Source organism: Caulobacter sp. 10L414 (genome assembly GCF_056395525.1).
Window position 1 is genome coordinate 57672 of sequence record NZ_JBFTJR010000003.1, and the last position, 55948, is coordinate 113619.

Annotated in this window: 53 protein-coding genes (2 of these 53 only partly in view); 19 read left to right on the forward strand and 34 right to left on the reverse strand. The window is 69.0% G+C overall.

The genetic code is table 11. The features are described 5' to 3' along the window. The 3 genes in view from AC1DCG_RS01760 to dusB are tightly spaced (at most 4 nt apart) and all read right to left on the reverse strand, a layout consistent with a single transcriptional unit that may run on beyond the window. Positions 1 to 609 carry the 5' end (the start) of a sigma 54-interacting transcriptional regulator gene (locus AC1DCG_RS01760; protein WP_058348895.1) on the reverse strand. 813 nt of this gene lie to the left of the window's left edge, so 609 of the gene's 1422 nt are visible here — the first part of the coding sequence; its start codon is at positions 607 to 609; the stop codon falls past the left edge of the window. 4 nt (positions 610 to 613) lie between these two features. After that, positions 614 to 1729, reverse strand: a complete 1116-nt coding sequence (locus AC1DCG_RS01765; RefSeq protein WP_477028087.1) for a two-component system sensor histidine kinase NtrB — start codon at positions 1727 to 1729, stop codon at positions 614 to 616. Next, positions 1726 to 2733: a tRNA dihydrouridine synthase DusB gene (gene dusB, locus AC1DCG_RS01770; RefSeq protein WP_165255652.1), complete on the reverse strand. Its 1008-nt coding sequence runs from the start codon at positions 2731 to 2733 to the stop codon at positions 1726 to 1728. Before dusB ends, AC1DCG_RS01765 begins: the two co-directional genes overlap by 4 nt. Before the next feature lie 100 nt (positions 2734 to 2833). Between dusB and AC1DCG_RS01775 the strand changes: the two genes are divergently transcribed. Then, entirely contained in the window at positions 2834 to 3982 is a 1149-nt protein-coding gene (locus tag AC1DCG_RS01775; RefSeq protein WP_477028086.1) for a bifunctional 2-C-methyl-D-erythritol 4-phosphate cytidylyltransferase/2-C-methyl-D-erythritol 2,4-cyclodiphosphate synthase, read from the forward strand. Here AC1DCG_RS01775 and AC1DCG_RS01780 read toward each other — a convergent pair. Beyond that, positions 3979 to 4338, reverse strand: a complete 360-nt coding sequence (locus AC1DCG_RS01780) for a hypothetical protein (RefSeq protein WP_477028085.1) — start codon at positions 4336 to 4338, stop codon at positions 3979 to 3981. The two genes, AC1DCG_RS01775 and AC1DCG_RS01780, sit on opposite strands and share 4 nt — an antisense overlap. A 68-nt stretch (positions 4339 to 4406) precedes the next feature. On the opposite strand from AC1DCG_RS01780, the gene AC1DCG_RS01785 reads away from it, so the two are divergent. Next, on the forward strand, positions 4407 to 4901 hold the full coding sequence (locus AC1DCG_RS01785; protein ID WP_477028084.1) for a CinA family protein: 495 nt from the start codon (positions 4407 to 4409) through the stop codon (positions 4899 to 4901). Then, positions 4898 to 6016: an FUSC family protein gene (locus AC1DCG_RS01790; RefSeq protein ID WP_477028083.1), complete on the forward strand. Its 1119-nt coding sequence runs from the start codon at positions 4898 to 4900 to the stop codon at positions 6014 to 6016. Before AC1DCG_RS01785 ends, AC1DCG_RS01790 begins: the two co-directional genes overlap by 4 nt. Here the strand turns inward: AC1DCG_RS01790 and AC1DCG_RS01795 are convergent. Together AC1DCG_RS01795 and lipA are read right to left on the reverse strand one after the other, a co-directional pair. Beyond that, a complete protein-coding gene (locus AC1DCG_RS01795; protein ID WP_477028082.1) occupies positions 6013 to 6465 on the reverse strand; it encodes a type II toxin-antitoxin system RatA family toxin in 453 nt (150 codons plus the stop codon). The genes AC1DCG_RS01790 and AC1DCG_RS01795 overlap by 4 nt on opposite strands. 4 nt (positions 6466 to 6469) lie before the next feature. Beyond that, positions 6470 to 7447 carry a lipoyl synthase gene (gene lipA, locus AC1DCG_RS01800; RefSeq protein ID WP_101717885.1) on the reverse strand — a complete coding sequence of 326 codons (978 nt, stop codon included), beginning with the start codon at positions 7445 to 7447 and terminating at the stop codon, positions 6470 to 6472. Positions 7448 to 7530: 83 nt separating this feature from the next. On the opposite strand from lipA, the gene AC1DCG_RS01805 reads away from it, so the two are divergent. From AC1DCG_RS01805 to AC1DCG_RS01815, 3 genes are all read left to right on the forward strand, one after another. Continuing rightward, the gene (locus AC1DCG_RS01805; protein WP_477028081.1) at positions 7531 to 8574 is read left to right on the forward strand and encodes an alpha/beta fold hydrolase; all 1044 of its coding nucleotides are present in this window, start codon (positions 7531 to 7533) and stop codon (positions 8572 to 8574) included. 143 nt (positions 8575 to 8717) lie between these two features. Next, on the forward strand, positions 8718 to 10262 hold the full coding sequence (locus AC1DCG_RS01810) for an AMP-binding protein (RefSeq protein WP_165255639.1): 1545 nt from the start codon (positions 8718 to 8720) through the stop codon (positions 10260 to 10262). Positions 10263 to 10357: 95 nt separating this feature from the next. Continuing rightward, positions 10358 to 10753 carry a DoxX family protein gene (locus AC1DCG_RS01815; RefSeq protein WP_477028080.1) on the forward strand — a complete coding sequence of 132 codons (396 nt, stop codon included), beginning with the start codon at positions 10358 to 10360 and terminating at the stop codon, positions 10751 to 10753. 29 nt (positions 10754 to 10782) lie between these two features. On the opposite strand, the gene AC1DCG_RS01820 is transcribed toward AC1DCG_RS01815, so the two are convergent. The 7 genes from AC1DCG_RS01820 to AC1DCG_RS01850 form a co-directional block, all read right to left on the reverse strand. Next, positions 10783 to 12195, reverse strand: coding sequence for an OprO/OprP family phosphate-selective porin (locus AC1DCG_RS01820; RefSeq protein WP_477028079.1), 1413 nt, complete (start codon positions 12193 to 12195; stop codon positions 10783 to 10785). Positions 12196 to 12311: 116 nt separating this feature from the next. Beyond that, a complete protein-coding gene (gene lpdA, locus AC1DCG_RS01825) occupies positions 12312 to 13712 on the reverse strand; it encodes a dihydrolipoyl dehydrogenase (RefSeq protein ID WP_477028078.1) in 1401 nt (466 codons plus the stop codon). A gap of 80 nt (positions 13713 to 13792) precedes the next feature. Next, positions 13793 to 14269 (reverse strand): glutathione peroxidase, encoded by a 477-nt coding sequence (locus AC1DCG_RS01830; protein ID WP_165255632.1) that lies wholly within the window; start codon positions 14267 to 14269, stop codon positions 13793 to 13795. Positions 14270 to 14392: 123 nt separating this feature from the next. After that, on the reverse strand, positions 14393 to 15694 hold the full coding sequence (locus AC1DCG_RS01835; RefSeq protein WP_477028077.1) for a pyruvate dehydrogenase complex dihydrolipoamide acetyltransferase: 1302 nt from the start codon (positions 15692 to 15694) through the stop codon (positions 14393 to 14395). Positions 15695 to 15832: 138 nt separating this feature from the next. Further along, positions 15833 to 17188: a pyruvate dehydrogenase complex E1 component subunit beta gene (locus AC1DCG_RS01840; RefSeq protein ID WP_477041353.1), complete on the reverse strand. Its 1356-nt coding sequence runs from the start codon at positions 17186 to 17188 to the stop codon at positions 15833 to 15835. Then, positions 17185 to 18216, reverse strand: coding sequence for a pyruvate dehydrogenase (acetyl-transferring) E1 component subunit alpha (gene pdhA / locus AC1DCG_RS01845; RefSeq protein ID WP_165255628.1), 1032 nt, complete (start codon positions 18214 to 18216; stop codon positions 17185 to 17187). The genes AC1DCG_RS01840 and pdhA overlap by 4 nt, the downstream gene beginning before the upstream one ends. A 175-nt stretch (positions 18217 to 18391) precedes the next feature. Further along, on the reverse strand, positions 18392 to 18688 hold the full coding sequence (locus tag AC1DCG_RS01850; protein ID WP_058348879.1) for an FtsB family cell division protein: 297 nt from the start codon (positions 18686 to 18688) through the stop codon (positions 18392 to 18394). Positions 18689 to 19192: 504 nt separating this feature from the next. On the opposite strand from AC1DCG_RS01850, the gene AC1DCG_RS01855 reads away from it, so the two are divergent. Beyond that, complete coding sequence (locus AC1DCG_RS01855; RefSeq protein ID WP_477028076.1) at positions 19193 to 19660, forward strand: hypothetical protein; 468 nt, start codon at positions 19193 to 19195, stop codon at positions 19658 to 19660. A gap of 32 nt (positions 19661 to 19692) precedes the next feature. Next, on the forward strand, positions 19693 to 20583 hold the full coding sequence (locus AC1DCG_RS01860; protein WP_477028075.1) for an alpha/beta hydrolase: 891 nt from the start codon (positions 19693 to 19695) through the stop codon (positions 20581 to 20583). A 67-nt stretch (positions 20584 to 20650) separates the two neighbouring features. Here the strand turns inward: AC1DCG_RS01860 and eno are convergent, their stop codons facing one another. The 5 genes from eno to secG all read right to left on the reverse strand — a co-directional run bounded on the left by eno (position 20651) and on the right by secG (position 25710). After that, positions 20651 to 21931, reverse strand: coding sequence for a phosphopyruvate hydratase (gene eno, locus AC1DCG_RS01865; RefSeq protein WP_477041354.1), 1281 nt, complete (start codon positions 21929 to 21931; stop codon positions 20651 to 20653). Positions 21932 to 22025: 94 nt separating this feature from the next. After that, positions 22026 to 23012, reverse strand: coding sequence for a retroviral-like aspartic protease family protein (locus AC1DCG_RS01870; protein ID WP_477028074.1), 987 nt, complete (start codon positions 23010 to 23012; stop codon positions 22026 to 22028). A 228-nt stretch (positions 23013 to 23240) separates the two neighbouring features. Further along, a complete protein-coding gene (gene rpmF / locus AC1DCG_RS01875; protein ID WP_007671126.1) occupies positions 23241 to 23423 on the reverse strand; it encodes a 50S ribosomal protein L32 in 183 nt (60 codons plus the stop codon). Positions 23424 to 23539: 116 nt separating this feature from the next. Beyond that, positions 23540 to 25192, reverse strand: a complete 1653-nt coding sequence (locus AC1DCG_RS01880; RefSeq protein ID WP_165255619.1) for a CTP synthase — start codon at positions 25190 to 25192, stop codon at positions 23540 to 23542. A gap of 77 nt (positions 25193 to 25269) precedes the next feature. Beyond that, positions 25270 to 25710 (reverse strand): preprotein translocase subunit SecG, encoded by a 441-nt coding sequence (gene secG / locus AC1DCG_RS01885; RefSeq protein WP_477028072.1) that lies wholly within the window; start codon positions 25708 to 25710, stop codon positions 25270 to 25272. A 159-nt stretch (positions 25711 to 25869) separates the two neighbouring features. Between secG and AC1DCG_RS01890 the strand changes: the two genes are divergently transcribed. Further along, positions 25870 to 26385, forward strand: a complete 516-nt coding sequence (locus tag AC1DCG_RS01890) for a GNAT family N-acetyltransferase (RefSeq protein ID WP_477036632.1) — start codon at positions 25870 to 25872, stop codon at positions 26383 to 26385. A gap of 91 nt (positions 26386 to 26476) precedes the next feature. On the opposite strand, the gene tpiA is transcribed toward AC1DCG_RS01890, so the two are convergent. Next, a complete protein-coding gene (gene tpiA, locus AC1DCG_RS01895; protein ID WP_477028070.1) occupies positions 26477 to 27238 on the reverse strand; it encodes a triose-phosphate isomerase in 762 nt (253 codons plus the stop codon). Between the two features lie 167 nt (positions 27239 to 27405). On the opposite strand from tpiA, the gene AC1DCG_RS01900 reads away from it, so the two are divergent. Both AC1DCG_RS01900 and trpE read left to right on the forward strand, forming a co-directional pair. Next, positions 27406 to 29379 carry a peptidylprolyl isomerase gene (locus AC1DCG_RS01900; RefSeq protein WP_477028069.1) on the forward strand — a complete coding sequence of 658 codons (1974 nt, stop codon included), beginning with the start codon at positions 27406 to 27408 and terminating at the stop codon, positions 29377 to 29379. Next, complete coding sequence (gene trpE / locus AC1DCG_RS01905) at positions 29376 to 30911, forward strand: anthranilate synthase component I (protein ID WP_477036633.1); 1536 nt, start codon at positions 29376 to 29378, stop codon at positions 30909 to 30911. Before AC1DCG_RS01900 ends, trpE begins: the two co-directional genes overlap by 4 nt. Before the next feature lie 57 nt (positions 30912 to 30968). Here trpE and AC1DCG_RS01910 read toward each other — a convergent pair whose 3' ends face one another. Together AC1DCG_RS01910 and AC1DCG_RS01915 are read right to left on the reverse strand one after the other, a co-directional pair. Beyond that, a complete protein-coding gene (locus tag AC1DCG_RS01910) occupies positions 30969 to 33077 on the reverse strand; it encodes a multicopper oxidase family protein (RefSeq protein ID WP_477028067.1) in 2109 nt (702 codons plus the stop codon). 105 nt (positions 33078 to 33182) lie between these two features. Then, on the reverse strand, positions 33183 to 33389 hold the full coding sequence (locus tag AC1DCG_RS01915) for a hypothetical protein (protein WP_165255608.1): 207 nt from the start codon (positions 33387 to 33389) through the stop codon (positions 33183 to 33185). A gap of 149 nt (positions 33390 to 33538) precedes the next feature. Between AC1DCG_RS01915 and AC1DCG_RS01920 the strand changes: the two genes are divergently transcribed. The 5 genes from AC1DCG_RS01920 to AC1DCG_RS01940 all read left to right on the forward strand — a co-directional run bounded on the left by AC1DCG_RS01920 (position 33539) and on the right by AC1DCG_RS01940 (position 38209). Then, positions 33539 to 34135 (forward strand): anthranilate synthase component II, encoded by a 597-nt coding sequence (locus AC1DCG_RS01920; RefSeq protein WP_101715437.1) that lies wholly within the window; start codon positions 33539 to 33541, stop codon positions 34133 to 34135. Between the two features lie 15 nt (positions 34136 to 34150). Beyond that, positions 34151 to 35179, forward strand: a complete 1029-nt coding sequence (gene trpD, locus AC1DCG_RS01925) for an anthranilate phosphoribosyltransferase (protein WP_477036634.1) — start codon at positions 34151 to 34153, stop codon at positions 35177 to 35179. Beyond that, a complete protein-coding gene (gene trpC / locus AC1DCG_RS01930) occupies positions 35176 to 35964 on the forward strand; it encodes an indole-3-glycerol phosphate synthase TrpC (protein ID WP_477036635.1) in 789 nt (262 codons plus the stop codon). The genes trpD and trpC overlap by 4 nt, the downstream gene beginning before the upstream one ends. A gap of 390 nt (positions 35965 to 36354) precedes the next feature. Next, complete coding sequence (lexA, locus tag AC1DCG_RS01935) at positions 36355 to 37062, forward strand: transcriptional repressor LexA (RefSeq protein ID WP_165255603.1); 708 nt, start codon at positions 36355 to 36357, stop codon at positions 37060 to 37062. Positions 37063 to 37276: 214 nt separating this feature from the next. Then, positions 37277 to 38209 (forward strand): family 43 glycosylhydrolase, encoded by a 933-nt coding sequence (locus tag AC1DCG_RS01940; protein WP_477036636.1) that lies wholly within the window; start codon positions 37277 to 37279, stop codon positions 38207 to 38209. Positions 38210 to 38389: 180 nt separating this feature from the next. Here the strand turns inward: AC1DCG_RS01940 and AC1DCG_RS01945 are convergent, their stop codons facing one another. Both AC1DCG_RS01945 and AC1DCG_RS01950 read right to left on the reverse strand, forming a co-directional pair. Further along, complete coding sequence (locus tag AC1DCG_RS01945) at positions 38390 to 39136, reverse strand: isocitrate lyase/PEP mutase family protein (protein ID WP_477028063.1); 747 nt, start codon at positions 39134 to 39136, stop codon at positions 38390 to 38392. Between the two features lie 55 nt (positions 39137 to 39191). After that, on the reverse strand, positions 39192 to 41252 hold the full coding sequence (locus AC1DCG_RS01950; protein ID WP_477036637.1) for a ComEC/Rec2 family competence protein: 2061 nt from the start codon (positions 41250 to 41252) through the stop codon (positions 39192 to 39194). Between the two features lie 178 nt (positions 41253 to 41430). Between AC1DCG_RS01950 and gltX the strand changes: the two genes are divergently transcribed. Next, positions 41431 to 42852 (forward strand): glutamate--tRNA ligase, encoded by a 1422-nt coding sequence (gene gltX, locus AC1DCG_RS01955; RefSeq protein WP_477028061.1) that lies wholly within the window; start codon positions 41431 to 41433, stop codon positions 42850 to 42852. Positions 42853 to 42919: 67 nt separating this feature from the next. Then, entirely contained in the window at positions 42920 to 44200 is a 1281-nt protein-coding gene (gltA, locus tag AC1DCG_RS01960) for a citrate synthase (protein WP_477036638.1), read from the forward strand. Positions 44201 to 44413: 213 nt separating this feature from the next. On the opposite strand, the gene AC1DCG_RS01965 is transcribed toward gltA, so the two are convergent. The 8 genes from AC1DCG_RS01965 to AC1DCG_RS02000 form a co-directional block, all read right to left on the reverse strand. Next, on the reverse strand, positions 44414 to 45883 hold the full coding sequence (locus AC1DCG_RS01965; protein WP_477041355.1) for an alginate export family protein: 1470 nt from the start codon (positions 45881 to 45883) through the stop codon (positions 44414 to 44416). Positions 45884 to 45946: 63 nt separating this feature from the next. Next, positions 45947 to 46576, reverse strand: coding sequence for a maleylacetoacetate isomerase (gene maiA, locus AC1DCG_RS01970; protein ID WP_477028058.1), 630 nt, complete (start codon positions 46574 to 46576; stop codon positions 45947 to 45949). An 8-nt stretch (positions 46577 to 46584) separates the two neighbouring features. Continuing rightward, a complete protein-coding gene (locus AC1DCG_RS01975) occupies positions 46585 to 47919 on the reverse strand; it encodes an MFS transporter (RefSeq protein ID WP_165255590.1) in 1335 nt (444 codons plus the stop codon). Between the two features lie 69 nt (positions 47920 to 47988). Further along, on the reverse strand, positions 47989 to 48684 hold the full coding sequence (locus AC1DCG_RS01980; protein WP_477036640.1) for a fumarylacetoacetate hydrolase family protein: 696 nt from the start codon (positions 48682 to 48684) through the stop codon (positions 47989 to 47991). Next, positions 48681 to 49733, reverse strand: coding sequence for a gentisate 1,2-dioxygenase (gene gtdA, locus AC1DCG_RS01985; protein ID WP_477028056.1), 1053 nt, complete (start codon positions 49731 to 49733; stop codon positions 48681 to 48683). Before gtdA ends, AC1DCG_RS01980 begins: the two co-directional genes overlap by 4 nt. Beyond that, complete coding sequence (locus tag AC1DCG_RS01990) at positions 49733 to 50077, reverse strand: non-heme iron oxygenase ferredoxin subunit (RefSeq protein ID WP_477028055.1); 345 nt, start codon at positions 50075 to 50077, stop codon at positions 49733 to 49735. Before AC1DCG_RS01990 ends, gtdA begins: the two co-directional genes overlap by 1 nt. Then, the gene (locus AC1DCG_RS01995) at positions 50074 to 50568 is read right to left on the reverse strand and encodes an aromatic-ring-hydroxylating dioxygenase subunit beta (RefSeq protein ID WP_477028054.1); all 495 of its coding nucleotides are present in this window, start codon (positions 50566 to 50568) and stop codon (positions 50074 to 50076) included. Before AC1DCG_RS01995 ends, AC1DCG_RS01990 begins: the two co-directional genes overlap by 4 nt. Then, positions 50565 to 51806 carry an SRPBCC family protein gene (locus AC1DCG_RS02000; protein WP_477041356.1) on the reverse strand — a complete coding sequence of 414 codons (1242 nt, stop codon included), beginning with the start codon at positions 51804 to 51806 and terminating at the stop codon, positions 50565 to 50567. The genes AC1DCG_RS01995 and AC1DCG_RS02000 overlap by 4 nt, the downstream gene beginning before the upstream one ends. Before the next feature lie 123 nt (positions 51807 to 51929). Here AC1DCG_RS02000 and AC1DCG_RS02005 point away from each other — a divergent pair, with 123 nt between their 5' ends. Then, entirely contained in the window at positions 51930 to 53120 is a 1191-nt protein-coding gene (locus AC1DCG_RS02005; protein ID WP_477028052.1) for an NAD(P)/FAD-dependent oxidoreductase, read from the forward strand. A gap of 340 nt (positions 53121 to 53460) precedes the next feature. Here AC1DCG_RS02005 and AC1DCG_RS02010 read toward each other — a convergent pair whose 3' ends face one another. The 3 genes from AC1DCG_RS02010 to AC1DCG_RS02020 all read right to left on the reverse strand — a co-directional run. Then, positions 53461 to 54237 (reverse strand): IclR family transcriptional regulator, encoded by a 777-nt coding sequence (locus tag AC1DCG_RS02010; RefSeq protein WP_477041357.1) that lies wholly within the window; start codon positions 54235 to 54237, stop codon positions 53461 to 53463. Between the two features lie 113 nt (positions 54238 to 54350). After that, positions 54351 to 55154 (reverse strand): hypothetical protein, encoded by an 804-nt coding sequence (locus tag AC1DCG_RS02015; protein WP_477028050.1) that lies wholly within the window; start codon positions 55152 to 55154, stop codon positions 54351 to 54353. Positions 55155 to 55176: 22 nt separating this feature from the next. Then, positions 55177 to 55948 carry the end of a TonB-dependent receptor gene (locus tag AC1DCG_RS02020; protein ID WP_477028049.1) on the reverse strand. It continues 1829 nt past the right edge of the window, so 772 of the gene's 2601 nt are visible here — the last part of the coding sequence; the start codon falls outside the window, past its right edge — the gene reads right to left on this strand; the stop codon is at positions 55177 to 55179.

Consider the following 55948-nt stretch of genomic DNA (forward strand, 5'->3'; position numbering starts at 1 on the left):
GGCGGCCAGGTTGATGACCACGAACTTGCCGTCGCGGCGACGGCCCAGGTCGTGCAGCGCGCGGGCGACCAGTTCCTTGCCGGTGCCGCTTTCGCCCAGGATCAGCACCGTCAGGTCGGCCCCCACCAGGCGGGCGATGGTGCGATAGACCTCCTGCATCGGCGCGGAGCGGCCGATCAGCGGCAGGCGCTCGTCACGCATCGCGCGGGCCTGCGCCTTGGAAGCCTCGGCGTCGGCCGGACGCGACAGGGCGCGACGGGCGGCGGCGGTGACGTCGTCGAGATCGAAGGGCTTGGAGACGTACTCGAAGGCGCCGGCGTCGGCGGCGTTGACCGCCGTCAGCAGGGTGTTCTGCGCGCTCATCACGATGATCGGCAGCTTGGGGCGCTCCTTGCGGATGCGCGGCAGCACGTCGAACACGTTCTCGTCGGGCATCATCACGTCGGTGACGACCAGATCGCCCTCGCCGTCGCTGACCCACTTGAGCAGGGTCGTGGCGTTGCCAGTGGCCCTGACCTGGTATCCGAGACGGGTGAAGGCCTGACTGAGCACCAGACGGACGGACGAGTCGTCGTCGGCGATCAGAATCTTCTTGTTTGCGGCGTTCATGTACTCACGCGTCTCCCAAGGAAGGCTCAGGCGCCACAGGCAGCAACACGCGGAACACGGTGCGGCCGGGCTCGGATTCGAAATCGATCAGGCCGCCATGGGCCGTCACGAGCTTGGTGACCAGGGCCAGGCCAAGGCCGGTGCCGTTGGCCTTGGTGGTCACGAAGGGCTGGAACAGGTGCTCGCGCAGGCTCTGCGGAACGCCGGGACCGTTGTCCTGCACCCGGATCTCGATCGGGGCGCTGGAGGCCGACTTGCCGTCGGCGCCGCGCACCCGGACCCCGGGACGCCAGGCGGTGTGGATGGTCAGCTCGCCCTGGCCGTCGCCGCGCATGTGGGCGGCTTCGGAGGCGTTCTTCACCAGGTTCAGGAAGATCTGGATCAACTGATCCTCGTCGCCCCAGACAGGCGGCAGCGACGGGTCGTAGTGGTCGCGCAGGCGCAGGCCGTCGGCCACGCCATTGGCCACCAGCGCGCGCACGCGGTCCAACACCTGGTGGATGTTGACCGCCTCGCGCGGGGTGGGAGCCTGGTCTGAGAAGGCCTCCATCCGGTCGACAAGGCGGCGGATGCGATCGGTCTCGTCGACGATCAGCTGGGCCAGCGGCTGGTCGGCGGCGCTGGCGCCGGTCTTGAGCAGTTGGGCCGCGCCGCGGATACCGGCCAGCGGGTTCTTGATCTCGTGGGCCAGCATGCGGCCAAGGCCCACAACCGAGCGCAGCCCGGCCTGGTCGGCGCTGCGCTCGACGCCCAGCGCGCCCTTGACGTGCAGGGTCAGGAGCACCGAGCCGTCGCCCAGAGGCACGGCCGCGCCGTCGGCCTCGAACGGCGGCTGGCCGAAGAGATTTACCTCGACCCCGTGCTCGCGAACCAACGCGCCTTCGAACACGGCGCGATCCATCAGCGAGACCAGCACCGAGCCCGGCGGCAGGGCCGCGCGGAAACGGCCGCGGGCCAGCAGCGACAGGCCATGGCCGAACAGGGCTTCGGCGGCTTCGTTGACCGCCACCAGGCCGCCCTCGCGGTCGACCACCAGGGCCGGTTCGGGGCTGAGCTCGAAGGCGGCGGCCTTCAGGGCGTCGAGCGCCGTGCCGGAAAGAACGCGGGCGCGGTCGGTCATGCAGCGATCCTCCCGCCGGCGAGCCAGAGGTCGGCCAGGGCGATTTCCAGGGCGGCCGGATCCTCGATCCGGCAAAGGGCGGCGCGAGCCTGACGGCGCGCTTCGGGCGTTTCCGGCCAGGGCGCGGCCTCGATGTACGAAGCCAGGTGCTTGCGGAACATCTTCAGCCCCTGGCGCTCGCCATAGAACGACAGGCTGCGGCGGAAATGGGTGATCGCGATCGCCAGGCGCTCCTCGGCGGCCGGTTCGACGAACGCGCGGCCGTCGAGGGCGGCCTCGATGGCCTGGGCGATCCACGGGCGGCCGTAGACGCCGCGGCCGATCATCACGCCATCGGCGCCCGATTGCTCAAGCGCCATGCGAGCGCTGTCGGCGTCGACGATGTCGCCATTGACCAGCACCGGCACCGAGACGGCCTGCTTGACCGGCGCGACGGCGGCCCAGTCGGCCTCGCCCTTGTAGAACTGGCAGCGCGTGCGGCCGTGCACCGTGATGGCGCGGGCGCCGGCGGCCTGGGCGCGGGCGGCGATCTCGGGGGCGTTGCGGCTGGCGTCGTCCCAGCCCAGGCGCATCTTGACCGTGACAGGCACGTCGACGGCCTGGACGGCGGCGGCGACCAGGGCCTCGGCCAGATCCGGCTCGCGCATCAAGGCCGAGCCCGACGCGGCGCCGGCGGTGACTTCCTTCGCGGGGCAGCCGAAGTTCAGGTCGATGATCTCGGCCCCGGCTTCAGCCGCCAGGCGGGCGCCCTGCGCCATGAACTCCGGATCGCGACCGACCAGCTGTACGACCATCAGCGGCAGGCCTTCGCCGACGGCCGCGCGGCGGACGACGTCGGGCCGGCCCTTCGCGAATTCCGCGCAGGCGACCATTTCGGTGGCCACGTATGATGCGCCAAGGCGCGTGGCCGTTTCTCTGAACGGGAGGTCGGACACGCCTGTCATCGGCGCAATCCATACCCGCCCGGGCACCGTGACGGCGCCGACTGCGAGCTGCTTGCTCATTTTATGATCATCCCCACCGCTGCGTTTTTAGGCACATTGTGCAGCGCAGTAAAGCCCTCCGTTGGCTGGACATGTTCGACGACAACGTTAGACACGGGCCATGACCTTCTCAGCCGTCGTCGTCGCCGCTGGCAGCGGTACCCGTGCCGGACCCGGCCAGGCCAAGCAGTGGCGGGATCTGGCGGGCAAACCCGTACTGCGCTGGTCGGTCGAGGCCCTGCTGGCCTCCGGCGCAGCTGATCTCGCAATCGTGACCGACCCGAGCATGCAGGACATGCTTGGCGAAACCTTGGCCGGCCTCGACGGCTGGCGGTTCGCCCCCGGCGGCGCCACGCGGGCCCTGTCGGTGCAGTCCGGCCTCGCCGCCCTGGCCCATCGCCCCGCCGACGAGCCGGTGCTGGTGCATGACGCCGCCCGCCCCTTCCTGACCAAGGCCGTGGTCGAGGGCGTGCTGGAGGCTCTCAAGGGCGCCGACGGCGTGGTTCCCGCCCTGCCCGTGGCCGACACCCTCAAGCGCGCCGGCGAGTCGGGCGCGAGCACGACCTCGCGCGAGGGCCTGTGGCGCGCCCAGACCCCGCAGGCCTTCCGCCGCGATCGCCTGCTGGCCGCCTACGCGGCCTGGGCCGGACAGGCCGAACCCACCGACGACGCCCAGGTGGTCGAAGCCCATGGCGGCAAGGTCGCCATTTCCGCCGGCGACCCGCTGCTGACCAAACTGACCTATCCGGAGGACTTCGCCATGGCCGAACGGCTGGCGGGCGGCGCCCGCATCACCCGCATCGGCCAGGGCTTCGACGCCCACCGCTGGGGCCCGGGCGAGTCGGTCTGGCTGTGCGGCGTGGAAATCGCCCACGACGAGACCCTGATCGGCCATTCGGACGCCGACGCGGGCCTGCACGCCCTGACCGACGCCGTGCTCGGCGCCATCGGCGACGGCGACATCGGCGACCACTTCCCGCCGACCGATCCGCAATGGAAGGGCGCGGCCTCGGACAAGTTCCTGATCCACGCCGTCAACCTGGTTCGCCAGCGCGGCGGCCGCCTKATCAACGTGGACGTGACGCTGATCTGCGAGCGCCCCAAGATCAAGCCGCACCGCGAGGCGATGCGCGCCCGCCTGGCGCAGATCCTCGACCTGCCGCTGGACCGCGTCAGCGTGAAGGCGACCACGACGGAGAAGATGGGCTTCACCGGCCGCGGCGAAGGCCTGGCCGCCCAGGCGGTGGCGACGGTGGAGACGCCGCTCTAGACGCCCTTGACCGCCGCGCAGCGGATCGAGCGCCCGTCCGAGGAAATGCGCAGCTTGGCCAGCGGCGGCGCGCTGAAGGTTTTTCGCTCGCCGCCGATCGTCACCCTGAAACGGCCTGGGTCCGTCAGCAGGCACGACATCCGGCCGCCTTCGCCGCTGCACCGGCTGACGCCGCGCTGGCGCTCAAGCTTGAAACCGTCCGTGGCGTAGCGCGCTCCAAGCGGGGAAAGCCGGGCCGGATCGCGGTCGGCGATCTCGACGCACGCCGGCTCGTTGACCAGCGCGGTCCCGGCATAGACGCCTGCAGTGGCGATGGCGGCGATCGCCAGCATGGCGTGGACGCGACTCACGGTCATAATCACCTCGACGGCTGAACGACGCATCTTCACTTGAGGATCGCGGCTATCGCAACTGGAAGTAGGCGATGTTTCCCATCGAGATCGAAACCCTCGCCCGGCTGCTCATCGACGAGGCGCGCGAGAAGAAGCTGCGCCTGGCGACGGTCGAAAGCTGCACCGGCGGCCTGGTGGCCGGGTCGATCTGCGCGATCTCAGGGGCGTCCGATGTCTTCGAGCGCGGCTTCGTCACCTACACCAACCGCGCCAAGACCGAACAGGTGGGCGTGCCCGGCGACCTGATCGCCGACCACGGGGCGGTCTCCGAACCCGTGGCGCGGATGATGGCCGAAGGCGGCCTGGCCAACAGCAACGCCCATGTGGCGGTGGCGATCACCGGCATCGCCGGTCCGGGCGGCGGCACGCCGATGAAGCCCGTGGGCACGGTCCACTTCGCCGTGGCGCGGGCCAATCGCTCGGTGACCCATCGCCACGAACATTTCGAGGGCCTCCCCCGCGAAGGCGTGCAGCTGGCGGCGATCCGGACGGCGCTGGAGATGCTGCGCGAGGCGGTGGCCGGTTGACGCCCGACGGCGCGCCCTCCGACTGGCGGCGGTTCGTCGGCGCCGGCTTTTCGCGCTCAGCCCTGGCGGCCGCGGCGCGCCGGCAGAGCGAGCTTCGACACGCGGTGCGGGTGTCGGCGGCGGTCGTGGCGGCCTATGCGCTGGCGACCCTGCTGCGGCTGCCGCAGGGATACTGGGCGGTGTTCACGGCGGTGATCGTCGTGCAGTCGAGCCTGGGCGCGACCATCACCGCCTCGATCGAGCGCTTCATGGGCACGGTGGTCGGGGCGGCTGTCGGCGCGGGCGCGGCCTGGCTGCACATGCGCCATCCGGAATGGGGCGGCGTGATCCTGGCAGCTTCGGCGGCTTCCCTCGCTTTCCTCGCGGCGGTGCGTCCGGCGTTCAAGGTGGCGCCGGTGACGGCGGTGATCATGCTGATCGGCACCACGACGCACATGGACCCGCTGACGACGGCCTTCCTGCGGGTGGCCGAGATCACGGTGGGCAGCCTGGTGGGCGTGGCCGCCACGCTGCTGATCTTTCCGGCCCGGGCCCACGAATCGGTGGTCTCCAGCAGCCAGACGGCCGCCGGCCTGCTGGCCGACCTCCTGTCGCACTACGCCGCCAAGCTTGAAGGCAAGCCCAGCGAACTGGATCCCCGCGCCCACTACGACGACACGCTCAAGGCCCTGGCCAAGCTGCAGACGGCCATGACCGAGGCCGACCGCGAGACGGCCAGCAAGCTGTCCGACCGATCGGTGTCGGACGCCCTGCCCCGCACGCTGTGGAGACTGCGCAACGACTGCGTGATGATCGGCCGGGCGCTGCGCGAGCCCCTGCCCGCCCCGGGCCTGGCTCCGCCGTCGGCGACGATGCTGGCGGCTTCTTCGGCCTATCTGCGGGCGGCGGCGCAAAGCCTTTCGGGCGGCGCGAAGCCCGACCGCCTGGCCTTCGCCGAGGGGCACAAGGCCTTCCAGGACGCCATCGAAGGCATGCGCGACGTCGGGGCCACCCGCGAACTCGCCTTCGACGACGCGGCGCGCACCTTCGGACTGATGTTCGCGGTCGAGAACCTGTTCGCGAACCTTGGGGATTTCGCCGACCGCGTCGAGGAAACGACGGCCAAGCGCGACTAGGTCCTGGCCCCGTAGAGCTGCGCCGCGCGGGCCTCGAAACAGGCGATCAGCTTGTCGACCGCCCGATCCATGTTGGCTGCCAGCATGGCGTCGAGCAGCTTCGACTTGAAGGCGAAGTCGATGACGAAGTCGATGGTCGCCCCGTCGGGATGGGACGAGAACCGCCACTGGTTCGACAGCCGCTTGAACGGGCCGTAGAGCAGGCTGACGGTCACGCTCAGGTCCGACCGGTCGCGACGGACGCGGGTGGCGAACTTCTCGCGCAGGAACGAGAAGCCGACCTGGGCCTCGGCGTCCAGGCTGCTGACGTCACCGCTCTCATGGGCGTTCCAGGTCCGCATCCCCGTGATCCAGGGAACGAACGACGGATAGGCTTCGACGTCGCCGACGAGCGTGAAGAGTTGCTCGGGCGCATAGGGCAGCACCCGGGTGACGACGCGACGGTGCAAGGGATCAGCCGGCTTTGGCGTCCAGCGCCCGGCGGGCCGCCTGCAGCTTGGCGAAGTCTTCGCCGGCGTGGTGCGACGAGCGGGTCAGCGGGCTGGACGACACCATCAGGAAGCCCTTGGCCCGGGCGATCGCCTCATAGGCCTTGAACTCTTCAGGCGTCACGAAGCGGTCGATGGCCGCATGCTTGCGGGTCGGCTGCAGGTACTGGCCGATGGTGATGAAGTCGACGCCGGCCGAGCGCATGTCGTCCATGACCTGCATGACCTCTTCCTTGGTCTCGCCCAGGCCGACCATCAGGCCGGACTTGGTGAACTGCGAAGGATCGCGCTCCTTCACCCGCTCCAGAAGGCGCAGCGAGTTGTAGTAGCGGGCTCCCGGGCGGATCTTCAGATAGAGCCGCGGCACGGTTTCCAGGTTGTGGTTGAAGACGTCCGGGCGGGCGTCGATGACCACGTTCTCGGCCCGGTCCTTGCGCAGGAAGTCGGGCGTGAGGATCTCGATGGTGGTCTTGGGCGCCGCCGCGCGGATGGCCGTGACTACCTCGGCGAAGTGACGGGCGCCGCCGTCGATCAGGTCGTCCCGGTCCACCGAGGTGATGACCACGTGATTGAGGCCCATCTTGGCGACGGCCTCGGCCACGCGGCGCGGCTCGTCGGGATCAAGCTGCGTCGGCAGGCCCGTGGTGACGTTGCAGAAGGCGCAGGCGCGGGTGCAGATCTCGCCCATGATCATCATGGTCGCGTGCTTCTGGCTCCAGCACTCGCCGATGTTCGGGCAGGCGGCCTCCTCGCAGACCGTGGTCAGCTTGTGCTCGCGCACGATGCCCTTGGTCTCGTTGTACTGGCCCGAGCCCGGGGCGCGGACGCGCAGCCATTCGGGTTTGCGCAGGACCGGGGTGTCCGGGCGATTCTGCTTTTCGGGGTGGCGGACGGCGCGATCCTCGGGACCGCGGGCCTTCAGCGTGTCGATCAACGTGACCATGTGGGCCTAGATCGGCCTTCTTGGCCTCCGGATCAAGCTCTCGATCTTGCATGCAGCGCAAAGGCGCGAAATGAGTGGCGTATATGCGTCGCTTCGCTCTCGTTTTGCTGCTCGCCCTGCCCCTTTTCGCCTGCGGCGAGCAAGGCGGACGCGCGCCTTTCGCCGACACCCGCACGCCGCCGGGCCTGGAGCGCCGGTTCCTGCCGCCGCCGGGCTGGGCCTGGGGCTACGTGCAGGTCGGCGAGGACGCGATCCAGCGCTACGGCGTCTCGGCCCCGCGGGGCGCGCCGACCGGCCAGATCCTGATCCTGACCGACTATGGCGAAAGCGCCGAGACCTGGTTCGAGACGGCGCGCGACCTCAACGCCCAGGGCGTGGTCGTGTGGATCCTCGAGCGCCAGGGCCAGGGCGGTTCCGAGCGCCTGGCCGGCAAGCGCGACCGCGGTCATGTGGTGAGCTATGCGCCGGACGTCACCGCGGCCAAGGCCATGGTCAAGGTCGTGATCCGGCCGGACGGCCGCCTGCCGCTGACGGTGCTGGGCCAGGGACAGGGCGGCCTGGTGGCCCTTCGCGCCGTCGAGGAAGGCCTGATGGCTGACGCGCTGGTCCTGTCCTCGCCGACCTTCGATCTTGGCCAGCTTCCGGCGCCCAAGGACAAGCTCATCAATATCGCCCGCGTGGCGCGGCGCGCGAATCTGTCGTTCCTGGCCTGGCCGACGGCTACGGACTGGCGTCGCGACGGACCCGACGATCGTGCGCTGGGCCTGACGGGCGACCCGACGCGCGGCGCCGTCAACCACGCCTGGCAGACGGCCAACCCGGACCTGCGGATGGGCGCGCCCAGCCTCGGCCAGTACGCGGCCTATTACGACGTGCTCGACGCGACGGCTCGCGACCTGGGCCGCGCCCGGATCCCGACCGTGCTGCTGGCCGGCGACGCCGATCCGACCACCCCCGCCTCGGCCCAGACCAGCGTCTGCAAGGCGATGGCCGACTGCCGCGAAACCCGCCTGCCGGGCGGACGCCACGCCCTGAACCTGGAGCGGGATTCGGTGCGCGCGCCCTGGCTGGCGGCCGTGGCCGCCGCCATCAAGGCGGCAGGCGGTCCGAAAGCCGCCAAGCCTTGAGCCGCAAGGGCCGGCGCACCATCTGAAGAACACGGTTCGATCACGCGACGTGACCGATCTTTGCAAACCGCGTCAGGATCGCTAGGGTCCCGTCTCAATCGAACGAGGGCGGAACAAGCGCCTTTGTGGGAGGTTTCGCCGGCATGCCGGTAGTTTTCAAAGCCGAAGACGGTCAAAAAGCGCTCTTCGACGCCCTGATCGACGCCAAGGACAAGTTCGGCGCCAAGAAGCCGATCCTCGAAGATCAGGATCGCAATCCGCTTAGCTACACCGACCTGATCCGGGCGAGCTTCGCGCTGGGTCGCAAGGTCGCCGCGATCACCAAGCCCGGCGAGCACGTCGGCGTGCTGCTGCCGTCGGGCGTGGGCGCCGTGGTGGTGTTCTTCGCGCTGCACGCCTTCGGCCGCGTGCCGACCATGCTGAACTTCACGGCGGGCCTGCGGAACATCAAGGCCGCGGTGAAGCTGGCCAACGTCAAGCACGTGCTGACGGCCCACAAGTTCATCGAACTGGGCAAGCTGCACGACGTTGTCGACGCCATCGACGACCTGGCCAAGGTCGTCTACCTGGAGGACGTGCGAAAGACGATCGGTCTGGCCGACAAGCTGTTCGCCGCTGCCGCCGGGGCCTTCCCGCGCCAGTTCCGCGCCCCGGCCAAGCCGTCGGACAAGGGCGTGGTGCTGTTCACCTCAGGCAGCTTCGGCGCGCCGCGAGGCGTGGTGCTGTCCCAGGCCAACCTGGTTTCCAACGCCGCCCAGATCGCCGCGCACATTCCGCTGGATCCGAACTGGGTGATGTTCAATCCGCTGCCGGTGTTCCACTGCTTCGGGCTGACCGGCGGGGTCATCCTGCCGCTGCTGCAGGGGATGAAGGCGTTCGAGTATCCCTCGCCGCTGCACACCAAGCAGATCCCGCCGCTGATCAAGGACGCCAAGGCTTCGCTGCTGCTGGCCACCGACACCTTCGTCAACCAGTACGCCCGCGCCTCGGAGACCGACGAGCTGGGCGGCCTGCAGTTCATCGTCTGCGGCGCCGAGAAGGTGCGCGACGAAACCCACGCCCTGATCAAGGAGCGCTTCGGCGACGTGCCCGTGCTGGAAGGCTACGGCGCGACCGAGGCCTCGCCCGTAATCGCAGTCAACAAGCCGACCGACAACCGCCCCGGAACCGTCGGCGGCCTGCTGCCCGGCATGGAGACCCGCATCGAGCCCGTCGAGGGCATCGCCGAGGGCGGTCGCTTCTTCGTGCGCGGTCCCAACATCATGGCCGGCTACCTGCGCGAGGACGGCGGCGTCGACGCCCCGGAAGACGGCTGGCACGACACCGGCGACGTGGTCACCATGACCGACGACCAGTGGATCACCATCAAGGGCCGGGTGAAGCGCTTCGCCAAGATCGGCGGCGAGATGGTGTCGCTGACCGCGGCCGAGGACCTCGCCGTGGCCGTGTGGCCTAGCGCCCGCCACGCCGTGATCTCGATGCCCGACAAGAAGAAGGGCGAACGCCTCGTCCTGGTCACCGACTGCCAGAGCGCCGACGCTGCCCCCCTGGTGGCTCATGCACAGTCCGTGGGCGCGCCGGAACTGGCCGTGCCGCGCAAGATCCTCAAGGTCACCCAGGTGCCGGTGCTCGGCAGCGGCAAGACCGACTACGTCGCCATCCAGCGCATGGCCGAGGCCGCGGCCTGACGAACCGGGGCCCGCGCGCCGCGTTTCAGTAGAGCTTACGGTCGCCGTCAGCGGCGGCGACCGGTTCTTGGGACGACAGCGAACGGGAGAAACGCTTGGAACGACTTTACGTGTGGACGCCGCGGGTGCTGAGCCTGCTGCGCATCATCGCCGCCCTGCTCTTCATGGAGCACGGGCTGATGAAGCTGTTCCACTTCCCCGCCCCGCAGCCCGACGCGCCTGATCCGCTGCCGCCCATGCTGCTGGCCGCGGCCTGGCTCGAGGGGGTCGGCGGGGCCTTGCTCGTGCTGGGCCTCTTCACCCGTCCGGTGGCCTTCATCCTGTCGGGCCAGATGGCGGTGGCCTACTTCATCGCCCACGCCAGTAAGGGCTTCTGGCCGGCGCTGAACGGCGGCGAGGCTGCGATCCTGTTCTGCTTCGTCTTCCTCTACCTGGTGTTCGCCGGGCCGGGGGAATGGAGCGTCGACGCCCAGGTGCGCAAGCGGCCGTAGCGGCTTCCTTCTCCCAGAGGGAGAGGGTCCTAGAAATCCAGTTCCATGCGCGCGCCGGTGACGTGCACGCCGTAGTCCCGGTCGCCGCCGGCGAGCGGCGTGGCGTCCTGGTACGAGAGGTAGGCGTAGTTGACGTTGAAGCGCAGGAACTCGACCGGCTGCCAGATCAGCGCGGCGATCCAGGCGTCCTGGCGACCGCCGACGATCACGCCGTCGTTGAGATCGAGATAGTCGTAGCGGACGTTGACCTGCACCGCGCCGAGGCCCCCGCCGCCGAGCGGCTTCCTCGGCTTGGCGCGATCGAAGATGCCAGCCTTGTAGCCGCGGGTGTCGTCGGTCAGGAACCAGCCGAGCTCGGCATAGCCGCCGAAGAATTCCGCGTCGGGGCCCGCGGCCAGATCGCTTCGCAGCCAGTGGGTCTCGGCCGCGCCGTGCAGCCGCCCGCGCACGAAGGCGGCCTCCAGGCCGTAGTGGGCCTCGTCCTTGACGTCGAGGGTAGAGGTCCCGATCAGGCGGGTGTTGCTGGTGTGCACGAACGGCCGCTGGCGATAGCGCGTGCCGGCGTCGCCGACCCGCTTGAGATCGCGCCAGTGGGCCGAGCCGCCGAAGTGCAGCTGGGCGTCGCCCAGCTTGGGCGCATAGACGAGGCGCCCGTCGAGGCCGTAGCTGTTGTTCTCGTCGCCGCCGGTCTCGCCGTCGCTGTCGTTGGACAGCGCGGTGATGTCGTCGGCGAAAAGGCCCGCCTGCAGCAGCCACGCGGCCTTCTCGTACTGGGCGGCGATCCCGAGACGGCGCTCGAAATTGAAGGCGTCGGTGAAGGCCGCGCGCTCCATGACCGAGCCGGAGGTGTCGCCGGTCAGTTCATCCAGCGACTGGAACTGGTTCTGATTGCCGACCGACAGCAGCAGGCCGCCGTTCTTGTAGGTGACGAAGGTGTCGACCAGGTCGACGCTGTTGTCGGACAGTTCCAGCTCCAGCTTGTAGCCGATGCCGGCGCCCAGGCCCCCTTCCCCGCCCAGGCGGATGCGACGCATCTCGGCGGCGTAGCCCAGGCCGCGGTCGGTCGAGCCGTCGGGGCGGCCGACATAGCCGACGTCGGTCTGGATGCGGCCCTTGGCCTTGAAGCTGCGGCCGCCGCTGGCGGTGAACTGGGGCGAGCCCTTCCAGGCGATCTCGGTCGGCGGCGGGGCCTTGGACGGCGCGGGCGCGGCGATCGTCGCCGGCTGGGGCGCGGCCGCGATGGCCGGAGCCGCCGTGCTCTGGGGCGCGCCGGTGGCCGCGTCCAGCTTCTGCTCCATCAGCTGGATCTGGGCTTTCAGGGCCGAGATCTGGGCGCGCATGGCGGCGGCTTCGTCGGCGCTGATGGCGCCGTCCTGGGCGAAGGCGGGCGACGCGAGGCCAAGGGCGCTGGTGGCCAGCAGGGGCAGGACGGATCGGCGCACGGCGTTGCTCCGGACATGAAAAGGCCCGTCCGGAGGGTGCTCCGAACGGGCCTTCCTAATGCGACAGTTGAACGACAGTTTCGCGACAGTCGCCGCGAAAATCGTTCGACGACGGATTAAATGTGCAGGACGCGGCCGTAGGCGTCGAGCGAGGCTTCGTGCATGGCCTCCGACATGGTCGGGTGCGCGTAGACGATGCCGTGCAGGTCTTCCTCGGTCGCTTCCAGCGTGATGGCGGTGACGAAGCCCTGGATCATCTCGGTCACTTCGTGGCCGATCATGTGGGCGCCGATCAGCGCGCCGGTCTTGCCGTCGAACACCGTCTTGACGAAGCCCTCGGTCTCGCCCGCGGCCACGGCCTTGCCGTTGACCTTGAACGGGAAGCGACCGGCCTTGACCTCGATGCCTGCGGCCTTGGCGGCGGCTTCGGTGTAGCCCACCGAGGCGACCTGCGGGTTGGCGTAGGTGCAGCCCGGGATCGGCGAGTGGACGTTCGGGGTCTTGTAGCCGGCGATGTGCTCGGCGGCGTGGATGCCTTCGTGGCTGGCCTTGTGGGCGAGCCAGGGGGCGCCGGCGACGTCGCCGATGGCGTAGAGGCCGGGCACGTTGGTCTTGCAGTGCTTGTCGGTGACCACGTGGCCGCGGTCGAGCGTCAGGCCGACCGACTCCACGCCTTCCGTGTTCGGAACGATGCCGATGGCGACGATGCACTTCTCGGCGGTCAGTTGCTCGGCCTTGCCGCCGACCTCGACCGAGACCGACACGCCGGTGGCGGTCTTTTCGATCTTGGTGACCTTGGCGCCGATGCGGAACTTGATGCCGCGCTTCTCGAAGGCCTTCTGGGCGGCCTTGGAGACCTCGGCGTCCTCGACCGGCATGATGCGGTCGACGGCTTCGACGACGGTCACTTCGGCGCCGAGGGCGCGGTAGAAGCTGGCGAACTCGATGCCGATGGCGCCCGAGCCGATGACGACCAGCGACTTGGGCATGGACTTCGGCGCCAGGGCGTCGCGGTAGGTCCAGACCTTGTCGCCGTCCGAGACGGCGCCGATGGCCGGGATGTTGCGGGCGCGGGCGCCGCTGGCCAGGATGACGTTCTTGGCCTGGACGGTGCGGCTGCCGCCGGCTTTCAGCGCGATCACGACCTTCGGAGCGGGGGCGCCCTTCTCGAGCTTGGCCTCGCCCTCGATGACCTCGATCTTGTGCTTCTTCATCAGGAAGGCGATGCCGCCCGACATGGTCTTGGCGACGCCGCGCGAGCGCTCGATGATCTTGGCGAAATCGAACGAGGGCTTCTCGACGGCCAGGCCGTAGCTGTCGAGGTGCGACAGCTGTTCGAAGATCTCGCCGGACTTCAGCAGCGCCTTGGTGGGGATGCAGCCCCAGTTCAGGCAGATGCCGCCCAGGTTCTCACGCTCGACGATCGCCGTCTTCAGGCCCAGCTGGCTGGCGCGGATGGCGGCGACATAGCCGCCCGGACCGGCGCCGATGACGACGACATCGAATTCCGTGGACATAGTTGTCTTACCCTAGCTTGGACGCCGCGCGGGGGAGCGGCGGCGTCGAACGACCGGTCCTTGGGGCCGGCCTGGGAAATCTATAACAGCGCCTCGACGGCGACCTGGAGGTCTTCAGGCTTGGTGGTCGGGGCGAAACGTTCGACGACGTTTCCGTCGCGGTCGATCAGGAACTTGGTGAAGTTCCACTTGATGCCCTCGGTGCCCAGCACGCCCTTCTGCTGCTTCTTCAGATAGGCGTAGAGCGGGTGAGCCGAGGGTCCGTTGACGTCGATCTTGGCCATCATCGGAAAGGTCACGTCGTAGGTCAGCGAGCAGAAGCCGCCGATCTCTTCCGCCGTGCCCGGCTCCTGCGCGCCGAACTGGTTGCAGGGAAAGCCCAGGATCGTCAGGCCACGGTCCTTGTGCGCCTTGTAGAGCGCCTCCAGGCCCTCGTACTGCGGGGTCAGGCCGCACTTGCTGGCGGTGTTGACGATCAGCAGCACCTGGCCGCGATAGTCAGCCAGGCTGACGTCCTTGCCTTGAAGCGTCTTGGCCGAGAAATCGTAGACCGACATCGCGTGTTCTCCTCGGGGCCGTCCCCGTCCTGAAAAGACCAGGATGGGGCCCTGCCCGGCCGCTTTCGAAATCCCCGCCCCGCGTTTGACCGCGAGGCGAGGATTTCAAGGGAAAGGCCGCCCTTAGACGATCAGGGTCAGCGGTTCCTCGATCAGCGGCTTGAAGGCCGCCAGGAACTTGGCGCCGACCGCGCCGTCGACCACGCGGTGATCGCAGGTCAGGGTGACGGTCATGACGGTGGCCACGGCCAACTGGCCGTTCTTGACCACCGGACGCTGCTCGCCGGCGCCGACGCTCATGATCGCGCCTTGCGGCTCGTTGATGATCGACGAGAAGGCCTTGATGCCGAACATGCCCAGGTTCGAGACCGAGAAGGTGCCGCCCTGGAATTCCTCGGGCTTCAGCTTCTTGGCCTTGGCGCGGGCGGCCAGGTCCTTCATCTCGGCCGAGATCTGGGCCAGGCCCTTGGTCTCGGCGGCGCGGATGATCGGGGTGATCAGGCCGCCGTCGATGGCCACGGCCACGGCGATGTCGGCATGCTTGTGCATGGCGATGCCCTCGGGCGTGTAGGAGGCGTTGGCCTCCGGCACGCGCTTGAGCGCCACGGCGGCGGCCTTGATGACGATGTCGTTGACCGACACCTTCACGCCCTGGCCTTCCAGCAGGCTGTTGATCTTCGAGCGGGCGGCCAGCAGGCCGTCCAGTTCGATGTCGATCGTCAGCGGGAAGTGCGGCACGTCGCGGAAGCTTTCCGTCAGGCGACGCGCGATGGTCTTGCGCATGCCGTCCAGCGGGACGAGGTCGTAGGAGCCGGCGGGGATGCCCATCTGCTCCAGCGACTGCACCTTGCGCGGCTCGGCGGCCGGGGCCGAAGCAGCAGCGGCGGGAGCCGGCGCGGCCTTGGCGGCCGGGGCGCCCCCCGACTTGGCGGCTTCGACGTCCGACTTCACGACGCGGCCGTGCGGGCCCGAGCCCTTGATGGACTTCAGGTCGAGATTGGCGGCGGCGGCCAGACGACGGGCCAGCGGCGAGGCGAAGACGCGCGAGCCGTCGGCGGCGACCGGAGCAGCCGGAGCCGGGGCGGCGGGCGCAGGCGCGGCGGCAGGGGCCGAAGCGGCAGCCTTCGGGGCTTCGGCCACGGCGGCGGCGGGCGCGGCGGTCGGAGCCGGCGCGGGGCTCTCGCCCTCGCCCGCCAGCTTGGCGATCAGCGCGTTGACCTTGACGTTCTCGGTCCCGGCCTCGACCAGGATGGCTTCGATCACGCCTTCATCGACGGCTTCGACTTCCATCGTGGCCTTGTCGGTCTCGATCTCGGCGATGACGTCGCCGGCCTTGACGGTGTCGCCGACCTTGACGTGCCACTTGGCGAGGGTGCCCTCTTCCATGGTGGGCGACAGGGCGGGCATCAGGATGTCGATCGACATTTGAGCTCTTTCCTCAAGCGTTCGGGACGGCTTCGACCAAGCTGGCCGGCGTCCACGATACCCCGCCCTGGGGCGGGATGAATTCGTTGGCCAAGACGATGCGGCCCCCGCCCATCAGGAGCRGGGGCCGCGCCGGTCTTAGCGGTAGCAGACCGCCTTGGCCGCCTTGACGATCTTGTCGACCGACGGCAGCGACAGGGCTTCCAGGTTGGCCGCATACGGCAGCGGCACGTCTTCCTGGTGAACCCGCAGCGGCGGAGCGTCCAGGTAGTCGAAGCCGAACTCCGTGATGCGGGCGACGATCTCGGAACCGACGCCCATCGGGCCCCAGCCTTCCTCGACCGTGACCAGGCGGTTGGTCTTCTTGACGCTTTCCAGGATCGTCGCGTGGTCCATCGGACGGATGGTCCGCAGGTCGACGACCTCGGCCGAGATGCCTTCGGCGGCCAGCGCTTCAGCGGCTTGCAGGGCGAAGCCCACCATGCGGCTGTAGGCGACCAGGGTCACGTCCGTGCCCTGACGGCGAACCTTGGCCTTGCCGATCGGCACGACGTAGTCCTCGACGTCCGGGATGTCGAACTCGTGGCCGTACATCATCTCGTGTTCGAGGAAGACGATCGGGTTCGGATCGCGGATGGCGGCCTTCAGCAGGCCCTTGGCGTCGGCCGCGTCGTACGGCGCGATGACCTTCAGGCCCGGAATGTTGCCGTACCAGGCCGCGTAGTCCTGGCTGTGCTGGGCGCCGACGCGCGAAGCCGCGCCGTTGGGACCACGGAACACGATCGACGACTTGATCTGACCGCCCGACATGTAGAGCGTCTTGGCGGCCGAGTTGATGATGTGGTCGATCGCCTGCATGGCGAAGTTSMAGGTCATGAACTCGACGATSGGCTTCAGGCCSGCCATSGCMGCGCCGACGCCMAYGCCGGCGAAGCCGTGYTCGGTGATCGGSGTGTCGATGACGCGCTTGTCGCCGAACTCCTGCAGGAGTTCGCGGCTGACCTTGTAGGCGCCCTGATACTGGGCGACTTCCTCGCCCATCAGGAACACGCGGTCGTCGCGGCGCATCTCTTCGGCCATGGCGTCGCGCAGGGCGTCGCGCACGGTGATCTTCTTGGTCGGGGTGCCTTCCGGCAGTTCCGGATCCGCGAAGTTCGAGGCGGCGGCGATCGGGGCCGGAGCCGCGGCGACCGGAGCCGGAGCGGCTTCGGCGACGACGGGGGCGGCGGCCGGAGCGGCCGACGCCGAAGCGCCGTCTTCACCGGCCAGCTTGGCGATGATCGTGTTGACCTTGACGTTCTCCGAGCCGGCCGGGACGAGGATGGCCTCGACCACGCCCTCGTCGACGGCTTCGACTTCCATCGTCGCCTTGTCGGTTTCGATCTCGGCGATCACGTCGCCGGCCTTGATGGTGTCGCCTTCCTTGACCAGCCACTTGGCCAGGGTGCCTTCCTCCATGGTCGGAGAAAGGGCGGGCATCAGGATGTCCGTCACTCGGCGGCCTCCAGGTATACGTCGGTGTAGAGTTCGGAGGGATCCGGCTCGGGGCTGGTGCGGGCGAACTCGGCCGCTTCGGCCACGATACGCTTCACTTCGGCGTCGACCGTCTTCAGATCGTCCTCGGTGACGCCGGCCGCGGCCAGGCGTTCCTTGATGTGGTCGATCGGATCGCGGGTCGTCTTGACCTCGTCGACCTCTTCCTTGGTGCGGTACTTGGCCGGGTCCGACATCGAGTGGCCGCGGTAACGGTAGGTCTTCATCTCGAGGATGTAGGGACCTTGGCCGCTACGGGCGTGCTCGCTGGCGCGGGCGCCGGCTTCACGCACGGCCACCACGTCCATGCCGTCGACTTCCTCGCCCGGGATCCGGAACGAGACGCCGCGCTTGTGGAAGGCGGTTTCCGACGCCGAACGCTCGACGCTGGTGCCCATGGCGTACTGGTTGTTCTCGATCACGTACACGACCGGCAGCTTCCACAGCTGGGCCATGTTGAAGCTTTCGTAGACCTGGCCCTGGTTGGCCGCGCCGTCGCCGAAGTAGGCGTACGAGACGTTGCCGTTGCCCTGGTAGTGGTTGGCCAGCGCCAGGCCGGTGCCGAGCGCCACCTGGGCGCCGACGATGCCGTGGCCGCCGTAGAAGCCGGTGGCGATGTCGAACATGTGCATCGAGCCGCCCTTGCCGCGCGACGAACCGCCAGCGCGACCGGTGAGCTCGGCCATGACTTCCTTCGGGTCCATGCCGGCGGCCAGCATGTGGCCGTGGTCACGGTAACCGGTGATGATCTGGTCGCCCTTGTGCGAGATCGACTGCATGCCGACCGCAATGGCTTCCTGACCGATGTAGAGGTGGCAGAACCCGCCGATCAGGCCCATGCCATAAAGCTGGCCAGCACGCTCCTCGAAGCGGCGGATCAACAGCATGTCCTGATAGAATTTGAGAAGCTCTTCCTTGCCGACGAAGGCGTTGACACCGGTGTCGGTAGCCTTCTCCGCCGGGGCTTCACCCTTGCGCGTTCGCGCCATTAAACTCTCCCTGGCCAATCATCATAACGGCCTTCATCTCAGAGGCTTCCATTGCCCGCCGCGAAACGGCTTTTGGCGCAGGAACGCGCTCGTGTTGACGCCTAGACCGCCCCTCGAGCTGCAACTCGAAGCGTGGTCTACAAGGCAGCTTCGGACCGGCGAGAACCGACCCAGCTCAGCGCTTGGTGCGGATCACGTAGTCCTTGGGATCGGCGTATCCAAGGAGCGAACGCGCACGTTCCTCCAGAAGATCGGCCGACAAGCTGCCGCTGCGTAATAGACGAGCCCGGGCCTCCAGGTCCATCCTCTCAGCGCGGATCTTCTTAAGTTCCATCGTCTTGGCGGCCAAGTCCGCGTTGCGTTGAGACGAGGAAAGCAGGCCTCTCTCGCCCGTCAGAGCGTGAAAGACGAAGTACGTGATCAGGAGAAGAAGCGCCGCGGTCGGCAGGTAGGGTTGCAGTCGAGCGAACATCGGCGAATCCCGGACAGGGAGCTACAGGCTGCCAGAACGTGCTTAACACGGTCTAAATCCCCAACGCCGCAAAGGGCTTGCAAGTCCCCCGCGATCGACGCGAAAATACTTTCAAGTGAGACCGTTTCAGGGGCATCGAGATACCGCATCGCGGCATTTCCTTCGCACCCGCGAGAGCATCGGAAACCTCTGTTTTTCTGGGAACAGCCGCGCTTATAGAAAAAATGTGGTCGAACTTTTTTAGTCGGGCGCCGGTGAAGCCTGTTTCTGAGGCGCCCGCGTCTCAGAATCGCCACCGTCAGGGCAGCGGAATGACGCCCACGGGTTGATTTGACCGCCAGGCGCTCATCCATGAGTGTCGCCAGGTCGACGCGCCAGGGGGATGAACGAATGCTTCGTCGAGAGCTCATGCTTGCGTTGGCGGGGACCGCCCTCGCCTTTCCCGCGGCCGCGCGCCAGCGCAGCGAGGACGGCGTCGTCAAAGGCCGTCGAGGCGGCCCGAACATGATCAAGGGCGACCCGCCCAAGCTCGATTTCGGGGGCGGACTGGTGATCCCCATGAACGCCTCCATCTTTCGCACGCTTTGGGAGGGCGAAGATCGCTGGGTGACCTACGGCCGCGCCGTCTCGCGCCTTGAGGTCAAGGCGATGCAGCAGGCCGAGATCGCCGCGACCGGCACCATGAAGCTGATACTGCTGACCCAGGCCTTCGCCCCCGAACGCCTGGTGCGGTTCGAGATCTGCGGCTGGCGCAATCGCACCAGCGACGCCAACGATCTGGTGCTGGGCGATATCCCCCTGCCCGGCAAGCCGGTGATGCCGACCACCGATCGCGTCACCGGCTCGGTGACCGACGGGGACACGGGCGGCGTCGGCGAGGACGGCTGGCACGCCGTCACCGGCTACATGGTCATGAAAAAGGACATCACCCTGGCCGACGTGAAGGCCAGGGTGCAGCTGTTGAAGAGCTGAGCAGCCGCCTTCGGCCAAACGGGGACATGGCTATGAAATCTGACTGGAACCGGCGGCGCGTGCTGGCCGTCAGCGGCGCGGCGGTGCTGGCGGGAGCGACGCCGACCAGGGCGGAGACCGCGCCCGAGACCTTCGAGCTCTGGCCCGGCGGGCCGCCCGGCGGCGAGCGCGTCGGCGTTGAGGAGCGCCGCGTGGCCTATAACTGGCCCGACGGGCGGGTGGACTATTCGATCGAGGGCGTGCGCCGCCCTACCCTGTCGCTCTATCCGCCGGCGAAGGGCGGCCGTCCCAAGGCTTCCGTCCTGGTCGTGCCCGGCGGCGGCTTCAGCAAGGTCGTGATCGGCAAGGAGGGTCACGACATCGCCCGCTGGCTGGCGGCCAACGACATCCAGGCGGGCGTACTGCTCTATCGGTTGCCGCGCGACGGCTGGGCGGCGGGTTCCGATGCTCCGCTGCAGGACGCCCAGCGCGCCTTGCGGCTGCTGCGCAGCAAGGCCGGCGGAGCGAAGATCGGCGCCCTGGGCTTTTCGGCCGGCGGCACGATCGCCGCGGCCCTCGCCTCGCGGGGCGGCGGCGCCCTTTACCCGATCGTCGACGAACTGGACACGCGCCCTTCCCTGCCCGACTTCATCGGCCTGGGCTATCCGTGGCTGACACGTCCGCAGGCGCCGCCGCGTGCGACGCCCTTCCATGGCTTCGGCGCGCCGACCAAGGCCTTCCTGTTCCACGCCGAGGACGACCCCAAGGCCGACGTCCGCAACAGTCGAGACGCGGCGGCCGCCATCGTCGCGGCGGGAGGCCAGGCCGAGCTCCGGATCTTCCCGACCGGGGGGCACGGCTTCGCCCTGCGCTCGCGGCCGCCCGCGCCGGAGGCGGCCTGGGCCGACGACTTCCTGCGCTGGCTCGACCGGCTGGACGGCTGAGCCCAAACAAAAAGCGCGCCGGGCGAACCCGACGCGCTCTTGATCTTGATCCGGGGGATCGAACCGATCAGCGGCCCTTGAGGGCGGCGCGACCGGCGTAGACGCCCTGGTCTTCCAGTTGCTGCTCGATGCGCAGCAGCTGGTTGTACTTGGCGAGCCGGTCCGAACGGGCCAGCGAGCCGGTCTTGATCTGACCGCAGTTCAGGGCGACGGCGAGGTCGGCGATGGTGCTGTCCTCGGTCTCGCCCGAGCGGTGGCTCATGACGCTGGTGTAGCCGTGGCGGTGGGCCAGTTCGACGGCGTCGATGGTTTCCGACAGCGTGCCGATCTGGTTGACCTTCACGAGGATCGAGTTGGCCAGGCCCTTGTCGAGGCCCATCTGCAGGCGAGCCGGGTTGGTGACGAACAGGTCGTCGCCGACCAGCTGGACCTTCTTGCCCAGGGTGTCGGTCAGCAGCTTCCAGCCGTCGAAGTCGTCTTCGGCCATGCCGTCCTCGATCGAGGCGATCGGGAACTTGGCGACCAGGCCCGCCAGGTAGTCGACCATCTGGGCCGGGTCGAGCGACTTGCCCTCGCCTTCCAGCTCGTACTTGCCGTTCTTGAAGAACTCGGTCGAGGCGACGTCGAGGCCCAGCAGGAAGTCGTCGCCGGCCTTGTAGCCGGCCGCTTCACCGGCCTTGACGATGAACTCGAGCGCGGCCTCGGCCGAGGCCAGGTTCGGGGCGAAGCCGCCCTCGTCGCCGACGTTGGTGTTGTGGCCGGCGTCCTTCAGGGCCTTCTTCAGGCCGTGGAAGATCTCGGCGCCCATGCGCAGGGCTTCGGAGAAGCTGGCCGCGCCGGTCGGCAGGATCATGAATTCCTGGATGTCGATCGGGTTGTCGGCGTGGGCGCCCCCGTTGATGATGTTCATCATCGGAGTCGGCAGGACGCGGGCGTTCACGCCGCCGATGTAGCGGTGCAGCGGCAGGCCGGCCGACTCGGCGGCGGCCTTGGCGACCGCCAGCGAGACGCCGAGGATGGCGTTGGCGCCCAGGCGCGACTTGTTCGGCGTGCCGTCCAGGCCGATCAGCAGGCTGTCGATGCGGCGCTGGTCTTCGGCGTCGACGCCCGACAGGGCGTCGAAGATCTCGGTGTTGACGGCGTCAACGGCCAGGCGGACGCCCTTGCCGAGGTAGCGCGACTTGTCGCCGTCACGCTTTTCGACGGCTTCGTGGGCGCCGGTCGAGGCGCCCGACGGCACCGCGGCGCGACCAAAGGCGCCGTCCTCGAGGACGACGTCGACCTCGACCGTCGGATTGCCGCGGCTATCGAGGATTTCGCGGGCGATGATGTCGACGATCTCGGTCATGGGAGCTCCCGAAAGAAAAGGCGCTTCCCCTTAGCCGCGCCGCCGCGTCGCCGCAACCGGGACCAATGTTCGACGAGCTCTAAGTTCCGCCGCGTCAGGCCTGCAGCGTCGGCCGCTCGGCTCCCAGCCGGAACAGCAGCTGCTCGGCCCCGAAGTCCAGCTCGACCCGGGCGAACAGCCGAAGCACGTCGACGCCCAGCAGGATCGCGGGTTTGTCGCTGATCTTCCAGTGATCGAAGATGTGCAGGTCGGCAAAGACCACGGCCAGGTTGGTCATGCGCAGGTCGCCCATGCTCATCGACTTGAGGATCCGGTACTCGCCGATGGTCTCGCCGCCGGCCACGCCCTGCAGGCGCACGGCCACGGCCGGGTCGGCGTCCTTGCGCTGGCGGGCCTGGATGGCGCGCGACAGCGCCATGTTGCCGATCGAGGAGCCCGCGCCCGAGTCGATGAAGGCCAGGGTGCGGATGTTGTTGATCCGGCAGTTGACGATGGTCAGGCGGCCGAACTTCTGGTCGGCGACGACCTGGACCTCCTGGGCCCGGCGGAAGCCGCGATATTCCGGCGTGCTGTGGCGGACCTCCAGGCGCTTTTTCTTGAAGTCCATGACGACCGCGCGGTCCTGCAGGATGTCGACGCCCAGGAGGCCGTCGCCGCCGACGCGGCCCGGAGGCAGGATGGGAAGTTCCACCCCGGCCAGGCGGGCCTCACCGGTGGCCAGCTGGTCGATGTGGGCGGTGGGCGTGACGGCCGAGCCGCCGATGCCGTGGACCATGACGTCGCGCCCTCGCGGCAGGGCCAGGCTGGCGGCCAGTGTCTCGGAGACCACCGACCGGTCGGCGCCCGAATCGACGACGAAGCGATACGGCCCGCGGCCGTTGATCATGGTCTCGACGGTCATCCGCTCCGAATCGTCGATCGCCGCGTCGATGACGTAGAGCGGCAGCGGCGCGGCCGGCGGTGGCGCGGCGGGCGTTTCCTGCGGGATCTGGCTGGGCGAGAAAGCGTGGGCGGAGAACGGCGCGGCGCCCAGCGCCAGCGACGCGCCCAGGCCGGACGCAAGCGTGCGACGCGTGAACATGGCGAACCTCCCAGTCCGCCGAAGCTGATCGCGCCTTGTGGGCGCTGACCGCGCTCCTGGCTTTGTTGGGGCCGTCCCTATGGCGACCCGAGCGCCATTGTAGCACCGCTTTGGTCCGCACACGACGAAAAGCGCCGCCCAGGCGAGCCGGGCGGCGCTTTGAAATCGTCGGACGCGAAGTCCGAGGCAGGATCCCTGGAGCGGTAAGCCGCCCCGGGAAGAAAGACCTTAGTCTTCCTTCGGGGTCAGGATCTGCTTGCCGTTGTACAGGCCGGTCTTCAGATCGACGTGGTGCGGACGGCGCAGTTCGCCCGAGTCCTTGTCCTCGACGAACGAGTTGGCGCCCAGGGCGTGGTGCGACCGGCGCATGTTCCGGCGAGAAGGCGAAGTTTTTCTTTTAGGAACGGCCATCGGAGTGACTCTGCTCGCTGAGCGTGAAAATCGAAAGCGGCGACTCGGGTTCGACCCTAGCCGCCGCGTGAGGGCGCGCTTATGCCTGAATCTCTCCAGACATGCAACTCGCCAGTTCAGACCAGTCGTCCATGCTCCTTGGCCGCCGCGATGAAGCTGGCGAACAGGGGGTGCGGAGCGAACGGCCGGCTCTTCAGTTCCGGGTGGAACTGGACGCCGATGAACCACGGATGGTCGTCGCGCTCGACGATCTCGGGCAGCACGCCGTCAGGAGAACGACCGGTCAGCTTGAGACCCGCCTCCTCCATCTTGTGGCTGTAGCCGATGTTGACCTCGTAGCGGTGACGGTGGCGCTCGACGATCTCGGTCCCGCCATAGATCTCGGCGACCTTCGAGCCCTGCTGCAGCACGGCGTCGTAGGCGCCCAGGCGCATGGTGCCGCCCAGGTCGTCGCCGGCCTTGCGGGAGACCATCTCGTTGCCCTTGATCCATTCGGTCATCAGGCCGACGACCGGACGGTCGGTCGGACCGAACTCGCTGGAGCTGGCGTCGGTGATTCCCGCGACGTTGCGCAGGGTCTCGATGACGGCCATCTGCATGCCGAAGCAGATGCCGAAGTACGGCACCTTGCGCTCGCGGGCGAACTGGGCCGCCCGGATCTTGCCCTCGGCGCCGCGTTCGCCGAAGCCGCCGGGCACCATGATGGCGTGGGCGTTCTCGAGACGGGCCGCGGCCGCGCCCTCGTCGCCCTCGAAGGTCTCGCTCTCGACCCAGTCCAGGTTGACCTTGACCTTGTTGGCCAGGCCGCCGTGATGCAGGGCCTCGATCAAGGACTTATAGGCGTCCTTGAGCACGGTGTACTTGCCGACGACCGCGATCGTGACCTCGCCGTCCGGATGCTGGACGGTGTTGTCGATGGCTTCCCAGCGCGACAGGTCGGGCTTGGGCGCGTCTTGCAGGCCGAAGACGTCGAGCACTTCGGCGTCCAGGCCTTCCTTGTGATAGTCGATCGGCACCGCGTAGATCGACGAGCTGTCCAGGGCCTGGATCACGGCGCTCGGGCGCACGTTGCAGAACTGGGCGATCTTGCGCTTTTCCTCGACCGGGATCTCCTGCTCGCAACGGCAGAGCAGGATGTCCGGCTGGATGCCGATGGAGCGCAGCTCCTTGACCGAGTGCTGGGTCGGCTTGGTCTTCATCTCGCCGGCCGTCTTGATGAACGGCAGCAGGGTCAGGTGCACGTAGCAGCTCTGGCCGCGCGGCAGGTCCTGGCGCAGCTGGCGGATGGCCTCGAAGAAGGGCAGCCCCTCGATGTCGCCGACGGTGCCGCCGATCTCGACCAGCACGAAGTCGACCGGCTTCTGGCCCGTCTCGTCCATGGCGGGCGAGAGGACGAAGTCCTTGATCTCGTTGGTGACGTGCGGGATCACCTGGACGGTCGCGCCCAGATAGTCGCCGCGGCGTTCCTTCTCGATGATCGTCTTGTAGATCTGGCCGGTCGTGATGTTGTCGGCCTTCTTGGCCGACACGCCGGTGAAGCGCTCGTAGTGCCCCAGATCCAGGTCGGTTTCGGCCCCGTCGTCGGTGACGAACACCTCGCCGTGCTGATACGGGCTCATGGTGCCCGGATCGACGTTGAGATAGGGGTCGAGCTTACGCAGGCGAACCGTGTAGCCACGAGCCTGCAGGAGAGCGCCCAGCGCTGCGGAGGCGAGGCCTTTTCCAAGGGAGGAAACCACGCCGCCGGTGATGAAGATGTACCGCGTCATGGGCGCTCAGATTACCCGCGATTCGGCGATCGCGGCGAAAAGACCGACGTTCATAAACAAGTTTCGCTCCCCCGCCCTTACTGGGCGGGGGTCTGGGCCGGAGCGGCCGGAGCCGGGGCGGCCGGAGCCGGAACGCTGAGTTGCTGAGCCGGAACGGCGCTCGGCGCGGTCGAGCCGGGAGCCGGAACGGCCGAACCCGGAGCCGGGACGCTGGGCGCGACGGGCGCGTTCAGGGTCTTGGTGTCGAGATTGTCGATCTTCAGCTTGTCGACCACCGAGTCGGCGCCGCCGATGCGGCCGGTCAGGACGGTGAGGACCAGGCTGATGACCAGGAACACCGAAAACAGGATCCAGGTCATGCGGGTCATGAAGTCGCCCGCGCCGCGCGCGGTCATGAAACTGCCGGCGCCGCCGCCGCCCATGCCAAGGGCGCCGCCCTCCGAACGCTGGAGCAGCACGAAGCCGATCAGCGCGATACAGACGATGATGTTGATGGCCAGCAGGATGCCGATGAGCATGACGAAACAGTTCTCGATCCGGGCAGCCGGCGAACCGACTGTGAAAAACGAAGCGGCCCCTCTACCACTACCGGCGCGCGCACGCCATAGGTGGGGCGACGGCCGGCCAACTCAAGTTCTCCAACTCCAGTTCCGCAAACTCCAGGTTCCAGGGCGCGCATGATTCTCGAGACCGAACGCCTGACGCTCAAGCCCCTGGTCGCCGAAGACGCTCCGCTCATCTATCCGTTCCTCAGCGACCCGGAACTGATGGCCCACTGGGACCGCGCGCCGCTGGAGGATCCGGACGAGGTCGCCGCCTGCGTCGTCGGCCAGATCGAGGACATGCAGGCCGGCGCGGCGCTGTACTGGACCATCCGGCTGTCCGCGACGGGCGACTTCGTCGGCGCCTGTGAGTTCGTCGAGATCGACGAGCGCCGCCATCGGGCCGAACTGCGCTTCATCGTGGCCCGCGAGAGCTGGGGCCGGGGCTACGCCCACGAGGCGGTCACCGCCCTCCTCGCCCACGCCGCCGCCAGCGACCTCAAGCACGTCATCGCCCGAACCCAGGTGGGCGACGCCCGCGCCGAGAGGCTTCTGGAGCGCCTGGGCTTCAAGGGCGCGGCCTATCTCAAGGGCCAGGTCGACCGCGACGGCGAACGCCGCGACGGCAGGCTGTTCGACCTGGAGCTCTGAGGCGCGCCGGCTGCGGGCCCCTCCGGCCCTTTGGGTCACCTCCCCCAGAGGGGGGAGGTTCCTCGCCCCCGTGCCAAGGAGGGCCGCCCGATCAAGCCGCCGCGATGATGGCCAGGAAGTCCTTGGCCTTCAGCGAGGCGCCGCCGACCAGGGCGCCGCCGACTTCGGGCGTGGCCAGGATCTCGGCGGCGTTGTCGGGCTTCACCGAGCCGCCATAGAGAATCGGCACGGTCGCGCCGTGGTCGCCGAAGCGCTCGACCAGCACGGCGCGGATGGCCGCGTGGATGGCGCCGATGTCGGCGATGGTGGGGGTCAGGCCCGTGCCGATGGCCCAGACGGGCTCATAGGCGACGGCGAAGGCCTGGCCGGCCAGTTCGTCGGGCAAGGAGTTGCGGGCCTGGCCGGTGACGATGGGCTCGGCCTGGCCGGCTTCGCGCTGGGCCAGCGTCTCGCCAAGGCAGATCACCGGCTCCAGCCCGGCGGCCAGCGCGGCCAGAACCTTGGCCGACACTTCCTCGCAGGTCTCGTCGTAGCTGCCGCGGCGCTCGGAGTGGCCGAGAATCACCAGGGTCGCGCCGGCGTCAGCCAGCATGGGGGCCGAGATGTCGCCGGTGTAGGCCCCTTGCGGCGCCGCATGGCAGTCCTGGCCGCCGACGATCACCGACTCGCCCGAGAGCGCCTCGGACATGCGGTGCAGCAAGGTGGCGGGCGGACAGATGGCGACACGCGCCGCGGGCGGGGATTGCGCCACCGCGGCGGCCACGGCTCTGGCCTCGTCCAGCGAGGCCTCAAGGCCGAACATCTTCCAGTTCCCGGCGATCAACGGCCGGGGCGTCGTAAGAGAAACGGTCATGAGGTTGGCTTTGGGGACGCGCTCCCTTGGTAAGTCAAGTCCGCTTCGGCTTGCTCACGCACCTTGGCCTCTACTATACCCGCTTGCTCGCATCGGATGCGTCGCCCCAAGGCGGTCGCTCACGCGCACGCAATTGGGCGGAATCGAAGAAGGTAGTCACACACGTCATGCTCGCCGGCTTTCGCTCTTTCGCCAAATCGCCCTTCGCGATCGTCCTCTTCGGCCTGCTGATCGTCAGCTTCGCCGTTTTCGGGATCAGCGACGTCTTCAAGCAGCCCAGCAGCAGCAAGGTGATCGTCGTCGGCTCGCGCTCGGTCACGCCCGACGACTTCAAGGCGCGCTTCGACAACTATCGCAACCAGCTGCAACAGCAGGGCCAGAGCCTGACGCCGGACGAAGCCGTCCAGCGCGGCGTCGACCGCGGCATGCTGCAGGAACTGGCGCTGCAGGAATCGATGGCCGAGCTGATCAGGAAGATGGGCGTGCGCCCGTCCGAAGCCCTGGTCGGCGAAGTGCTGCACAAGCAACTGAGCCAGCTGCCGCCCGGCACCCGCCCGTTCGACCCGGTGACCGGCAAGTTCGACAAGCAGATGTACCAGGCCCTGCTGGCGCAGAACAACCTGACCCCGGCCACCTACGAGGCCTCGCTGCGCGACGAGATCGCCCAGTCGCAGTTCTACGCCAGCGTCGCCAACGGCCTGCGCACCCCGCGCATCTATTCGGCGCTGCAGGCGGTGTACGGCTATGAGAGCCGCGACCTGTCGGCCTTCGCCATCAACCCGACCAGCGTCGCCCAGCCGGCCGCGCCGACCGACGCCCAGCTGCAGGCGTTCATGACCGAGAACGCCGCCCGCCTGACCCTGCCCGAGACCCGCGTCCTGTCGGTCGTGCGCTTCAGCGCCAAGGCCCTGGAGCCCTCGGTCAGCGTCGACCCGGCCGAGGTGCAGAAGACCTTCGACTTCCGCAAGGACACCCTGGCCCAGCCGGAAACCCGCTCGCTGGTGCAGATCGTGGCGCCCGACGCCAAGGCCGCCGCCGCCATCGCCGAGCGCCTGCGCAAGGGCGAGGCCCCGGCCGACGTGGCCAAGGCCTACGGCAAGCAGCCGGTGATGATCCTCGACAAGCCCAAGACCGCCCTGCCCGACCGCAAGGTGGCCGACGCCGCCTTCGGCCTCGGCGAAGGCCAGGTCAGCGCGCCGATCGCCGGCGAACTGGGCCAGTCGGTCATCAAGGTGCTGAAGATCACCGCCGCCAAGGCCGCTTCGCTGGAAGCCGCCCGCCCGCAGATCGAGGCCGACCTGCGCGTGCAGGCCGCCCAGTCCAAGGCCTATGACCAGACCCAGACCTTCCAGGACGCCCGCGACGCCGGCGCCAACGTCGTCGACGCCGCCGGCAAGGCCGGCGCCCTGGTCGTCACGACCGCCCCGCTGACCGCCCAGGGCACGGACCTCGGCGGGCAACCCGCGGCGGGCCTGACCCCGGACGTGCTTAAGGCCGCCTTCGCGCTGCCCGCAGGCGGCGAGAGCGACCTGATCGAAGCCGGCAAGGGTGAGTACTTCGCCGTCCGCGTCGAGAAGGTGAACAAGGCCGCCCTGCCCCCGCTGGCCGAGGTCAAGCAGCCGCTGACCCAGCAGTGGATGATCAACGAGCTGGTCAAGCGCCTGAAGGCCAAGGCCGACGAACTGGCCGCCCGCGTCCGCAAGGGCGAATCGATGGAAGCCGTCGCCGCCTCGGCCAACGCCAAGGTCATCAAGGTCGCGGGCCTGTCGCGCGAGAACGCCCAGCAGCACCAGGCCCTGGGCCGCGACCTGCTGGTCGCCTCGTTCGACGCCAAGCCCGGCCAGGTCTTCGCCGCCCGCGCCCCGCAGGTCGGCTACGTGGTCGGCCGCATCGACGCCATCCGTCCGGGCGACACCAACGAGATCGCCCGCGCCGCTGAGGGCATGCGTCCGCAGACCAGCATGGCCTACATGCGCGACATCGGTCAGGCCGGCCGCGCGGCCGCCCGCGACAAGCTGAAGCCGCAGCTGAACCTGAACCTGGCCCGCCAGGCCATCGGCGTCGACACCGCGGCCCTGGCCCAGGCGGAGAAGGACGGCGCGGCCAAGGGCGGCGCCGCCAAGAAGGCCTCGGCTCAATGAGCCTGGAGCCTGGCTTCGACGCCTTCGCGGCCGGCTATGACGCCGGCCTGCCGCAGCTGGTCTGGACGCGCCTGATCGACGACCTGGAGACCCCGGTCTCGGCCTATCTGAAGATCGGCCACGGCCGTCCCTACGCCTTCCTGTTCGAGAGCGTCGAGGGCGGCGCCTGGCGCGGCCGCTACTCCATCGTGGCCATGAAGCCGGACGTCGTCTGGCGCTGCCGCGGCGACAAGGCCGAGATCGCCCGTGGCGACGACATCGCCGCCGGCAGGTTCGCCTCGCTGGAAGGCGGCGCCCTGGACAGCCTGCGCGACCTGATCGCCCAGTCGAAGATGGAACTGCCGGCCGGCCTGCCGCCGATGGCGGCGGGCATCTTCGGCGCGCTCGGCTACGACACCGTGCGCCTGGTCGAGAAGCTGCCGGACATCAATCCGGACGCCCTGGGCCTGCCCGACGGCATCATGACGCGGCCCTCGATCGTGGCCGTGTTCGACGCTATCGCCCAGGAGATCGTCCTGACAACGACGGCGCGCCCGACGCCCGGCGTGTCGGCCAAGGACGCCTATGCGGCCGCCCGCGAGCGCATCGAGACGGTGATGGCCGACCTGCGCCGTCCGCTGGCCCACGACGCGCCCCGCAGCCCGCAGGGGCCGATGGAGTTCAGCACCCCGGTCAGCCGCGAGGACTATCGGGAAGTCGTCGAGAAGGCCAAGGAGTACATCCGGGCCGGCGACATCTTCCAGGTGGTGCCCAGCCACCGCTTCCGCGCCCCCTTCGGCCTGGACGCCTTCGCCCTCTATCGCTCGCTGCGCCGCACCAACCCCTCGCCGTTCCTGTTCTTCCTCGACATGGACGGCTTCAACCTGGTGGGCTCCAGCCCCGAGATCCTGGTGCGCCTGCGCGACGGCAAGATCACCATCCGCCCCATCGCCGGCACCCGTCCGCGCGGCGCCACGCCCGAAGAAGACCTGGCGCTGGAGAAGGAGCTGCTGGCCGATCCCAAGGAGCGGTCCGAGCACCTGATGCTGCTGGATCTGGGCCGCAACGACGTGGGCCGCGTGGCCATGCTGGGCCAGTCAGGCTCCAACAAGGCGCCCCAGCCGGGCAAGCACGCCAACGTGCGCGTGACCGACAGCTTCACGATCGAGCGCTACAGCCACGTGATGCACATCGTCTCGAACGTCGAGGGCGACGCGCCCACGAACGTCGATCCGGTCGACGTGCTGATGGCCGCCCTGCCCGCCGGCACGCTGTCGGGCGCGCCCAAGGTGCGGGCGATGGAGATCATCGACGAGCTGGAAGTCGAGAAGCGCGGCATCGGCTATGCCGGCGCGGTGGGGTACATCGGCGCCGACGGCTCGGTGGACACCTGCATCGTGCTGCGCACGGCCCTGGTCAAGGACGGCATGATGTACGTCCAGGCCGGCGGCGGCGTGGTGGCCGACAGCGACCCGGACGCCGAGTACGACGAGACCCTGCACAAGTCCCGCGCCCTCAAGCGCGCCGCCGAGGAAGCCTGGCGCTTCGCCTGATCGGCGGCTTTTGCGGAAGAAAGGAAGGGGCGGCCCATCGGCCGCCCCTTCTGCGTTTCAGTGCCCGGTGTGCGGCCGCGCCGCGCCTTCGAGACCCGCGACATCGGTCAGGCCGTGACCGAGCGCCATCGGCTTGCCGTCGGGGCCGCGGTCAGCGATGCGGACCATCTCCATCATGCCTTTGTCCTCGTGGTTGAGGATGTGGCAGTGCAGGACGAAGTCGCCGATGTAGCGGGCGTAGTGGCTGCGCGTGGTCACCACCACGTCGTGCTCGACGAACAGGGTGTCCTTGAAAACGCCCGTGAGGCCGAAATATTCCGAGTTAGGGTCCTTGGTCAGGTCGACGCCGGCCCGGCTGACCACCGTCTCCACCTCGAACGGATTGACGTGGATGTGGAACGGGTGGCCGACCTTGGGATCGCCTTCCTTGACCGACAGCGTCCAGCGGTCGGTGTCGCCCAGCACCAGGGTGCGCGAGAAGTCGTTGGGATCGAACCGCCTGACGGTGGCGTCCGTGCGGCCGAGGCCGGGACCTGGACCGTTGCCTGGCGTCGTCGACGGCGCCCGCAGCGAGAACACCAGCGGCTGCTCCTTGTCGATCGTGTCGGCCAGCAGGCTGCGATGGGGCGAGAAGGCCTCCAGCGACAGGTCCCTGTCCAGGCCCTCGACGATCGACTGCTTGAGGGCGGCGTCCTCGATCTCCAGCCCCTTGGCCGCGCTGACCAGCAGTTGCTTGACCGCGTCGGCCGGCGGCAGGACCGGCGCGGCGCCGGGGGCGACCTCGACCAGGAACAGCAGCTGGCGACGCTCGGCGCTGCCCTCCACGCCCGACTGGTCGACCTTGATCAGTTCGTCGATGACGCAGTAGGCGCCCGGCTCCTTGAAGTCGACCAGCAGGTCGCTGCGATAGCCCGGCTGCAGGAAGGTGGCCTTGCGCTCCAGCACCTTCTGCCGGGTCAGGCCGTCGGCGGCGATCTCGAACTGCGAGACGGCCTCGCTGGAGGGCGCGCATTCCCTGGCGATCAGGGCGTCCTGCGACAGGGCGCCGGCCTTGCGCAGGGCCTCCAGCGGCCCCGTGCCGATCCGCTTGCGGATCGAGACCTTCACGGTGTCGGAAACCCCGCCGTGGATGAAGCGCCAACGTTCGGGCACGCCGGCCACCGCCTTCTGCTCAAGCGCCTCGACCGTGGCGCCGTTGACGGTGGTGAACCGGCCCGAGTTGGACCAGTTGGAGCCGCCGATGAAGTCGTAGCTGTCGAGCACGCCGGTGTCGCCGGCGTCGCAGTACCAGTTCTTCCGCGCCGTTCCCTCGACCGTGCGGGCCTTCACCTTGCCCTCGCCGTCGCGACAAACGTACTGGATCTGCTGCAGCACGAAAATGTGGTCGGGCGACTTGGCCAGCAGCACGTCGACGTCGCCCGGCACCAGCTTGCGCACCGGGGCCGCGCCCTCGTCGTCGATGCGCGGCAGGCGCTCGCCCTTGATCACCAGGGCCCCGGCCAGGCCGCTGGACACCTGGATCGCCGTCGAGCCGTGGACGTGGGGGTGGTACCAGAAGGTGCCCGCCGGATGATCGCCGGGGATGTTGTATTCGTACTCGTAGGTGAAGTCGCGATTGGGCGGCAGCTGGCGCAGCACGTTGTCGCTGATGCCCGCCGGGCTGACCCACAGGCCGTGGCTGTGCAGGTTGGTGGTGTTGAAGCAGTGCGGCTCGTTGATGTCCTGCGGATGGCCGGGGCACTTGTCCTCGGGCGGCAGCAGGTTGCGGATCTTGACCCGCACGGTCTGGCCCGGGCGCGAGACCAGGGCCGGCGCCACGTAGAGCTGGTCGGGCTTGGCCGGATGCAGCCGGTCCTGATAGGCGCGCAGCTCGACGGTGTCGTAGGCGCCCTCGTACTTGCCCTTGCCCAGTTCCTTGCCGCTGTTGGGATTCCAGATCCGCGACTTCAGCAGGAGGATGTCGAGATCGGCCCGCACTTCGTCGCCCTTGGGCGGCGGGGCCGGCACGGCGCCGAACAGCCTCAGCGGCGCGCTCGGGGCGGCCTCGCCGGGCGCGACGGTGGTGAGGATGGGCGGATCGGAAACCGGCGCCTGCTGCGCCAGGGCCGCCCCCGCGGCCAGGGTCAGGGCGAGCGCGGCTCCCCCCAGGAGTTGCAGTCGTCGCATGGATGCCCCCGTGCGTTTGAAAAACGCCGGAGGGTGAGAGCGTCGCCAGAGTCGTTCAAGTTGAATTCACAACCCTAGGAACTCATTTTGGGGCGGCGAGGCAGATCAGTCGCCCAGGCGCTCCTTGGGCAGATGCTGGGTCGTCAGCGGCGGGGCCAGCACCATGACCGTCGCGAAGCTGACAGCGGCCACGGCGGCGAAGGCGGCCGCCAGCAGCACCGGTAGCATCTTCTGGCGCCGGCGCGGCGCGCGCAGCAGCGCACGGGCGTAGGCGATGGCGGCGGTGTCGATGGCGGAATCAGCGACGGACATACGGGAAATTTCGCCTCTTCCCGCTGCGGTGGCAACGGATCGGCGACGCGGCGCTTCGCCGCTGGTCGCTTTCGCAGAAAAACTCTTTCCGTAAAGGGATGACGCGCCGCCCCCGACCGGACTAGAAGCGAGGCTCGAAAGGCGGCGTCATGATCCTGGTCATCGATAACTACGACAGCTTCACCTACAACCTCGTTCATTACCTGAACGAGCTGGGGGCCGAGACGGTCGTCCATCGCAACGACGACCTGACGGTGCAGGAGGCCCTGGGGCTGAAGCCGCAGGCCGTGCTGCTGTCGCCAGGCCCGAAAGCCCCCGACCAAGCCGGCATCTGCCTGCCGCTGCTGCGCGGCGCTCCCGACGACCTGGCGATCCTGGGCGTGTGCCTTGGCCACCAGGCCATTGGGCAGGCCTACGGCGGCGAGGTGATCCGGGCCAAGGAGGTCATGCACGGCAAGACCAGCCCGATCCGCCACGCCAACAAGGGCATCTTCAAGGACCTGCCCGACCCGTTCACCGCCACGCGCTATCACAGCCTGGCCGTGCGCCGCGAGAACCTGCCGGCCGAGCTGGAAGTCACCGCCTGGACCGCCGACGGCGAGATCATGGGCGTGCAGCACAAGACCCGCCCCGTCCACGGCGTGCAGTTCCACCCCGAATCCATCGCCACCGAGGGCGGCCACCAGCTGTTGGCCAACTTCCTCGACCTGGCCGGCGTGCGCCGCGACGCCCAGATCTGGGTCTAGGGCGGGGCTGAAAACATGTCAGACGCTTTCAAGCCGCTGCTGGCCAAGCTGGCCGACGGCCAGACCCTTTCCGAAGACGACGCCGAAGTCTTCTTCAGCGCCTGCCTGCGCGGCGAGCCGACCCCGGCCCAGGTGGCCGCGGCGGTGACCGCCATGCGCCTGCGCGGCGAAACCGTGGGCGAGATCGCCGCCTGCGCCCGCGCCATGCGCCGCGCGGCCGTGCACCTGGAGCATCCGTACGACGTGGTCGACGTCTGCGGCACCGGCGGCGATGGCCTGCACACCCTGAACATCTCCACCGCCGTGGGATTCGTCGCCGCCGGCGGCGGGCTGAAGGTGGCCAAGCACGGCAACCGCGCGGTGACCTCCAAGTCGGGCACCGCCGACGTCCTGGCGGCCCTTGGGGTCAATATCGACGCCAATCTCGCCCAGCAGCGCGCCGCGCTGGACAGCGCCGGCATCTGCTTCCTGTTCGCCCAGTCGCACCACGGCGCGATGAAGCACGTGGCGCCGATCCGCCAGCAGCTGGGTTTCCGCACCATCTTCAACCTGCTCGGCCCGCTGACCAATCCGGCCGGCGCCAAGCGTCAGGTCGTGGGCGTTTCGGCCCCGCGCTTCGTCGAGCCGATCGCCCGCGCCCTGGGAGCCCTGGGCGCCGAACGCGCCTGGTCGGTGCACGGCGGCGGCATGGACGAGCTGACCATCACCGGCGAGACCGAGGTGGCCGAATGGCGCGAAGGGGCGATGCGCCTCTTCACCATCACGCCCGAGGCCGTGGGCCTGCAGCGCGCCTCGCTCGCCGAGATCACCGGCGGCGATCCCGCCTTCAACGCCGCGGCCCTGACCCGCCTGCTCGACGGCGAGACCGGCGCCTATCGCGAGATCGTGCTGCTCAACGCCGCCGCCGCCTTCCTGGTGGCCGACAAGGTCGAGACCCTGCGCGAGGGCGTGGAACTGGCCGGCGCCGTGCTCGACGACGGCCGCGCCAAGGCCGCCCTCGCCGGCCTGGTGGCCGCCACCAATTCCGAAGTTCAGCCCGCATGACCGACATTCTCGCCAAGATCGCCGACTACAAGCGCGAGGACGTCGCCGGCCGGAAGGCCGTGCGCTCGCAGGCCGACGTCGAAGCCGCCGCCAAGACCGCTTCGGCGCCGCGCGGCTTCAAGGCGGCTCTGGAGGCCAAGCACGCGCCGGGCAAGCTCTCCCTGATCGCCGAGATCAAGAAAGCCTCGCCTTCGAAGGGCCTGATCCGCGCCGACTTCGATCCACCAGCGCTCGCCAAGGCCTATGAGGACGGCGGCGCAGCCTGTCTCTCCGTGCTGACGGACGGCCCCAGCTTCCAGGGCGCCGACGACTACCTCGTGGCCGCCCGGGCGGCGACCGCCCTGCCCTGCATCCGCAAGGACTTCCTGGTCGATCCCTGGCAGGTGGCCGAGAGCCGCGCCCTGGGCGCCGACGCCATACTGGTGATCCTGGCGATGATCGACGACACGCTGGCCGGCGAGCTGATGGCCGAGGCGCAGCGCCTTGGCATGGACGCCCTGGTCGAGGTGCACGACGAGGCCGAGACCGAGCGCGCCGGGAAGCTGGGCGCCACGCTGTTCGGCGTCAACAACCGCGACCTCAAGAGCTTCGTCGTCGACCTGACGGTGACCGAGCGGCTGTCGAAGCTCGCGCCGCAGGGCTCGCTGCTGGTCACCGAAAGCGGCCTCTTCACCCACGCCGACGTCGTGCGGATGGAAGCGACCGGCGCCAAGGCCATGCTGGTGGGCGAAAGCCTGATGCGCCAGGCCGACGTGACCGCCGCGACGCGCGAGCTGATCGGGTAACGGCCTTCGCCATTCCTGGCGATCCAGCAGCCGAACATCCCTGCCATCGCGGAGAAAGCAGAATCGGTCGTTCCAGCGGCTGTAGAATCGGCGCCCGGGCGCCGGGAATCGGCGCTTGGCCGGGCATTTTCCCGCGACCATGACCGGCTGGGCGGCGCGCGACCCAGGCGAAATCCGCACCCTGGGACGCGTTCGCGGCGGGCTCCAGCGCCTGAAGAGCGCTCGGCATACCGACTTAAAATCAGCGACTTAGCCGGCAATAGCTGACATCGGTCTCGATCACGATTTCAAAGAACGCCGATCGCTGCAATTCACTTGACCTTAACCAAGAACACCTAGAGAACATTCGAAAGGTTTGCGGTTTGTTCCGCGACGACTTGCGAGGCCGTCATGCTCACCCGCAAGCAGCACGAGCTGCTGATGTTCATCCACGAACGGATCAAGGAGACCGGCGTCTCCCCCTCCTTCGACGAGATGAAGGAGGCCCTGGACCTGGCGTCGAAGTCGGGCATCCACCGGCTGATCACGGCGCTGGAAGAGCGCGGCTTCATCCGTCGCCTGGCTCACCGGGCCCGGGCGCTGGAGGTGGTCAAGCTGCCGCAGCAGGCCACCACGGCCGCTCCGCCCAAGGGCCGCGGCGCGTTCCGTCCGCAGGTGCTGGAAGGCGGCGGCCCGGCGCCGTCGGCGCCCGCCCCGCTTCCGCCGGTTTCCGACACCAGCCGCGAGCTGCCGATCCTGGGCCGCATCGCCGCCGGCACGCCGATCGACGCCATCCAGCACGAGCGCGACCGCCTGCCGGTGCCCGAGACCATGCTGGGCGGCGGCGAACACTACGTCCTCGAGGTGCAGGGCGACTCGATGATCGAGGCCGGCATCCTGGACGGCGACTACGTGATCATCCGCAAGGGCGACACCGCCAACAGCGGCGAGATCGTCGTAGCTTTGGTGGGCGAGGAAGCCACGCTCAAGCGCCTGCGCAAGAAGGGCGGCTCGATCGCACTGGAAGCTGCCAATCCCAAGTACGAGACCCGCATCTTCGGCCCCGATCAGGTCGAGGTGCAGGGCAAGCTGGTGGGCCTGATCCGCCGCTACCACTGACGCGGGCCACCGGCCGGCAAGATGCGCGGGGCGCGGGTGTCGAGGGACGCCCGCGCCCTTCTTGCGTCTGGCGCGGGCCTCAAGGCCGTGGCTAGGTCGAACGCGACCTGAACGCATATTTGTCTGAGTTAATCGAAGCTGCTACTCCAGGCCCAAGGCCTTGCGGCGCGCTGTTCATGACGCGCCGCCCCATCGGTCGATCGGAGGAGCAACCATGTCCCACGCGCCCATCGCGTCCCTCAGCGCGGCGCTCTGCCTTGCGCTCGGCCTGAACGCCTCCGCCCAGCCGATCAACCAGCGGTTCAGCGCCGATCCCTCGTCGCACGTGTTCGGCGACAAGGTCTATGTCTACGCCACCGACGACGCCTCGAATTCGGGCAAGTACTGGGACTCGACGTCCTGGAGGCTCTACAGCTCCAGCGACCTGAAGACCTGGAGCGACGACGGCGCGTTCCTCGACGTGACCGTGTTCAAGTGGGCCAGACCCGACGCCAAGGCCTGGGCGCCGGGCGCGGTCGAGCGCGGCGGCAAGTACTACTTCTTCGCCCCGGTCGGCGGCGACAAGATCGGGGTGGCCGTGGCCGACCGGCCGCAGGGTCCGTTCAAGGACGCCATCGGCGCGCCGCTGGTCGACAAGGCCCGCGACGCCAACGCCGGCGACGAGCCGATCGACCCGCAGGTGCTGATCGACGACGACGGCCAAGCCTACATGCTGTTCGGCACCCGCGTGCCCAAGATCGTCCGGCTGGGCGCCGACATGGCCTCGCTGGCCGGGCCGATCGAAAACCTCGTGGTCACCGGCTATCCGGCCGACGACCCGAAGAAGAAGTACGGCGAGGCGCCGTTCCTGCATAAGCGCGACGGCCTCTATTATTTCAGCTTCTCGACCGGCTGGCCGGGCCAGATCGTCTATGCGACCGCCAGGTCGCCGATGGGGCCGTACGCCTATCGCGGGGTGATCCTCGACTACCTGCCGATCTCGACCAACCACCAGGCCATCATCGAGCGCGACGGCCGGTGGTGGTTCTTCTATCACGACAAGCTGCTGTCCGGCGGCGGCGACCATCGACGCTCGATCACCCTGGCGCCGCTGAGCTATGGCCCGGACGGATCAATCCTGCCGATCAAACGGCCGCCCGTTCCCTAGAACGGATCGACGTTCACCCGACCCCCGTCCCCAAAATCCGTCTTTCCCCGCGAAGGCGGGGATCCAAGCGGAGTCTGCGGATCGCTCACGGCCGCGCCTTCTCCCGAAACGCAGCTTGGATCCCCGCCTTCGCGGGGATGCTCGGTGAAAAGGAACGAAGTTGCTGAATTTCGATACGCCCTAGAGGATCAGATCCTTGGCCGCCGCCTCGAAGCGGCTCCAGGCGGCCGCGGCCAGGGCCGCGCCGGTGCTGGCGCGGCGAACGCCCAGGCCCGGCAGGTCGGCGACCTTCATGTCGGGTCCCCACAGCAGCACGTTGACCGGCTTGGGAGCGACGGCCGCGACGATGGCGGCGATGTCGTCATATCGCGTCACGCCCGGCGCATAGAGGCAGTCGGCGCCGGCTTCGGAATAGGCCACGAGGCGCTCGATGGTCGGCGCCAGGTCGTCGCGGCCGATCAGGAAACCCTCGGTGCGGCCCACCAGCATGACGTCCTGGCCCGAGGCGTCGATGGCCGCACGGGCGGCCGCCAGGCGCTGCACGGCGGTGTCGATGGGATAAAGGTCCGTCCCCACCCGATCCTCGATGGAAAGGCCGGCGATCCCGGTCTCGATGGCGCGGACGACATTGGCGGCCACGCCCTCGGCCGTGTCGGCGAAACCGGCCTCGAAGTCGGCGTTGACCGGCAGGTCGGTGGCGGCGACCAGCAGGGCCAGATGCTCGATCACCTCGTCTACGCTGACCTGCCCGTCGGCGCGGCCCCAGGACCAGGCCATGCCGGCGCTGGTCGAGGCCAGGGCGGCGAAGCCCAGCTTCTGCAGGCGCACGGCGCCGCCGGCGTCCCACGGGTTGGGCAGCACGAAGAAGCCGTCCTGATGCAGGGCGCGAAAGGCGGCGCGGCGGGCGGCGAAGGTGGCGTTGGTCATAGGTCCTGGCTCTCCAAGCGAGTCGTCGCCGGCAGATAGCCGCGGCGGCGCGGCATCATCCGCCCGGTTCTTGCGCATTCGTGTCAGCAGCCTGCGTCCAGGGACGCCTGCCGCGGCCGGGCGCGGTCCACACGATCCACCAGCCGTCGCGCCTGCGCCAGAGTTCGGCCGCGCCGCCGACGGCGAAATCCTCGGCCGCCAGCACGACGGCCTCGCGGCAGGCGGTCGGCAGGACGGCGGGCCTGGCGCCCCGCAGCACGACCACCTCCGCGCCCGAGCACAGGCGCTGCAGGGCGTCGAAGTCGGGCGCGCGGCGGGTCCAGGACAGGCTGACGGCGACCGGCGCGCCCTGCCCAGGCCGGCACGAAGCGCGGTCGCAGGTAAAGCCGCCGCCGTCGACGGACGCCAGGCCGCGCCGGCGGGCCCAGAGTTCGGCGCCGAACCGGCGGGCGTCCGGACGCAGCAGCACCGCCTGCCCGCCCCGGCGCGCGACGGCCGTGGTTCCGTCGGCGGCGATCCACAGATCGGGCGGCGCCGGACGCGGCCACAGGGCCACCGCCAGGAACAGCGGAACGCCCAGCCAGCGCAGCCTTCCCTTCCAGAGGCACAGCAGCATGACGCCCAGGAACGACAGCGCCAGGGTGAAGCCCGGCGCGCTGGCCACGGTCTGCTGGGCGCCGTGGGCGCTGGCGAACCAGCGGGCGACGGCGGTCATGGCCTCGATGCCCCAGCCGGCCACGGTCAGGAACGGTCCGCCCAGGCCCATCGGCTCCAGCGCCGCGCCCACAGCCAGGAACGGCATGATGACGAAGGACGACAGCGGCGAGACCACCAGGTTGGCCGGCAGGCCCCAGATGGCCACGCGGTTGAAGTGCTGCATGGCGAAGGGACCGGTGGCCAGGCCCGCCACGAAGCTGGCGCCGACGCTGATCGCCAGCCAGGCCAGGGCGGCCTGCGCAAAACGGATCGGCCAGGGCACCGAGATTTCGCGCGGCTGGCGGGGCCAGGCTTCCGCGAGGGCGACCAGGGCGGCGGTGGCGGAGAACGACATCTGGAAGCCGGCCGCGCCCGCCTGCTCGGGCTGGGCCACGAGAATGATCAGCGCCGCCAGCGCCAGGCCGTGCAGGCTGACGGCCTGGCGATCGGCGAGAATGGCCAGGAACGCCACGCCCGCCGTGATCGCCGCGCGCAGGGCCGGCGGCGGGGCGCCGGAGATCACCAGATAGGCCCCGACGGCGGCGAGGCCGGCCAGGGCGGCGATCTTCTTGCCCGGAAAGCGCAGGGCCGCCCACGGCCAGGCGGCCACGAGAAGGCGCACGGCCGCGAACACGAAGCCGCCGACAATGGCCATGTGCAGGCCGGAGATGGACAGGATGTGCGCCAGGCCCGAGGCGCGCATGGCCTCGGTCTGCTCAGGCGTGACCCAGGCCTCGTGGCCGGTGACCATGGCCGCGGCGATGCCGCCGCTTTCGGGCCCCAGGCGCTGGACGATGCGCGAGGCCAGGCTCCAGCGCATGGCGTTGACCGCCATGGCCAGCCGCAGCCGCCAGGGCGGCGGATCCAGCCTCGTCTCCTGGATCTCACCCACCGTGAAGCCCACCCCGCCGACGCCGTTGAACCAGGCGTCGCGGGCGAAGTCGTGGGATCCGGGCGCGGCCGGCGACGGCGGCGCCGACAGCATGGCGCGCTGGCGCAGGCCCGATCCCGGCGGCGGCGGCGCCTGCCCCTCGGGCAGGCTGACCCGGATGCGCGCCGGAGTGACGCCCGGCGCCAGGCGCGAGATCGACACCGGCGCGACCAGCAGGCGGGGTCCCGCCGCGCCGGGCGAGACCACGTCGACGACGAATCCGTCGACCACGCGAACGCCTCGCTCCACCGGCATGACCGGCCCGGCGACCCGGTCGCAGCGGATCTTGCCGGCCAGCGCGCCGGCGGCGGCGAAGGCCAGCAGGGTCAAGGGAACGACCAGGCCGCTCCAGCGCGTCCAGCCGCGGCTCCAGACCGCCAGGACGCCCAACGCCAGGGCGACGAGGGCCAGGAGCGACCAGCTGGGCTCGGCCTTCAGCTGCAGATAGCCGGCCGCGCCCAGGGCGAAGGCCACCGGGCTCCACAACATCCATCGGGCGGCGTTGAGCCGCGCCTCGTCGATCAGTTGTGTGACAAAGGTTGCGGGACTAGGACACCTTCGAACGGCCGTGCTAAGACGCGCCGCCCAACGGCCCGCGCCTGCGTCGCGCGCAGCCGCCGAGCCTCCCGCCGCCCCCGCGGCCTCCAGACCGTCAGCTTCGAAGCCTATGTCCAGTTCCTCCCCCGCCCCCAGCGGCGTCGTCACCCGCTTCGCCCCGTCGCCGACCGGCTTCCTGCATATCGGCGGCGCCCGTACGGCGCTGTTCAACTGGTTATATGCACGCCATACGGGAGGGAAGTTCCTTATTCGCGTCGAGGACACCGACCGCGAGCGTTCGACCGACGCCGCCGTGGCCGCGATCTTCGAGGGCCTGGACTGGCTGGGCCTGAAGTCGGACGAAGAGCCGATCTTCCAGTACAGCCGCGCCGACCGTCACCGTGAAGTGGTGCAGGAGCTGCTGGCCAAGGGCCGCGCCTATCGCTGCTGGATGACCGTGGAAGAGCTGGAAGCCGCCCGCGAGAAGGCCCGCGCCGAAGGCCGCGCCATCCGCTCGCCCTGGCGCGACGCCCCGCCGCCGGCCGATCCCAGCGCGCCGCACGTCATCCGCTTCAAGGGCCCGCTGGAAGGCGAGACCCTGGTCGACGACATGGTCAAGGGCCCGGTCACCTTCCGCAACATCGAGCTCGACGACCTCGTCTTGCTGCGCAACGACGGCGCGCCGACCTACAACCTGGCCGTCGTGGTCGACGACCACGACATGGGCGTGACCCACGTCATCCGCGGCGACGACCACCTGAACAACGCCGCGCGCCAGAGCCTGATCTACCAGGCCATGGAGTGGGCCGTGCCGTCGTTCGCGCACATCCCGCTGATTCACGGCCCGGACGGCGCCAAGCTTTCCAAGCGTCACGGGGCGCAAGCCGTCGGCGAGTTCGCCGACATGGGCTACATCCCCGAGGGCCTGCGCAACTACCTGGCGCGCCTGGGCTGGGGCCACGGCGACGACGAGGTGTTCAACGACGAGCAGGCGATCAGCTGGTTCGACGTCAAGGACGTGGTCAAGGCCCCTGCCCGCCTGGACTGGGCCAAGCTGAACTTCATCAACAGCCAGCACCTTCGCCAAGCCGACGACGCGCGCCTGACCGCGCTGACCCTGAAGGCCCTGACCGCCGCCGGAGCCGACCTGCCGGCCGACGCCGAGGCGCGCATCGCTTCGACCGTTCCGCAGGTCAAGGAAGGCGCGAAAACCATCCTGGAGTTGGGCGAGCACGTGGCCTTCGCGCTGAAGGTGCGCCCGCTGACGCTCGAGGAAAAAACCGCCAAGCAGCTTTCCGAGGAAACGGTCGCGCGCCTCGCACGACTTCGTGAACATCTCGCCGCCGCCCCGGTGTGGGGCGTCGCGGAACTCGAGGCGCTGTTGAAATCGTTTGCTGAATCCGAAGCCGTCGGCTTTGGAAAGTTCGGTCCCCCGCTGCGTGGAATCCTCACCGGCGGGGCCCAGGCGCCTGACCTGAACAAGATCATGGCGGCCCTGGGACGGGAGGAGTCTCTCGGCCGGCTTGACGATGCGCTGGCGTCGCGCGCATGAGGCGCTATAACGCACCCGCGAAAGCGAAAACTGGACTGATCGTACCACTATTGAAAGGGTCTCTCGCATGACCGACAAAGCCACGCTGACGATCGGCGACAAGAGCTACGACCTGCCGATCCTCAAGGGCAGCACGGGTCCGGACGTTCTGGACATCCGAAAGGTCTACGGCGAAAGCGACCATTTCACCTTCGACCCGGGCTTCACCTCGACCGCCTCGTGCGAGAGCAAGATCACCTATATCGACGGTGACGCCGGCGTTTTGCTGCACCGCGGTTATCCGATCGACCAGCTCGCCGAGAAGTCGTCGTTCCTCGAAGTCTGCCACCTGCTGCTGAACGGCGAACTGCCGACGGCCGCCGAACTGGCCAAGTTCGAGAACAACATCACCTACCACACGATGCTGCACGCGCAGTTCGACCGGTTCTTCGAAGGCTTCCGTCGCGACGCCCACCCGATGGCCGTCATGACCGGCGCCGTGGGCGCCCTGTCGGCCTTCTACGCCGACAGCATGAACGTCGACGACGCCCGCGAGCGTGAGATCAGCGCCCACCGCCTGATCGCCAAGATGCCGACGATCGCCGCCCGCGCCTACAAGTACACGATCGGCCAGCCGTTCGTGTCGCCGCGCAACGACCTGTCGTACTCGGAAAACTTCCTGCGCATGTGCTTCTCGGTCCCGGCCGAGGACTGGAAGCCGAACCCGGTCCTGACCCGCGCCATGGACCGCATCTTCATCCTGCACGCCGACCACGAGCAGAACGCCTCGACCTCGACCGTCCGTCTGGCCGGTTCGTCGGGCGCTCACCCGTTCGCCTGCATCGCCGCCGGCATCGCCTGCCTGTGGGGCCCGTCGCACGGCGGCGCCAACCAGGAAGCCCTGGAGATGCTCGAGCAGATCGGCACGGTCGACAAGATCCCCGAGTTCATCGAGGGCGTGAAGGCTCGCAAGCACAAGCTGATGGGCTTCGGTCACCGCGTGTACAAGAACTTCGACCCGCGCGCGAAGGTCATGCAGAAGACCTGCCACGAGGTTCTCGGCCAGCTGGGCATCAACGACCCGCTGCTCGAAGTGGCCATGGAGCTGGAAAAGATCGCGCTCAGCGATCCGTTCTTCATCGAGCGCAAGCTGTACCCGAACATCGACTTCTACTCGGGCATCACCCTGCGTGCGATGGGCTTCCCGACCAACATGTTCACCGTGCTGTTCGCCCTGGCTCGCACCGTCGGCTGGATCAGCCAGTGGAAGGAAATGTTYGAGGACCCGACCCGCAAGATCGGCCGTCCGCGTCAGCTCTACACGGGCTCGACCCAGCGCGACTACATCGACGTCGAAGAGCGCGGCTAAGCGCTTCTCGATCTTCGAGATACGGCAAAGGCCCCGGGAAACCGGGGCCTTTTTCGTTGTGGGGCTGGCTCCTCCCTCGCTTTAGCGGGGGAGGTAGCGCGCTGCGTATACGCAGCGTGACGGAGGGGGCGAGTGACAGAGCGCTGTGAGCGCCGCCGCCCCCTCCACCGCTTCGCGGTCCCCCTCCCCCGTTTCACGGGGGAGGAGTTGTCTTTAGAACCGCAACCCCACGATCAGGCCGGCATAGGTCTGGTCGTCGGCCATGCCGGTCTGCTTGAGGAACGTGCCCGAGGTGGTGTGGTTGAGGATCCCCGTAACCGTCACGAACGGCGAAACGGCGTAGCTGGCGAAAGCCGCCTGGCGCCAGCCGACATAGCGGGCCGTGCCTTCGAGCCCGCCGCGCAGCACCTGGCCGCCGAGGCCGTAGAGACCGTCCTCGTCGCTCTGGCGCCACAGACCCGCCACCTGCAGGCCCGCCGTCAGCTTGGTCGTGGGCTTGAAGGTCAGCTGCGGCTGGATGGCCACCATGTTGGTGATGCCGAAGTCGGTCCGCAGCGAGATCGGCTGCGGGAACATCTGGGCGTAGGAGTTCAGCTTGCCGTCGGTGCGGTCCTTGTCGCCCGAGGCGGCCTCCAGACGCAGGCCCAGGCGCGGCGACCACGGGGCCTTGAAGGTGTAGCCGCCCATGGCCGAGACGTACCAGGCCGAGACGTCGAGGTCGCGGTACGTGCCGCCCTGGTAGACGCCCTCCAGGTCGTAGTCCCAGGCCCCGTAGCGGCCGGCCAGGCGCGCCGAGTAGGAACCGCGGCGATCGCGGCCGCCGGTGACGCTGTCATAGACGGCGCCGCGCTTGTCGCTGTTGACGTAGAGCAGCTCCAGCTTGGGCGCCGTCGGCCCCTGCCCCAGCGTGCGCGAGGCGGTCACGCCGGCCAGGCGGTAGTCGAAATTGGTGGCGTCGTCCCACGAGGTCTTGGCCTCGCGCAGGGCGTAGCCATAGAAGGCGCCGCCGCTCCAGCCGCCTTTGCGGTCGACCAGCACGCGGGCCATGTCGAACGAGGTGCGGCTGTTGGCGCCTTCACGCATGTCGAAGATGCGATAGGCGCCCAGGCCCAGCTCCTGGCGGCCGACGCGCAGGCGGACCTTGGCGTCGCCGACCTCGGCGTTGGTTTCCAGGAAGGCCTGGTGCAGGTCCCAGCGGCTGACCTCGATCGGCGGCTCGCCGCTGTCGAGATCGATGCTGCGGGCGTCCTGCACGTCGACGAAGGCGCGCAGGCGCTGTCCCATGTGCAGGTCGGCCCACAGGCGGGTGCGGGTCTGGGCGTTGCCGTCCTCGTCCTGGGCGCCGCGGCCGAAGCGTTCGTTGCCGCGGTCTTCGAGGCGCAGGCGGAACTCGCCGCCGAGGCTGAGATAGCTGGTCTCGTCGACGGGGATGTATTTCAGCTTCGACCAGGGCGTGGCGCGCTTGGCCGGATCGGCTAGGTAGCTCCAGTCCTCGTCGTGATTGATCAGCTTGAAGGCGGGCGCCTTGGTCGCGGCCGGCGGCGGCACGTTCCCGGGCGACGGGGCGTTCTGGGCGGGGATCGGCACGACGCGATCAGTCGCCTGGCTTGGGGCCTGGGTGGYGATCGGGGCATCGGCTACGGGCGCAAGCAAGGCGGCCGCGGCCACAGTGGTCAGCAGCATGGGTTTCCTCCAGAGGGCGCGGTTGGCTCCGCGCTCTTTGGTTCTTGGATTTGTGGGACGGGTTTATTCGGCGTCGGGCTGGGCCGACGGGACGGCGGACTTGAAGGCCTCAAGCTCCAGGCAGGCGGCCTCGATGTCGGTCAGGCGGTTCCAGCGCAGCTCGACGCCGAAGCGGCGGGCGTTGCCCAGCTGCGGCACGAGCACCAGATCGGCCAGGCCCGGCGCGTCGCCGAAGGCGAAGCGGCCCGACTTGCCCGCCAGCAGCTTGTCGACCGCGTCGAGGCCCTCCTCGATCACCCCGGCGGCCCAGCCCTGGACGGCGGGCTCGTCGAGACCAAGCTCGCGCAGGCGGGCCAGGACCTTGAGGTTCTGCACCGGGTGGATGTCGCAGGCGATGGCCTGGGCCACCGCCCGGACTTCAGCCTTGGCGAACGGGTCGGAGGGCAGCAGCGGCGGCTGCGGGTGGATCTCGTCGAGATACTCGACGATGGCCAGCGACTGGGTCAGCACCCGGCCGTCGTCGAGGGCCAGAGCCGGCAGCAGGCCTTGCGGGTTGATCGCCAGGTAATCCGGCGCCCGCTGCTCGCCCCGACGCAGGTGATGGAACACCTGGTCGGCGGCGAGGCCCTTGAGGCCCAGGGCGATCCGCACGCGCCACGACGCGGTCGAACGAAAATAGCCGTGCAGGATCATGGTGGTCTTTAAACTCCGGACTTCTTGCGCACGCCGCCGAGGATGAAGACGGCCAGCGAGGCGATGAGGGCGGGAACCACGGCCGTCAGGATGATCGAACCGGGGGCCCACTTGTTGGCGAGGAGCGCGCCGCCCACGAGCGGGCCGACGATGGCGCCGACGCGGCCGACGCCCAGCGCCCAGCCCACGCCAGTGGCGCGGATGGCGGTGGGATAGACCGACGCGGCCAGGGCGTTGCAGCCGATCTGGGCGCCGACGACGCCGAAGCCCGACAGCGCCGCCCCGACCAGCAGGGTGGTCAGGTGGGTGCCGCCCAGCGCGATGACGGCGATGAAGGCGGCCGAGGCCGCATAGGCCGCGCCCAGCACGATGTAGGGGCTGAAGCGGTCGATCAGGCGGCCCAGGGCGATGGCCCCGACCACGCCGCCGAGGTTCAGGGTGGCGGTCGACAGGATGGCCATCGACAGCGGCAGGCCCGCGCCCTTCAGCAGGGTCGGCAGCCAGTTCACCAGGAAGTACATGACGAGCAGGTTCATGAAGAACGCCACCCACAGCAGGCCCGTGACCGGCGCGCGGCCTTGCGTGAACAGCTGGGCGACCGAGAAGCCCTTGGGGGCCTCGGCCTGCTCGCTGCGCAGGTGCGAGACGAACTCGGCGGTCGAGGCGGAAGGATCGATGCGGCGCACGATCGGGGCGATCTTGCTTTCCGGCGCGCCCTTGGCGACCAGGAAGCGCACCGACTCCGGCAGCATGACCATCAGCACGGGCACCAGCAGCAGCGGCAACACGCCGCCGACCACGAACACCGAGTGCCAGCCGAACTGGTCGATCAGGCCGGTCGACAGCACCCCGCCCAGGGTCGAACCCAGCGGGAAGCCGCAGAACATCACCGTCACCAGCGTCGCGCGCAGGCGCTCGGGCGCATACTCGCTGGTCAGGGCGATGATGTTGGGCATGGCCGCGCCCAGACCGATGCCGGTGAGGAAGCGGTACATCAGGAGCTCGTTCATCGAGCCCGAGGTCGCCGTCAGCAGGGCGAACAGGCCGAAGATCACGGTCGAGATCAGGATGATGGTCTTGCGGCCGAACTTGTCGGCGGCGGGGCTGAGCAGGAAGGCGCCGACGGTCAGGCCCAGGAGACCCACGGCGAAGATCGGGCCGAAGGCGGCCGGGGTCAGGCCCCAGTCCTCGGCGATGCGCGGGGCGACATACGCGATGGCCTGCGTATCGAACCCGTCGAGCATGGCGATGATGGCGCAGAGCGCGGTGACGCCGAACTGCAGCGAGCCGAACCTCGCCCGGTCGACGACGGCGTTGCCCGCCGTCGCTTCAAGAGTAGCCATTGTCGTTTCCTCTTCGCAGGGGGCGGCTCTGTGGCCGCTCCCCTTGTCCCTAGTCTTGGTGGTCGCAGGTCAGGCCGCGGGCGGTCCGACCGTGATGTTCAGCGGGGCCAGGCCCTCGATGGTGACGACCATCGCGTCGCCCTCGACGACGGCGCCGACGCCGGCCGGGGTGCCCGTGTAGATCAGGTCGCCCGGCTCGATGCGGTAGAGGCCCGAGAGGTAGGCGACGATGTCGCCCACCGGCCAGATCAGGTCGGCCAGATCGGCCTGCTGCTTGGTCTGCCCGTTCACCGTCAGCTTGATCTCGCCCTTGGTCGGATCAAAGCCTTCGCCGGCTTTCTGGATCAGGCCCAGCGGCGAGGACTGCTCGACATTCTTTCCGGTGTCCCAGGGGCGGCCCTGGGCGCGGGCTTCCAGCTGCAGGTCGCGGCGGGTCATGTCGAGGCCCGTGGCGTAGCCCCAGACGTGGTCGAGCGCGTCCTCGACGGCGATGTCGCGGCCGGTCTTGCCGATGGCGACCACGAGTTCGGCCTCGTAATGGAAGTCCTTGGTCTTCTGCGGATAGGCGATCGTCGCGCCGTCCGGCACGACCGTCTCGGCCCAGGCGGTGAAGAAGAACGGCGGCTCGCGGTCGGGATCGCGGCCCATCTCGCGGGCGTGGGCGGCGTAGTTGCGGCCGACGCAGAAGATGCGGCGAACCGGGAACTGCTCGCCGGTGGAGGTGGCGGCCAGGACCGGCGCCTGGGGTTCGAAGATCAGGCTCACAGGTTTTCTTCCTTGTAGAGGTTCAGCTTTTCCTGGCAGGCCTTGTCGGAGTAGCCGAACAGGACGAGCTGGCTTTGGGCCTTGAAACGGACCGTCTTCCACGACGGGACGACGAGGATCTCGCGGGGGGCAAGGGCGATGGTCTCGCCCTCGACGACCGCCTCGCCCTGCCCTTCCACGACCACGAAGATCGTGCCGTCGGTCGAGCGGCGGTCGCGGGTCTCGAACCCCGCGGGCATCAGCCGCACATGCGCCGAAATGGTCGACATGATCGGCCCGCCGTTGACGGGATTGAGGAACTCCAGCGCGTGGCCCAGGTGCGGATCGATCTGTGCGCCCTTGGCCATGGCGTCCAGCGCCGGCCGCCACTCCGAATAGGGATAGTGGAACAGCGGCTGGTGGGCCGGGCGGCGGTCGGCGGTGTGGCCCTTCAGCGGACGCATGTTGCGGCCGTAGCGGTTGAGGCTGTCGCCGGCCGGCGCCTGCTCGGGGAACTGGTCCTCGGCATAGCCCTCGGCGAAGCTGGCGTCGAAGTGGCGGACGGTGGGGATGTCCAGGCCGTCGAGCCAGATCATCGGCTTGCTCGTCGGATTGCCGTGGTCGTGCCACTGGCCGCCCGGGGTGAGCACCAGGTCGAAGGGCCGCATGACGGCCTTCTCGCCGTCCACCGAGGTGTAGGCGTCCTCGCCTTCCAGCACGAAGCGCAGCGCGCACTGGGCGTGACGGTGGGCGGGCGCGATCTCGCCCGGCAGGATCAGCTGCAGGCCGGCGTAGAGGCTCGGCGTGATGCTCGACAATCCGCCCAGCCCCGGGTTTTCCAGGATCAGCACACGCCTCTCGGCCTGCTTGGCGCTGATCAGGTCGCCGGCCCGCATCAGATAGTCCCGGGCGCTGTCATAGGACCACTTGTGGACCTTGGCCGGCGAGTCCGGCTGGGGCAGCACCAGGGCGCTCAGTTTTTCCCAGAGCGGATAGAGGCCTTCCGGCTCCATCTGCTCGTACAGCGCCTCGAGCTGGCTGCGCTGGTCGTTGCGAAGCACCGTCTCCATCAGGCGCCTCCCGGCAGGCCGACGTGCAGCAGGCCGCCTTCCAGCTTCACCGGGAAGGTGCGCACGGCCACCGAGCAAGGCGCGCCGACGGCCGCGCCGGTCTTCACGTTGAAGGTGCCCTGGTGCAGCGGGCATTCGATCAGCTCGCCGTCGAAGAAACCGTCGGCGAGGCTGGCCGCGCCGTGGGTGCAGAGGTCGGCGGTGGCGTAATACTCGCCGTCGACGGCGTAGAGGGCCACCTTCAGGCCGCCGACGGTGGCGGCGGCGACGCCGAACTCTTCGAGGTCGGACGGAGGAATGGCGGGCGCCCAGGTCAGCGCCGCGTTGTCGATGACGTCGGTCATACGGGGTACACCAAGCTGTTGGGGAGCATTTCGGAGTCGAAGACCACCACGCGCTCGGCAAAGCGCAGGCGGCCCTCGTCGGCCACGATCAGGTCGTGGCAGACCGCCGACAGGACGATCTCCGAAGGCTTGTCGATCAGGGTCTGGACGAGCAGCAGGTTGTGGCGCGTGCGCACCCCGCCGTTTTCCTCTCCGACGATCCGGGGAGCGGTCGGGAAGCGGCGGTAGTAGCGCGGCGCGTACATCTGGGTGCGGGTCAGGCCCGTCACCCGGTCCTTCAGCATGCCGCGGCTTTCGGCCTGCATGGTGCTGAGGGTGTAGCCGGCCTCGAAGTTCTCGCGCGGGATCACCCGATAGAGGCAGTCCTGCGTGAAGTACTCGGGCCAGTCGTGCAGCCGCACCTCGTCCAGGGTTCCATAGTAGTCGTCATAGAGGTCGCGGATCGCATCACGCGTGATCGCGGCCGGACGTTTGGTCAGGGTGGTGCTCACAGGCCCATCACCTTTCGCCAGTAGCGGTACATGCCGCGCACGGCTGTTTCGGTGACCTGGTGGTCGGTGCTCTCGATGGCGCGACCGCCCATCTGCAGGATCATGTGCGCGTCGGGAGACGGCGTGGCGCCCTGCTGGGTCATCTCCAGCACCTCGCCGTCGTCGGCCGAGACGAAGCCGGCCGGGCCGAAGAGGTTGGCCTGGCGCGTGCGGCGCAGGCGCATCTCCGGCGTGTCGTCGGCGTAGCACCAGTGGGTCCAGTGGAAGTCGAAGCCGCCCGGACCCTTGGGCACGATCTGGCGCGTGGTCAGCGAATTGACCTGCTGCTGCAGGATCACGCTGGGGAAGATGGTGATCATCCCCACGGTCTCTTCGCCCGGGAACTCCTGCACCACGTCCATGACGCGGGGATCCTCAAGCACCAGGTCGCCCTGGAAGTTGCGGATGTCGGCCATGGCCTCGGTCTTTTCCTGCTCGCCCTTGCGGGAGATCAGGATGCCGTGGCGGCCCTCGTCGTCGATGTCGACGGCCGACTTCTGGTCGGCGCGGAACAGGCCGAAGGTGGCGAAGAACACGTGCAGCAGGCCCGCGTGGTACGGGTCCTTGATGTTCTCCTGCATCTGCTTCCAGTTGGCCGGAATGTGCTGGCGGTTGTAGCCCAGCACTTCCAGCTTCCGGCCGTCATAGACGCGCGTGTAGTGCTTCCAGAACTTCTCGCCGAGATACTCGCGGAAGGCCGGGGTCTCTTCGGAGAAGGTGGCCCAGACGACGCCGTGGACTTCCTCGACGCGCAGCTTGGTCAGGCCGTTCTGCGCAAGATCGAAGTCGGCCGGCATCCCGCCCTGGCGCTTGACGCCCCGGCGGAACGGCACGCCCTGCAGGTCGCCGTTCAGCGCGTACGACCACTGGTGATACGGGCAGATCAACTCCTGCGAGTGGCCAAAGCGCGCCTGGCAGAACTTCACGCCCTTGTGGGCGCAGCGGTTCTCGACGACCGAGATCTCGTTCTCGGCGCTGCGCACCATGACGACCGGACGCTCGCCGAGGGTGGCGGTCTTCCAGTCGCCGACATTGGGGATTTCGCACTCCAGGCCGACGTACAGCCAGTGCGGGCCGTACCAGATCTTGCGCAGCTCCTCAGCGTAGATCTCGGGGTCTGAATAGACCCAGTACGGGACGGCGGCGTCCGCGTCGACGGGCCACAGGCGGCCTTCCGGGGGACGAACGGGGATGGTCATGGGCAGCTCCCAGACGGTGGTCGAAGCGGCGATCTCACGTCGCCATTGACCCTCACCCTGTCGTGGGTTTTGATCCATGTCAAATGCATTGCATATTATGCAACGCGAGAGGAAGCACACGCCATGGAACAACGCATCGTCGTAGTCGGCGCCGGACATGCCGGCGGCGCGACCGCCATCACCTTGAGAGAATTGGGTTTTTCCGGATCGATCACGCTGGTCGGCGAGGAGGCCGAGCACCCGTACGAACGACCCAGCCTGTCCAAGGAGTACCTGTCGGGCAAGGAGGCCGCCCCCGTTTACCTCGCCGAGGAATCCCGCTGGAGCGAACTTGGCGTCGACCTGCGGCTAGGAGTCGCGGCCGCCGCGATCGACCGCGAGAACCGCACCGTCACGCTCTCGGATGGAAGCGCCCTGCCCTATGACCAGTTGATCCTGGCCACCGGCGGCGCGCCCCGGCAGCTGCCCTTCCCGGCCCATCCGAAGATCTTTCCGCTGCGCACGACGGGCGACGCCAAGGCCATCGCGGCGGCCGCCAGGCCCGGCGGCCGCGCCGTGGTGATCGGCGGCGGGGTGATCGGGCTGGAGACGGCCTCGACCCTGCACGAGCTTGGCCTGACCGCCATCGTCATCGAGGCCGGCCAGCGCCTGCTGGGCCGCAACGTGCCGGGCGACGCCGCCGACTGGCTGGCGGCCGCCCATGCCCGGGTCGGCGTGGAGATTCGCCTTGGCCGCTCGGTGGCCGCCATCGAGCCGGCTGGCGAGACGCTGGCCCTGCGGCTCGACGACGGCTCGTCTCTGGAGGCCGATCTCGTGGTCGTGGGTATCGGCATCGTACCGCGCGCAGGACTGGCCCAGGCCGCCGGCCTGCCGGTGGGCGCCGGCGTGCTGGTCGACGAGCGCTATCGCTCGATCGGCGATGCAAACGTCTACGCCATCGGCGATCTCGCCCTGCGCCGGTTCGGCGACGCGGCCGCGCCGCAGCGGATGGAGACCTGGGCCCACGCCCAGAGCTCGGCCCGGGCGGCGGCGCTGGCGATCCTGGGCCAGCCGGCCGAGGCCGAACCCGCCCCGTGGTTCTGGACCGCCCAGTGCGGCCACAACCTCCAGATTCTGGGCGATCCGGCCGCCGGCGACACGGTGGTGGCGCGGGGCGAAGCGGTTCGGCTCTATCTGCGCGACGGCGTGCTGGTCGGGGCCGCGTGCCTGGACCAGCCCCGCGACTTCGCCTCGGCCCGCCGGCTGATCGGCAAGCCGCTGAAGGCGGATCTGGCGGGCGATCCGGGAACGGACCTGCGCAAGGCGGCCGCCTGAGGTCGCCTAACGCGCTTCCCGATCCTCGCGAGGGCGGGGACCCAAGCCGCCTCGGGGATACCGCAGGGCCATAGCGACCCCCGCGGACTCGGCTTGGGTCCCCGCCTTCGCGGGGAAACTCGGATTGGGGTCCGCGCTCGCATGACGAGAAACCTGCAGGCTTTCGGCTTCTATGGCCAATTGCGTTGTCATCCCGGCCGTAGCGAAGCGGAGCGCCGGGATCCCCCACCGTTGCGGATCTGCCGACGTGGGAGGTCCCGGCTCTACGGATCGCTATCGCGCTCCTACGGCCGGGATGACACGTTTCCTTTCAATGCCAGGTGAGTGGTGAAAGCCCGCCTCAGACCGCCGGGCGAYGGCCGCCGATGGTGGTCGTCACCTGGTCGCAGACAGCAGCCAGGGCCTGACGGACCTCGTCGTCGCGGTCGGGCACGAAGGCGTCGGTGGCCAGGACCGTGGCGGTGACCACGGCCTCGCCCTGCAGGTCGAAGATCGGCAGGGCCGTGGCGCGCAGGCCCGGGATCAGCGAGCCGCTGATGGCCGAATAGCCGGTCTTGCGCACCCTTTGACGCAGCGCCTCGACGTCGACGGGCGCCAGGCCGCGCTCGGCCTGCGTCTCGCGCTCGACCATGTGGCGGGTGTGGCTGTCGGGCCGGAAGGCCAGGAACACGTGGCCGGTGGCCGAGCGCAGCAGCGGCAGCGACGAGCCGACCATCAGCGAGGTGGCGACCGGGGGCGCCCCCATCGCCCAGCGCACGACGATCGGGCCGCTGGGACCAAGCGCGGCGATCTGCACCGTGCGGCCGGTCTCCCGCGAAAAGGCGGTGATGGCCTCGTCGGCCTCGCGGAAAGCGTCGACCCGCGCCAGGGCGCCCAGACCCAGGCGCAGCGCGCCGGGGCCCAGATCGTAGCGGCCGGTGGCCGGATCCTGCTTGGCCATGCCCGAGGCGACCAGACTGGCCAGATAGCGGTGGGCCTGCGAGGCCGACAGGTCCGAGGCCTGGGCGATCACGCCCAGGGCGGCCGGGCCGTCCAGCGTCGCCAGCACGTCCAGCACCCGCAGGCCGATGCCGACCGACTGGATGCCTGAACGCTGCTTGGAATCCTGGTCGGTCACTGGCTGGGTCCTGCGCTGGGAAGCGATTGACCCCGATGATGAAACGCCAGGGCCCCGACTCGCAAGGCGTCGGGGCCCCTTAGGTGTTCATAGATGCGAATTAATCGCAGAAACTACTTCGCCAGCGGAACCCGCATCGCCAGAACTTCGCGCGAACGGCGGGTGATGCCGTAGAGCATGCCCTTGTCGCTTTCGTCCCAGTCGATCGCCTGGCCCTCGGCCCCCATGCCGATCGTGTCGAGATGGTCGAGCACCCCGCCGCCCATCGGCAGCTGCATCACGTAGAGCTCGGGCAGGTCGTGGCCGCTGAGATAGAGCCGCCCGTCGGGACCCCAGCCGCCGCCGGAGATGCTCATCGGCTTGATGCGCTCCAGCACGCTGGCCGGCAGCGCCCAGGCCTCGAGGCGACGCCACTGGTCGTCGAACTTCACCAGCGTGGTGTGGCGGTGGTCGCGCGGGGGCTCGCCGCCCTTGGCGTCGTAGTTGGCGAACATCGCCCACCAAGCGCCGTCGTGGCGGTCGACCCAGGTGATCGAACCCGTGCCCAGGCCCAGCGAGATGCTGCGCTTGTGGGCCAGGGTCATGGGATCGAAGATCTCGACCGTGCTGACCTGCGGCGTGGCGGGGAAGTTGGAGCTGGCGCAGACCAGCTCCCTGGCGATCACCGCGCACGAATTGATGTGGGGGAAGCGGGCCTTGTCGCCCGTCCACTCGGCGCGCTTCTCGCCGGTCTTCTTGTCGAAGCGGACGATGCGCCAGTCGCTGACGGCGTAGACGTCGCTTGGACCCGCGGCCGCGCCTTGAGACGCGCCCGCATCGTAGCGTCGAACGGTCTCGGCCTTGCGGGCGGTTGCGGCTGCCGAGGCGGCGGGGACCTCGGCCTGCAGCGACAGGGCCGCGATGAGTTCCAGGATCATGATCGGTCTCCTCGCCCCTGTCCTAGAAGCTTACCGCCGCGCCGACCCAGTAGGTGCGGCCGTAGTTGGCCCATTCCTGCAGGTAGCCGCGGCCCGGGCCGGTCACTTCCTGGCGGCCGGTGTTGGAGAGGTTCTGGCCCTCGACGAACACGGTGTAGTGGTCGGCGAAGCGCCAGGACAGGCTGGCGTCGAACACGTGACGGCCCTTCCAGTACTGGTCGGAGTTGGGGTTGGCGTCGTTGATCGTCTCCAGCTGGCCGCCGATGTAGTTGTGCGAGATCCGGGCCTCGAACGGGCCGCGCTGGTAGTAGATCGACTCGTTGGTGGTGATCTCGGGCTGCTGGAACAGGCCCGTCACGCGCGGGCCGGCCGAGGTCAGGAACGTGAACTCGGTGTCCAGCCAGGTGATGTTGCCGTTGAAGCCGAAGCCGTCGAACGGCGCGGGCAGGAAGGTGAAGGCCTGCTGCACGGCGAACTCGACGCCCTTGATCTTGGCGGTCTCGGCGTTGCGCGGCGTGGAGACAAGCACCGTCTCGGGGCCGCGGCCGACGTCGAGGGTTTCGGTCGAGCTGAGCGTGAAGATCTCGTTCTTGATGTCCTTGCTGAACACCGCCAGCGAGATCATGCCGTCGGTCGGATAGTACTCGACCGACAGGTCCAGGCCCTCGCTCTCGCGCGCCTTGAGGCCGGGATTGCCACGCGACAGGGTCGGCTGGCTGCCGTCGAAGTTCAGGGTCTCGGTGGCGGCCAGCGAGCCGTAGTCGGGGCGGCCGATGGTGTTGGTCCAGGCGGCG

Excerpts from the sequence above, each read along its gene's own strand:
- AC1DCG_RS01765 (WP_477028087.1), bottom strand. The coding sequence starts at position 1,729 with ATGACCGACCGCGCCCGCGTTCTTTCCGGCACGGCGCTCGACGCCCTG.
- dusB (WP_165255652.1), bottom strand. The coding sequence starts at position 2,733 with ATGAGCAAGCAGCTCGCAGTCGGCGCCGTCACGGTGCCCGGGCGGGTA.
- AC1DCG_RS01780 (WP_477028085.1), bottom strand. The coding sequence starts at position 4,338 with ATGACCGTGAGTCGCGTCCACGCCATGCTGGCGATCGCCGCCATCGCC.
- AC1DCG_RS01785 (WP_477028084.1), top strand. The coding sequence starts at position 4,407 with ATGTTTCCCATCGAGATCGAAACCCTCGCCCGGCTGCTCATCGACGAG.
- lipA (WP_101717885.1), bottom strand. The coding sequence starts at position 7,447 with ATGGTCACGTTGATCGACACGCTGAAGGCCCGCGGTCCCGAGGATCGC.
- AC1DCG_RS01805 (WP_477028081.1), top strand. The coding sequence starts at position 7,531 with ATGCGTCGCTTCGCTCTCGTTTTGCTGCTCGCCCTGCCCCTTTTCGCC.
- AC1DCG_RS01810 (WP_165255639.1), top strand. The coding sequence starts at position 8,718 with ATGCCGGTAGTTTTCAAAGCCGAAGACGGTCAAAAAGCGCTCTTCGAC.
- lpdA (WP_477028078.1), bottom strand. The coding sequence starts at position 13,712 with ATGTCCACGGAATTCGATGTCGTCGTCATCGGCGCCGGTCCGGGCGGC.
- AC1DCG_RS01830 (WP_165255632.1), bottom strand. The coding sequence starts at position 14,269 with ATGTCGGTCTACGATTTCTCGGCCAAGACGCTTCAAGGCAAGGACGTC.
- AC1DCG_RS01835 (WP_477028077.1), bottom strand. The coding sequence starts at position 15,694 with ATGTCGATCGACATCCTGATGCCCGCCCTGTCGCCCACCATGGAAGAG.
- pdhA (WP_165255628.1), bottom strand. The coding sequence starts at position 18,216 with ATGGCGCGAACGCGCAAGGGTGAAGCCCCGGCGGAGAAGGCTACCGAC.
- AC1DCG_RS01850 (WP_058348879.1), bottom strand. The coding sequence starts at position 18,688 with ATGTTCGCTCGACTGCAACCCTACCTGCCGACCGCGGCGCTTCTTCTC.
- AC1DCG_RS01855 (WP_477028076.1), top strand. The coding sequence starts at position 19,193 with ATGATCAAGGGCGACCCGCCCAAGCTCGATTTCGGGGGCGGACTGGTG.
- AC1DCG_RS01860 (WP_477028075.1), top strand. The coding sequence starts at position 19,693 with ATGAAATCTGACTGGAACCGGCGGCGCGTGCTGGCCGTCAGCGGCGCG.
- eno (WP_477041354.1), bottom strand. The coding sequence starts at position 21,931 with ATGACCGAGATCGTCGACATCATCGCCCGCGAAATCCTCGATAGCCGC.
- AC1DCG_RS01870 (WP_477028074.1), bottom strand. The coding sequence starts at position 23,012 with ATGTTCACGCGTCGCACGCTTGCGTCCGGCCTGGGCGCGTCGCTGGCG.
- rpmF (WP_007671126.1), bottom strand. The coding sequence starts at position 23,423 with ATGGCCGTTCCTAAAAGAAAAACTTCGCCTTCTCGCCGGAACATGCGC.
- AC1DCG_RS01880 (WP_165255619.1), bottom strand. The coding sequence starts at position 25,192 with ATGACGCGGTACATCTTCATCACCGGCGGCGTGGTTTCCTCCCTTGGA.
- secG (WP_477028072.1), bottom strand. The coding sequence starts at position 25,710 with ATGCTCATCGGCATCCTGCTGGCCATCAACATCATCGTCTGTATCGCG.
- AC1DCG_RS01890 (WP_477036632.1), top strand. The coding sequence starts at position 25,870 with ATGATTCTCGAGACCGAACGCCTGACGCTCAAGCCCCTGGTCGCCGAA.
- tpiA (WP_477028070.1), bottom strand. The coding sequence starts at position 27,238 with ATGACCGTTTCTCTTACGACGCCCCGGCCGTTGATCGCCGGGAACTGG.
- AC1DCG_RS01900 (WP_477028069.1), top strand. The coding sequence starts at position 27,406 with ATGCTCGCCGGCTTTCGCTCTTTCGCCAAATCGCCCTTCGCGATCGTC.
- trpE (WP_477036633.1), top strand. The coding sequence starts at position 29,376 with ATGAGCCTGGAGCCTGGCTTCGACGCCTTCGCGGCCGGCTATGACGCC.
- AC1DCG_RS01910 (WP_477028067.1), bottom strand. The coding sequence starts at position 33,077 with ATGCGACGACTGCAACTCCTGGGGGGAGCCGCGCTCGCCCTGACCCTG.
- AC1DCG_RS01915 (WP_165255608.1), bottom strand. The coding sequence starts at position 33,389 with ATGTCCGTCGCTGATTCCGCCATCGACACCGCCGCCATCGCCTACGCC.
- AC1DCG_RS01920 (WP_101715437.1), top strand. The coding sequence starts at position 33,539 with ATGATCCTGGTCATCGATAACTACGACAGCTTCACCTACAACCTCGTT.
- trpD (WP_477036634.1), top strand. The coding sequence starts at position 34,151 with ATGTCAGACGCTTTCAAGCCGCTGCTGGCCAAGCTGGCCGACGGCCAG.
- trpC (WP_477036635.1), top strand. The coding sequence starts at position 35,176 with ATGACCGACATTCTCGCCAAGATCGCCGACTACAAGCGCGAGGACGTC.
- lexA (WP_165255603.1), top strand. The coding sequence starts at position 36,355 with ATGCTCACCCGCAAGCAGCACGAGCTGCTGATGTTCATCCACGAACGG.
- AC1DCG_RS01940 (WP_477036636.1), top strand. The coding sequence starts at position 37,277 with ATGTCCCACGCGCCCATCGCGTCCCTCAGCGCGGCGCTCTGCCTTGCG.
- AC1DCG_RS01945 (WP_477028063.1), bottom strand. The coding sequence starts at position 39,136 with ATGACCAACGCCACCTTCGCCGCCCGCCGCGCCGCCTTTCGCGCCCTG.
- AC1DCG_RS01950 (WP_477036637.1), bottom strand. The coding sequence starts at position 41,252 with ATGTTGTGGAGCCCGGTGGCCTTCGCCCTGGGCGCGGCCGGCTATCTG.
- gltX (WP_477028061.1), top strand. The coding sequence starts at position 41,431 with ATGTCCAGTTCCTCCCCCGCCCCCAGCGGCGTCGTCACCCGCTTCGCC.
- maiA (WP_477028058.1), bottom strand. The coding sequence starts at position 46,576 with ATGATCCTGCACGGCTATTTTCGTTCGACCGCGTCGTGGCGCGTGCGG.
- AC1DCG_RS01975 (WP_165255590.1), bottom strand. The coding sequence starts at position 47,919 with ATGGCTACTCTTGAAGCGACGGCGGGCAACGCCGTCGTCGACCGGGCG.
- gtdA (WP_477028056.1), bottom strand. The coding sequence starts at position 49,733 with ATGGAGACGGTGCTTCGCAACGACCAGCGCAGCCAGCTCGAGGCGCTG.
- AC1DCG_RS01990 (WP_477028055.1), bottom strand. The coding sequence starts at position 50,077 with ATGACCGACGTCATCGACAACGCGGCGCTGACCTGGGCGCCCGCCATT.
- AC1DCG_RS02000 (WP_477041356.1), bottom strand. The coding sequence starts at position 51,806 with ATGACCATCCCCGTTCGTCCCCCGGAAGGCCGCCTGTGGCCCGTCGAC.
- AC1DCG_RS02005 (WP_477028052.1), top strand. The coding sequence starts at position 51,930 with ATGGAACAACGCATCGTCGTAGTCGGCGCCGGACATGCCGGCGGCGCG.
- AC1DCG_RS02015 (WP_477028050.1), bottom strand. The coding sequence starts at position 55,154 with ATGATCCTGGAACTCATCGCGGCCCTGTCGCTGCAGGCCGAGGTCCCC.